This window comes from Flavobacterium tegetincola DSM 22377 (assembly GCF_000425485.1).
Lineage (GTDB): Bacteria > Bacteroidota > Bacteroidia > Flavobacteriales > Flavobacteriaceae > Flavobacterium > Flavobacterium tegetincola.
On record NZ_KE384383.1, the window covers coordinates 327,981 to 385,651 of the forward strand.

The 57,671-nt window shown below is 34.9% G+C and carries 51 protein-coding genes and 1 pseudogene (1 of these 52 only partly in view); 18 read left to right on the top strand and 34 right to left on the bottom strand.

Annotated features, from left to right (window positions below; all coding sequences use genetic code 11):
* The first annotated feature begins 472 nt into the window (after positions 1-472).
* The 4 genes from H602_RS0111150 (at position 473) to H602_RS0111165 (ending at position 4,687) form a co-directional block, all read left to right on the top strand.
* Complete coding sequence (locus H602_RS0111150; protein WP_026978069.1) at positions 473-2,155, top strand: SBBP repeat-containing protein; 1,683 nt, start codon at positions 473-475, stop codon at positions 2,153-2,155.
* Positions 2,156-2,377: 222 nt separating this feature from the next.
* Positions 2,378-3,100, top strand: a complete 723-nt coding sequence (locus H602_RS18745) for a toxin-antitoxin system YwqK family antitoxin (RefSeq protein ID WP_035759512.1) — start codon at positions 2,378-2,380, stop codon at positions 3,098-3,100.
* Positions 3,101-3,190: 90 nt separating this feature from the next.
* On the top strand, positions 3,191-4,378 hold the full coding sequence (mnmA, locus tag H602_RS0111160) for a tRNA 2-thiouridine(34) synthase MnmA (protein ID WP_026978070.1): 1,188 nt from the start codon (positions 3,191-3,193) through the stop codon (positions 4,376-4,378).
* A 42-nt stretch (positions 4,379-4,420) separates the two neighbouring features.
* Complete coding sequence (locus H602_RS0111165; RefSeq protein WP_026978071.1) at positions 4,421-4,687, top strand: hypothetical protein; 267 nt, start codon at positions 4,421-4,423, stop codon at positions 4,685-4,687.
* A 149-nt stretch (positions 4,688-4,836) separates the two neighbouring features.
* Here the strand turns inward: H602_RS0111165 and H602_RS0111170 are convergent, their stop codons facing one another.
* From H602_RS0111170 to H602_RS0111180, 3 genes are all read right to left on the bottom strand, one after another.
* Complete coding sequence (locus H602_RS0111170; RefSeq protein ID WP_026978072.1) at positions 4,837-5,502, bottom strand: spermidine synthase; 666 nt, start codon at positions 5,500-5,502, stop codon at positions 4,837-4,839.
* 95 nt (positions 5,503-5,597) lie between these two features.
* A complete protein-coding gene (locus tag H602_RS19390; RefSeq protein WP_051224412.1) occupies positions 5,598-6,332 on the bottom strand; it encodes an SH3 domain-containing protein in 735 nt (244 codons plus the stop codon).
* 483 nt (positions 6,333-6,815) lie between these two features.
* Positions 6,816-7,283: a helix-turn-helix domain-containing protein gene (locus tag H602_RS0111180; protein WP_026978073.1), complete on the bottom strand. Its 468-nt coding sequence runs from the start codon at positions 7,281-7,283 to the stop codon at positions 6,816-6,818.
* A gap of 313 nt (positions 7,284-7,596) precedes the next feature.
* On the opposite strand from H602_RS0111180, the gene H602_RS0111185 reads away from it, so the two are divergent.
* The 4 genes from H602_RS0111185 (at position 7,597) to H602_RS0111200 (ending at position 12,507) form a co-directional block, all read left to right on the top strand.
* Positions 7,597-8,751: a M14 family metallopeptidase gene (locus H602_RS0111185; protein ID WP_026978074.1), complete on the top strand. Its 1,155-nt coding sequence runs from the start codon at positions 7,597-7,599 to the stop codon at positions 8,749-8,751.
* Positions 8,752-8,832: 81 nt separating this feature from the next.
* Complete coding sequence (locus tag H602_RS0111190; RefSeq protein WP_022828573.1) at positions 8,833-9,312, top strand: Lrp/AsnC family transcriptional regulator; 480 nt, start codon at positions 8,833-8,835, stop codon at positions 9,310-9,312.
* An 83-nt stretch (positions 9,313-9,395) separates the two neighbouring features.
* Positions 9,396-11,978 (top strand): phosphoenolpyruvate carboxylase, encoded by a 2,583-nt coding sequence (locus H602_RS0111195; protein ID WP_026978075.1) that lies wholly within the window; start codon positions 9,396-9,398, stop codon positions 11,976-11,978.
* Positions 11,979-11,988: 10 nt separating this feature from the next.
* Positions 11,989-12,507, top strand: coding sequence for a DinB family protein (locus H602_RS0111200; protein WP_026978076.1), 519 nt, complete (start codon positions 11,989-11,991; stop codon positions 12,505-12,507).
* Here H602_RS0111200 and H602_RS0111205 read toward each other — a convergent pair.
* The 8 genes from H602_RS0111205 to H602_RS0111240 all read right to left on the bottom strand — a co-directional run bounded on the left by H602_RS0111205 (position 12,502) and on the right by H602_RS0111240 (position 19,779).
* Positions 12,502-12,993, bottom strand: coding sequence for a DNA-deoxyinosine glycosylase (locus H602_RS0111205; protein WP_245574943.1), 492 nt, complete (start codon positions 12,991-12,993; stop codon positions 12,502-12,504). The two genes, H602_RS0111200 and H602_RS0111205, sit on opposite strands and share 6 nt — an antisense overlap.
* A 35-nt stretch (positions 12,994-13,028) precedes the next feature.
* On the bottom strand, positions 13,029-13,430 hold the full coding sequence (locus H602_RS0111210) for a hypothetical protein (protein WP_026978078.1): 402 nt from the start codon (positions 13,428-13,430) through the stop codon (positions 13,029-13,031).
* Positions 13,431-13,439: 9 nt separating this feature from the next.
* The gene (locus tag H602_RS0111215) at positions 13,440-14,411 is read right to left on the bottom strand and encodes a deoxyhypusine synthase family protein (RefSeq protein ID WP_026978079.1); all 972 of its coding nucleotides are present in this window, start codon (positions 14,409-14,411) and stop codon (positions 13,440-13,442) included.
* 81 nt (positions 14,412-14,492) lie between these two features.
* Positions 14,493-15,896, bottom strand: coding sequence for a type III PLP-dependent enzyme domain-containing protein (locus tag H602_RS0111220; protein WP_026978080.1), 1,404 nt, complete (start codon positions 15,894-15,896; stop codon positions 14,493-14,495).
* Positions 15,897-16,189: 293 nt separating this feature from the next.
* Positions 16,190-17,257, bottom strand: a complete 1,068-nt coding sequence (aroB, locus tag H602_RS0111225; protein ID WP_026978081.1) for a 3-dehydroquinate synthase — start codon at positions 17,255-17,257, stop codon at positions 16,190-16,192.
* 146 nt (positions 17,258-17,403) lie between these two features.
* The gene (locus H602_RS0111230; protein WP_026978082.1) at positions 17,404-18,240 is read right to left on the bottom strand and encodes an OmpA/MotB family protein; all 837 of its coding nucleotides are present in this window, start codon (positions 18,238-18,240) and stop codon (positions 17,404-17,406) included.
* A 78-nt stretch (positions 18,241-18,318) separates the two neighbouring features.
* On the bottom strand, positions 18,319-19,311 hold the full coding sequence (locus tag H602_RS0111235) for a glycosyltransferase family 2 protein (RefSeq protein WP_026978083.1): 993 nt from the start codon (positions 19,309-19,311) through the stop codon (positions 18,319-18,321).
* An 18-nt stretch (positions 19,312-19,329) separates the two neighbouring features.
* Positions 19,330-19,779, bottom strand: coding sequence for a type I restriction enzyme HsdR N-terminal domain-containing protein (locus H602_RS0111240; RefSeq protein WP_026978084.1), 450 nt, complete (start codon positions 19,777-19,779; stop codon positions 19,330-19,332).
* Positions 19,780-19,866: 87 nt separating this feature from the next.
* Here H602_RS0111240 and holA point away from each other — a divergent pair, with 87 nt between their 5' ends.
* The 7 genes from holA to H602_RS19935 all read left to right on the top strand — a co-directional run bounded on the left by holA (position 19,867) and on the right by H602_RS19935 (position 26,964).
* Entirely contained in the window at positions 19,867-20,868 is a 1,002-nt protein-coding gene (gene holA, locus H602_RS0111245; RefSeq protein ID WP_026978085.1) for a DNA polymerase III subunit delta, read from the top strand.
* Positions 20,869-21,084: 216 nt separating this feature from the next.
* On the top strand, positions 21,085-21,267 hold the full coding sequence (locus tag H602_RS18755) for a CAL67264 family membrane protein (RefSeq protein WP_035759464.1): 183 nt from the start codon (positions 21,085-21,087) through the stop codon (positions 21,265-21,267).
* A gap of 104 nt (positions 21,268-21,371) precedes the next feature.
* Entirely contained in the window at positions 21,372-23,066 is a 1,695-nt protein-coding gene (gene ettA, locus H602_RS0111255) for an energy-dependent translational throttle protein EttA (RefSeq protein WP_026978086.1), read from the top strand.
* Between the two features lie 67 nt (positions 23,067-23,133).
* On the top strand, positions 23,134-25,308 hold the full coding sequence (locus H602_RS0111260) for a tetratricopeptide repeat-containing hybrid sensor histidine kinase/response regulator (RefSeq protein WP_157505039.1): 2,175 nt from the start codon (positions 23,134-23,136) through the stop codon (positions 25,306-25,308).
* Positions 25,309-25,407: 99 nt separating this feature from the next.
* On the top strand, positions 25,408-26,325 hold the full coding sequence (locus H602_RS0111265) for a YihY/virulence factor BrkB family protein (protein WP_026978088.1): 918 nt from the start codon (positions 25,408-25,410) through the stop codon (positions 26,323-26,325).
* Between the two features lie 89 nt (positions 26,326-26,414).
* Positions 26,415-26,573: a lmo0937 family membrane protein gene (locus H602_RS19930; RefSeq protein WP_157505041.1), complete on the top strand. Its 159-nt coding sequence runs from the start codon at positions 26,415-26,417 to the stop codon at positions 26,571-26,573.
* Between the two features lie 220 nt (positions 26,574-26,793).
* Positions 26,794-26,964, top strand: a complete 171-nt coding sequence (locus H602_RS19935) for a lmo0937 family membrane protein (RefSeq protein ID WP_157505043.1) — start codon at positions 26,794-26,796, stop codon at positions 26,962-26,964.
* Between the two features lie 150 nt (positions 26,965-27,114).
* Here the strand turns inward: H602_RS19935 and H602_RS0111280 are convergent, their stop codons facing one another.
* The 7 genes and pseudogenes from H602_RS0111280 to H602_RS0111305 form a co-directional block, all read right to left on the bottom strand.
* Complete coding sequence (locus H602_RS0111280) at positions 27,115-28,920, bottom strand: acyl-CoA dehydrogenase family protein (RefSeq protein WP_026978089.1); 1,806 nt, start codon at positions 28,918-28,920, stop codon at positions 27,115-27,117.
* Positions 28,921-28,987: 67 nt separating this feature from the next.
* Positions 28,988-29,338, bottom strand: a pseudogene (locus H602_RS19665) (four helix bundle protein).
* Positions 29,339-29,436: 98 nt separating this feature from the next.
* Positions 29,437-30,618, bottom strand: coding sequence for an acetyl-CoA C-acyltransferase (locus tag H602_RS0111285; RefSeq protein WP_026978090.1), 1,182 nt, complete (start codon positions 30,616-30,618; stop codon positions 29,437-29,439).
* A gap of 114 nt (positions 30,619-30,732) precedes the next feature.
* Positions 30,733-31,098 (bottom strand): four helix bundle protein, encoded by a 366-nt coding sequence (locus H602_RS0111290; protein WP_026978091.1) that lies wholly within the window; start codon positions 31,096-31,098, stop codon positions 30,733-30,735.
* 99 nt (positions 31,099-31,197) lie between these two features.
* Complete coding sequence (locus tag H602_RS0111295; RefSeq protein ID WP_026978092.1) at positions 31,198-33,588, bottom strand: 3-hydroxyacyl-CoA dehydrogenase/enoyl-CoA hydratase family protein; 2,391 nt, start codon at positions 33,586-33,588, stop codon at positions 31,198-31,200.
* Between the two features lie 27 nt (positions 33,589-33,615).
* Positions 33,616-34,056: a MarR family winged helix-turn-helix transcriptional regulator gene (locus H602_RS0111300; RefSeq protein WP_026978093.1), complete on the bottom strand. Its 441-nt coding sequence runs from the start codon at positions 34,054-34,056 to the stop codon at positions 33,616-33,618.
* 353 nt (positions 34,057-34,409) lie between these two features.
* Complete coding sequence (locus H602_RS0111305; RefSeq protein WP_026978094.1) at positions 34,410-35,042, bottom strand: SDR family oxidoreductase; 633 nt, start codon at positions 35,040-35,042, stop codon at positions 34,410-34,412.
* A gap of 204 nt (positions 35,043-35,246) precedes the next feature.
* Here H602_RS0111305 and H602_RS0111310 point away from each other — a divergent pair, with 204 nt between their 5' ends.
* Positions 35,247-36,068 carry an alpha/beta hydrolase gene (locus tag H602_RS0111310; RefSeq protein ID WP_026978095.1) on the top strand — a complete coding sequence of 274 codons (822 nt, stop codon included), beginning with the start codon at positions 35,247-35,249 and terminating at the stop codon, positions 36,066-36,068.
* Positions 36,069-36,328: 260 nt separating this feature from the next.
* Here H602_RS0111310 and H602_RS0111315 read toward each other — a convergent pair whose 3' ends face one another.
* Both H602_RS0111315 and H602_RS0111320 read right to left on the bottom strand, forming a co-directional pair.
* Complete coding sequence (locus H602_RS0111315; RefSeq protein WP_026978096.1) at positions 36,329-38,821, bottom strand: ABC transporter permease; 2,493 nt, start codon at positions 38,819-38,821, stop codon at positions 36,329-36,331.
* A gap of 44 nt (positions 38,822-38,865) precedes the next feature.
* Positions 38,866-39,555, bottom strand: coding sequence for an ABC transporter ATP-binding protein (locus H602_RS0111320; RefSeq protein ID WP_026978097.1), 690 nt, complete (start codon positions 39,553-39,555; stop codon positions 38,866-38,868).
* Positions 39,556-39,579: 24 nt separating this feature from the next.
* Here H602_RS0111320 and H602_RS0111325 point away from each other — a divergent pair, with 24 nt between their 5' ends.
* Positions 39,580-40,326 (top strand): arylesterase, encoded by a 747-nt coding sequence (locus H602_RS0111325; RefSeq protein WP_026978098.1) that lies wholly within the window; start codon positions 39,580-39,582, stop codon positions 40,324-40,326.
* 189 nt (positions 40,327-40,515) lie between these two features.
* Here H602_RS0111325 and H602_RS0111330 read toward each other — a convergent pair whose 3' ends face one another.
* Both H602_RS0111330 and H602_RS0111335 read right to left on the bottom strand, forming a co-directional pair.
* Complete coding sequence (locus H602_RS0111330; RefSeq protein WP_026978099.1) at positions 40,516-40,953, bottom strand: hypothetical protein; 438 nt, start codon at positions 40,951-40,953, stop codon at positions 40,516-40,518.
* A 77-nt stretch (positions 40,954-41,030) separates the two neighbouring features.
* Positions 41,031-42,803 carry an AMP-dependent synthetase/ligase gene (locus tag H602_RS0111335; RefSeq protein WP_026978100.1) on the bottom strand — a complete coding sequence of 591 codons (1,773 nt, stop codon included), beginning with the start codon at positions 42,801-42,803 and terminating at the stop codon, positions 41,031-41,033.
* A gap of 135 nt (positions 42,804-42,938) precedes the next feature.
* Here H602_RS0111335 and H602_RS0111340 point away from each other — a divergent pair, with 135 nt between their 5' ends.
* Complete coding sequence (locus H602_RS0111340) at positions 42,939-44,858, top strand: LTA synthase family protein (protein WP_026978101.1); 1,920 nt, start codon at positions 42,939-42,941, stop codon at positions 44,856-44,858.
* A gap of 188 nt (positions 44,859-45,046) precedes the next feature.
* Here the strand turns inward: H602_RS0111340 and tpiA are convergent, their stop codons facing one another.
* The 12 genes from tpiA to H602_RS0111400 form a co-directional block, all read right to left on the bottom strand.
* Positions 45,047-45,802 carry a triose-phosphate isomerase gene (gene tpiA, locus H602_RS0111345; protein WP_026978102.1) on the bottom strand — a complete coding sequence of 252 codons (756 nt, stop codon included), beginning with the start codon at positions 45,800-45,802 and terminating at the stop codon, positions 45,047-45,049.
* Between the two features lie 18 nt (positions 45,803-45,820).
* On the bottom strand, positions 45,821-46,321 hold the full coding sequence (locus tag H602_RS0111350) for a TlpA family protein disulfide reductase (RefSeq protein ID WP_026978103.1): 501 nt from the start codon (positions 46,319-46,321) through the stop codon (positions 45,821-45,823).
* A gap of 512 nt (positions 46,322-46,833) precedes the next feature.
* A complete protein-coding gene (locus H602_RS0111355) occupies positions 46,834-47,058 on the bottom strand; it encodes a hypothetical protein (RefSeq protein ID WP_026978104.1) in 225 nt (74 codons plus the stop codon).
* A 508-nt stretch (positions 47,059-47,566) separates the two neighbouring features.
* Positions 47,567-48,478 carry a helix-turn-helix transcriptional regulator gene (locus H602_RS0111360; protein WP_026978105.1) on the bottom strand — a complete coding sequence of 304 codons (912 nt, stop codon included), beginning with the start codon at positions 48,476-48,478 and terminating at the stop codon, positions 47,567-47,569.
* 46 nt (positions 48,479-48,524) lie between these two features.
* Positions 48,525-49,322 (bottom strand): hypothetical protein, encoded by a 798-nt coding sequence (locus H602_RS19395; protein ID WP_026978106.1) that lies wholly within the window; start codon positions 49,320-49,322, stop codon positions 48,525-48,527.
* Between the two features lie 144 nt (positions 49,323-49,466).
* Positions 49,467-49,718 carry a hypothetical protein gene (locus H602_RS0111370; protein ID WP_026978107.1) on the bottom strand — a complete coding sequence of 84 codons (252 nt, stop codon included), beginning with the start codon at positions 49,716-49,718 and terminating at the stop codon, positions 49,467-49,469.
* Positions 49,719-49,743: 25 nt separating this feature from the next.
* Positions 49,744-51,405 carry an ATP-binding protein gene (locus H602_RS19400; protein WP_157505045.1) on the bottom strand — a complete coding sequence of 554 codons (1,662 nt, stop codon included), beginning with the start codon at positions 51,403-51,405 and terminating at the stop codon, positions 49,744-49,746.
* 507 nt (positions 51,406-51,912) lie between these two features.
* Entirely contained in the window at positions 51,913-52,995 is a 1,083-nt protein-coding gene (locus H602_RS0111380; protein ID WP_035759470.1) for a Fic family protein, read from the bottom strand.
* Between the two features lie 141 nt (positions 52,996-53,136).
* Entirely contained in the window at positions 53,137-53,613 is a 477-nt protein-coding gene (locus H602_RS0111385; protein ID WP_026978109.1) for a 3'-5' exonuclease, read from the bottom strand.
* A 1-nt stretch (position 53,614) separates the two neighbouring features.
* The gene (locus H602_RS0111390; RefSeq protein WP_026978110.1) at positions 53,615-54,505 is read right to left on the bottom strand and encodes a helix-turn-helix transcriptional regulator; all 891 of its coding nucleotides are present in this window, start codon (positions 54,503-54,505) and stop codon (positions 53,615-53,617) included.
* 99 nt (positions 54,506-54,604) lie between these two features.
* On the bottom strand, positions 54,605-57,637 hold the full coding sequence (locus H602_RS0111395) for a type I restriction endonuclease subunit R (protein WP_026978111.1): 3,033 nt from the start codon (positions 57,635-57,637) through the stop codon (positions 54,605-54,607).
* Positions 57,634-57,671, bottom strand: partial view of a Fic family protein gene (locus H602_RS0111400; protein ID WP_026978112.1) — the 3' end only. The gene runs 1,492 nt beyond the window's last position; only the last 38 of its 1,530 coding nucleotides appear in the window; its start codon lies beyond the right edge, outside the window — the gene reads right to left on this strand; it ends in the stop codon at positions 57,634-57,636. The genes H602_RS0111395 and H602_RS0111400 overlap by 4 nt, the downstream gene beginning before the upstream one ends.

A 57,671-nucleotide genomic window follows, 5' to 3' on the forward strand; every position in this document is an offset into this window, starting at 1 on the left:
AAACATATTCTCATTAATTTGTCATTCCGTAGGAATCTATTACCACGAGCAACATTGCTTTAGAATCCTACGGAGTGACAAAGTATGCGTTACAAGACGTTTAAATAATTCTTAACCACACACACACACTCTTTCTTAAAAGTGTCATCGCAAAGAATAACGCAACCGTATTTCCTTCCCACGGCTCGTGGCAAAGAATAACACAGTAGGTAGTAATATTGATTGCAGTGATTTAACTTCTGGCGTATATTTATCGAACTTGACGGATTCCTTTGGTGTAAGTAAAACGGTGAAGTTTGTCAAACAATAAATCAATTTTCTCGACCAACACAGTCCTTTACTCGATCAAATCCATCGTTTGCTCAATAGGTACAGAATTAATAGGAACTAATCTCATAAAAAAATACCTTTATAACAACTTATTCTCTATTAAAAGCATTTTAATAAAATATAACCTACTAAATTTTAAGTGATGAAGAAAATTTTACTTTTATTAGCTCTTATAGTTTTCAGCATTTCAAATGCTCAAACACCGAGTTGGACTTGGGCAAAGAACATAGATACCTACACAAGTGGCAAACAAAATATTTCAGCTGTGGATAATGATGGAAATGTCTATATGGTTGGTGATTTTAATGGCGCCAATGTTACAATGGGGGATTTAACATTGAACAACGGTAGCGAAGATGGTTTTAGTGACGCTTATATATTTAAGTTTACAAACCAAGGAATTTTACTTTGGCATAAACAAATAAGTACCAACAAAACAGATACTATGGTAGGTATTACCACAGATAGTTTGGGAAATGTATACATCATTGGTACTATAGGAAACAACATCACTTTAGGAACTACAGCACTTACATTAGGTTATAATCCGTATTATATTGCAAAATTAAACAGCAGTGGCGATTTCATTTGGGCAAAGAAAGATACTGGAACTTACGATAATTATTATCTTAATAACATTGCAGTCGATAACTCTGGAAATGTATTTGTTTCCGGTGTTTCTAGAAGTGCTACCGTAACATTTGAATCGGTGCTTGTATCTATTGATCCGCAACACGTAACAGTTAATAATACAAGGGCTTTTATATTAAAATTCAATGCAGATGGCATTCCTCAATGGGGAAGAATGGGTACAAGTGATGAAGCCAATATTTTTGGTACCGTACCTAATTCAATGACTGTGGATAACAGTGGAGGCGTAATAATGTGTGGCACATTCGCTCACAATACATTGCATTTTGGAACTATAACATTGACAAAGGGACTTACAGATAATTCTTCTGACATGTTTATAGTTAAATATGATGCTACTGGAACTGAACTTTGGGCACACAGCGCGGGTTCTACATTGTATCCAATAAATACGCATGGGAAGGCGGTAACAACGGATCTGAACAACAATGTATATTTAGGCGGAACATTTGGAAATGTACTACAGTTTGGAACTACAACTTTAACAGCGATATTTGGAGCACAGTTTTTTTTAATAAAATACAATGCAGCAGGAGTACTTCAATGGGCGACAACTCCTCAAGCAGCTGATAATTCTACGCTAATGGGTTCATTGACAACTGATGAATTGGGAAATGTATATGCAGCGGGTTTAACGTTTGCGACCTATATTCACTTTTCAAATACTGTTAAGCTGTTAAATTTAGGAAATGTGGGTTCGTTTTTTGTAACTAAATACACAGATTTAGGTACGCCAGTTTGGACAAAAGGGGTTACCAATTTAGATGCAAACAATGACATTTCAATTCACTGTAGAACAGAAAATGATTTGATTGTTAGTGGTACTTTTGAGAGTACCACATTACAAATAGGTACTACGATTTTAACCAAAACAGGACCTGGTCGTGATGTGTATCTTGCACGATTATATGCCCAACCATTAAGTAATGAAGAATTTGATACTACTGCGGTTTTTGTACATCCAAATCCAGCTCGCGATGTATTGCATATTTCAAATTTGAATGCCAACGCCAGTTATGAACTTTATAATACGCTGGGAAGCAGGATTCAAAAAGGCATTGTTTCTATAGAAAATGCTTCGATAAATACGGCGGCATTGCAGTCGGGATTTTATATTATGAAACTCATCGATACTAATGGGAAGCGTATGGAGAAGAAATTCCTGGTGGAATAAGTTATTTTCATTGCGTTTTAGAAAAGCATTCTGTAATAGAATGCTTTTTTGTTTGGTAAAAAGCTAAAGTTTGACGCTATACTATTTTGATCCGCATAATGGAAAGTATTTCAATTGAAAATGTGTCGTTTGCCACAACTTATACAACAACAAATTGCCTTTTCTGACGTTTTACAACAAATAAATCCTAATTTTGTGCTCTCAATAAAGGAATCAATGCTTATGAAAACAAATAAAATAGTCTTTGCAGTTATCATGCTGTTTGTTGGGTTATTCAGTGGATTTGCACAAGAAAAAATCAATCAATTGGATGCCAAGGGAAAAAAAGACGGCTTGTGGAAAGGTGTTTTTGAAGATTCGAAACGGCCGCGGTACGAAGGTAGTTTTAAAAATGGAGTGGAAGTGGGGACCTTTAATTATTTTGATGATACAAAGGCCAAGTCGTTAATTGCTACACGTGTTTTTTCTGAAAAAGGAGCCGTCGCCTTCACAACCTTCTTTGATCAAAAAGGAAATAAGGTAAGCGAAGGGAAAACCGTAAATAGAAAAAACGAAGGTGGCTGGAAGTTCTACCATAAAGCATCAACCCAATTAATGAAAGAAGAGTTTTACAAGAACGGTACGTTAGAAGGTATTCAAAAAACATACTTTTCTAATGGAAGCATTGCTGAAGAAACCACTTATAAAAATGGACAAAAAGAAGGCTTGTACAAAGTGTATTTAGAAAATGGAACCGTAGTAGAAGAAGCAACTTTTAAAAACAACGAGTACGACGGACCTGCAATTTACAGAAATGCTGGCGGTCAAATAGTGAGCAAGGGTACTTTTGTAAAGAACGAGAGGAAAGGCATTTGGGAATTTTATGAAGATGGTAAACTAGTCAAAAAAGAAAAATATCCACTACGAGTAAAGTTTGAAAAAAGAAGTGACATCCCGAAACCATAGTTTCGGGATTTTTTTTGCAGAAAAATTAAAGTGACCTTAACTTTTATAACTGATTTTAAGTCGTATTTTTGCACACTAAATTAATTCAAGGTGAAAAGAGTAGTAGTAGGTCTTTCAGGAGGTGTAGATTCAAGTGTAGCCGCTTATCTTTTGCAACAGCAGGGATATGAGGTCATTGGTTTGTTCATGAAAAATTGGCACGATGATTCGGTAACAATTTCCAATGAATGTCCTTGGTTGGAAGACAGTAATGACGCATTATTAGTAGCCGAAAAACTAGGAATTCCTTTTCAAACCGTTGATTTAAGCGAACAATACAAAGAAAAAATCGTGGACTACATGTTCAACGAATACGAGAAAGGTCGAACACCTAATCCAGATGTACTTTGCAATCGAGAGATCAAGTTTGACGTTTTTATGAAAATTGCGTTGAGTTTAGGTGCTGATTTTGTTGCTACAGGACACTATTGCCGCAAAGGCGAAATGGAAGTAGGTGGAGAGAAAGTGTTTCAATTGCTTTCCGGAAAAGACGATAATAAAGACCAATCGTATTTTCTATGCCAACTTTCGCAAGATCAACTTTCCAAAGCCTTGTTTCCAATAGGTGAATTAACCAAACCGGAAGTACGTAAAATTGCTGCAGAAATGGAATTGATTACCGCCGAAAAACGCGATTCGCAAGGATTGTGTTTTATCGGAAAAGTACGTTTACCTGAATTTTTACAGCAGAAATTGCAGCCTAAAGAAGGTTTAATTGTACAAATTGATAAAAACGATCCAATTTATCAAGAAAAATATCCAGAAAACGCAAGTCTAGAAGCGCAATTTGCCTTTGAGGCAAAGAGCCGATCCTATTTACCAACAATGGGAAAAGTGATGGGTAAACATCAAGGTGCTCATTATTTTACAAACGGTCAACGGAAAGGGTTGAATGTAGGTGGAACTACTGAACCATTATTTGTAATTGCCACCAATGTGGATACTAACACAATATATGTAGGTTTAGGAAATGAACATCCAGGACTTTTCAAAAATGCATTATTTATTAAAAATGATGAAACCCATTGGATCCGTGAAGATTTGGCTTTAGCCGAAAATCAAACACGCGAAACTATGGCACGAATTAGATACCGTCAGCCGTTGCAAAAATGTACGTTACATCAAGTTACGGAAGGCATGTACATTGTGTTTGAAGAACCGCAATCTGCCATAACGGAAGGGCAATTTGCCGCTTGGTATGAAGGCGATGAGTTGTTGGGTAGTGGCGTGATCTCTTAATACGCTTCGATGTAGTTTGAGAACATGGAACTATAGAATCAGATGAAAAAATTACATTTTGACGATTTAGGCAAACAGAGATTTTGGAAGGTGCTTTTGGTCTTATCTTTAGTACTTATTCTGTTGGGTTTGTTTAAACCTTTAGAACTTGAAAACGCTACCATCTACAAGTATTGCAATAGGGTTGGTTTTCTAATTCAGGCGATTTTTTACAGCAGATTATTTTGGTATAAAAATAATGTACAATGGAATAAAAAAGGATTTGTAATTCGAATAAAACCCTATTACGGAAAATCAGTTGCTTTTTAAGAAATTAAGACACTTGCAATGCATGAGAATACTCTAACAATTGGGAGGTCGGCTGGTTCTGATGTAAGTATTAATTTATCAGAAATTATTGAATCGGACCGGCAGAAGCTTTTTCAATTACTTAAGAAACACGTTGGATAAAAGAATATTTAAGATTTTTTTTCGACGATGATCAATTCATTGTGAGCTTCAATCCTTGGAATGGTTTGAACAGAAACCCGATTTTTATCAAAGAGCTCCAGGTAGGCACTATTTCTCAAATTATCAGCGTCGGTCAGGCACATGGTATTGAACAATACTACACCATTTCTATTTAGCACATCCAAAATTCGATCGACAAAAAAAGATTCGAATAAGAAGTTCGGCATTTTAGTATCTTGAAAAATATCGATGATAATAAGGTCGTACGTTTCTTTCGTCTTTAAAATAAATTCGAAGGCATCGTCAAGGATCATAGTAAGGTTCGGTACTTTATCAAGTTCAAAATAAGTGTTGGCAATTGTGATAACATCGGCGTCAATTTCAACGCCCGTTATTTTTTTGGTAAATCGAACTTCATTTACTAATGTCTTGACAACACTTCCACCGGCTACACCAAGCACTAAAATATGATCCATTTTTTTAATACGAGCAAAGCCAATCTTAAGCAAACCAATTCTTAAAATCCGTTGCAGACTTCCGTAGGAATAATTGGTGTTTCGTGAATCCAAAACGAGTTGGCCATTAGCCCAAGTTACTTCAAGGGTTTTACTCCACTTCGATTTTACGCTTTCTACATTAATTGGAATGAAATAGCTTAGCCATTTTTTGAGCATAGAGATAATAAAATATTGTTTAAAAATTCCTTAACGAGTCTATGCAATACTACGTTTTATTGCTTAGATTTTTTCAGTGGATCGTAATAAAATTCTTATTTATTGAATTCGACTTCTGAAATTTGATTGCTGTTAAAAGTAGCTTCAATTCCTTCTCTTGCTTTCATGCCAAGTGAAAGCGAGTAGGATGGAATGTCCACTTTAGTACTAAACTGAACAATTTTATAATTTAGCCGCTCTTCGCCAATTTCGTATCGGGCATTTTCTGTAAACCTGCCTTGGCATTTTCCATTGATATTTTTCTGCCTCCAGTCGGTTCCGTAGGCTAATTTTAAATAATATTTTCCTTCTGGAATATTTTTAATCAAGAGAAAATCATTGCTTTCAATGTAAACGGTGCGGATGCAAACGTCACCGGCTTTTTCACTTCTCATTAATTTAAGTACAACGTCCGTTTTAGAATTGACAGTTACTTTCAAGTGATTGTCCAATTTTAAATCGTACTCGGGTTTTACGTTATCACATTGTGGTGTGTCGCCACTTTCGTATTGAGTTGGAATCCATCCTTCATTGCTTCTCTTCTTTAAAAATTGAGAAACAATAAATCCGTCTTTACCATTGTAATCCACATGCCACCATCCATTGTCATTGACTTTTAAAACTCGAACAATTTCATTTTTAGAAAGTGTAGCTACAATATCAAATTCTTTTCCCTGTCCACTTCTCAAAGTTGCTGTAGTTGAGGCTACGGTATATTGTTCAGCAGGTTGTGCAGATGCGGTAAGAAAAATGGAAAGTAAGAATAACAGTAGGGTAAAATATTTTTTCATAGTAGGTTTATTAAACCAGAAAGAGGGGGCTTTCCGATAAGATTTCGATTTAAAGTAAGAATTTTAACTTCTTTGTTCTATAATTTTTTACAAAGTTACGAAGAACTTAAGAATTATACTTTATATTTTAAAATTGGATTTATATCCTACGTTACAACTATAATACCAAACTGCCTGTAAATCATTGTTTTAATAAGGAAGTTGCGGAAATATAACAGCATTTATTTTCTGATCCTAAACTTTTATTTAGATTTAAATTAATGATTATTAAGAAGTGCGTCAAATCATGTTCGGTCCTAGAGTACATATAAAAGATTATTCTTAGCAATTTGTCAAAAAAATAGGTGATTTTATAAAACCAAAGTAAAAAGGACAACGTACATAGAGGTATAAGGTTGGTTTAATTACTCTAATTTTTAAGTTGATTTTGTGTTTGTTTTATTGGTTTTGGAAGTCCCGATCTTTTATAAGGTTGGGACTTTCTTATTTAGAAGAAGATGGATTGTAACTTTGAAATGTACCATCAGAGTAAAAAACTACGATTCGTTCAATTTGCTTTTCATTGAAATTATTGTCCGTTGCAATAGGTGGGGAAGCTAATTTTTCATCCTTTACATTGGCAAATTTTTCATCTGAGAACAATGTATTTAAATTTTGAGGGACAGAAACTTCTTTTTTTTTAGGAGCGATTTCAGCATCTACGTCTTTATGATCTGCGTTTTCTTTTTGTAGAAAAGTGCCTGATCCATTCAAAATCCAGTATAAATTTAACTCTGGAAAGACCTCCAAAATCTTCATAACAAAGTCCAAACTTGGCTTATTTCGTCCCGATAAAAGATGAGAAATACTAGAGCGTTGGACGCTTACTTTGTCTGCAAAGGACGAAGCGCTCAAGCTATAATGGTCCATAATAAATTCCAATCTCTTAATAAATTCCTCTGGGTTCAACATAATTATTGATATAAATAAAAGGTGGTTACAAATGTAAATAATTTAAATCACAATATCATAGTTACAATAGTAAAATGTAATCACAACACGTAAAATCATTAAATTTTTACTTCATGTAAATTAATTTAAAAGAATGATAATTAATAATATAGAATTAAAAATTAAAATACTTTAACAGAGTATCAATCTTTGTTACATAAGTGAAAAATATTTCATTTTCATATGTTTACAAAAGTAAACAATTCGCTGAATTTCAACGTTTACAATTGTAAATAGAAAGATGTTTACTTTTGTAATCTATATAAAACACACTATGAACTACGAAGCAATACATATTGAATGTAAAGAAAATACAATTAGTGGCAGGTACGTTAATCTTTCGAAGGTAGAACCATTATTGCAAGGTTGGTCAGACAAATTTAAAATTGAAATTGAAGGTTACTCTGTACAAAGTCGGCCCATTTATAAATGTCTACTAGGTCAAGGTAAAACTAAAATATTGATGTGGTCTCAGATGCATGGTAATGAATCCACAACGACGAAAGGCTTAATCGATTTTTTGAATTTCCTTTATCAGGATTCTGCGGTTGCTTCCTCCATTCTCGAAATGTACTCATTTGCAATTATCCCAATACTTAATCCAGATGGAGCAGAAGTCTATACGAGAGTAAATGCGAATGAAGTTGATTTAAATCGTGATTTTCAAAATCTATCACAGCCGGAAAGTCGTCTTTTGATGGATGTCTTTCTGTCTTTTAAGCCTGAATATTGTTATAATTTACATGATCAGAGAACCATTTTTGGAGTGGGGACTACAGGAAAACCAGCAACTATTTCATTTTTAGCACCTTCATTTAATGATGAGAAACAATATGATGTTTCTCGCATGAAATCTGTTGCTGCAATCATGCAAATGGCAAAGACATTAAGCGAATTAATTCCTGGTCAAATAGGCCGCTTTGATGACGGTTTTAATATAAATTGCGTGGGAGATACGTTTCAGGTGTTGAAAACGCCAACAATTTTAATTGAAGCAGGACATTATCCTGATGATTATAATCGGGAGGAAACGCGAAAATACGTTTTCATTGCATTATTATCAGCATTTAAGAAATTGAACGAAAACGTTATAGTTGATTCAGTTTTGACTGATTACCTGCGAATTCCGCAAAATATGCAAAACTTTTTCGATTTTCTTTTTAAAAACGTAGATGTTTATTATGAAGATTCAAATTTTATAACGAATTTTGCAGTTCAATTGCAAGAGGAGTTAATAGAAGATAAAATATTTTTTAACGGTTTTATTGCTAAAGTTGGAAATTGTGACGGTATATTTGGTCACCATGAATTTCACTTTGAAAAAGCCATTTACACAGATAATAACGATAATATTCCGAAATTAGGTGAAAAAGCCGATTTTTCACTTGATAAAAGCGTTTACTTTGTTAATGGTTTGGTAAAAAAATAGCAAAAATTCATTTTTATGAAAATTAATTGATTTTTTTGTACTCAAATTGTTTTGAAGAAAAAATTATAATAAATCACTGCTATGAGTAAGTTTCGATTAGATGAGGTAGATCATCAAATTTTAGATATGTTAATTGATAATACACGTGTACCTTTTACAGATATTGCAAAAAAATTGCTTATTTCTGCTGGAACAGTTCATGTTCGTGTTAAGAAAATGGAAGATGCTGGTATCATTATGGGCTCCTCTTTAACGCTTGATTATGAGAAGTTAGGGTATTCATTTATAGCTTATGTTGGGGTATTTTTGAACAATACGTCTCAAACTAAATTTGTTTTGGAGCGTATCAATGATATTCCTTTTGTAACAGTAGCTCATGTAACTACTGGAAAGTTTAATATCTTTTGTAAAATTAGAGCAAAAGATACGAAGCATGCTAAGGATGTAATCTTTATGATCGATGATATTGAAGGTGTTTACCGTACGGAAACCATGATTTCATTGGAAGAGAGTATCAACGATAAAAAACGTTTGATGCATACTATTTTTCAAAATATGTAATACATTTTTAAATGTAATAACTGAACCTCAAGTGTAAACTTGAGGTTTTTTTTTGTTAATTTAGTAAAATAAAATAGGCTAAAATGTATACTCCTCCCAGAATTGAACGTTTCAATCAGAATGTGCTCTCTAAATACTACATCTACAATAGTGTTTTTTTAACGCTGCCCTTTGACGCAATAGACAATACAGGTTCGCTCTTGCCTCTTTTTTCCGACGCATGCGAAAGCGGATTTAAGAAGGAATGGAATCCAGTTCAAATTTTTGACGGTTTTTCGGATAAATATTTGGAAGTTCAATCCGAACAACATAAAATTGACCTCATGTTTCGATTCATACAGTATGTTGAGCGGCAGGTCGTATTGTTTGACGCTATAGAAGACGCTGCTTTTGCCGTTGTAAATAATTTGGAAGGAAAAGGGTCGCTTCGTAATATTAAAGAGCGTGCTGATGCGGAAAACGTTTTTAAAAAATTGAAGCAATTTCTTCAAGTGTTTAGTGTCAGAACCGTTTTGACTGCGCATCCAACGCAGTTTTACCCTGGAGCCGTGCTTGGAATTATTACCGATTTAACGGAAGCTGTTCGTAAAAATGACTTATTGCAAATCAAGCAACTGCTTTCACAATTGGGGAAAACTCCATTTATCAAAAAGGAGAAGACAACGCCTTTTGACGAAGCGGTCAGTTTGATTTGGTATTTGGAAAATGTGTTTTATCATACCGCCGGCGATATGCTACATTATTTGCAAAATCATATTTTTAAAGGAGAGCAAATTGGCAATACAATCCTTGCGTTCGGTTTCTGGCCGGGTGGTGATCGGGATGGGAATCCATTTGTGACTAATGAAATTACACTGCAAGTAGCAAGCCGATTAAGAACCTCTATTCTTAAATGTTATTATACTGATATTCGTGCTTTAAAAAGAAAGTTAACGTTCTCAAAAATAGACGTTATTGTACAGGGAATTGAATCAAAGCTTTACCGTTCTGTCTTCTATTCTACGGGAGAAATTTGGATTACATTAGAAGAATTGCAATCAAATTTAGGTGAAATAAAAAGAATATTAATTGAACAACATCAATCTCTTTATTTAGAGGATCTGGAAATTTTGATTAACAAAGTACAATTGTTTGGCTTCTATTTTGCAACCATGGATATTCGTCAAAATAGTAAAATTCATGGTAATGTGTACGATGTAATTATCGCGAGTGATGCTGTGAACGGGACATTGATTTTTCCTGAAAATTACAGAAAACAACCTGATAGTGAAAAAATAAAAATTTTGGGAACGCTATCTGCAGATTTAAATCCAGCAGATTTTTCAGAGGAGACAAAAGCAACGTTAGATTCGATTAGGGCAATGAGAGCGATACAAGAACGCAATGGTGAATTTGGTTGTAATCGTTATATCATAAGTAATAACGAAAATGCATTGCATGTGATGCAAGCACTCGGATTATTTGCGTTATCCGGATGGAAAAAGCCAACAGTTGATATTGTGCCTCTTTTTGAAGTGATAGACGATTTAAAGACCGCGCATGCTGTAATGGAGCAATTATATACAGATGAGAACTATGCTGAACATTTAAGAAGAAGAGGGAATAAGCAAACCATTATGCTTGGTTTTTCTGATGGAACCAAAGATGGTGGTTATTTAATGGCAAATTGGAGTATTTACAAAGCAAAACAATCCATAAGTGAGGTGTCAAGAAAACATGGCATTAAAGTAGTTTTCTTTGACGGTAGAGGTGGACCACCAGCTCGTGGAGGAGGGAAAACACATAAATATTACGCTTCTCAAGGTCCTGACATTGAAAACAATGAAATTCAAGTTACCATTCAAGGACAAACGATCAGTTCTAATTTTGGAACAGTCGATTCGTGCAGGTTTAATCTTGAGAATTTGTTGACCGCTGGAGTGTCTAGTGAATTATTTGATACCAATAAAAATAAGCTTTCTCCTGAGCAAATTGAAATTATAGATGATCTGGCAGAAATTGGTTTTCAAAAGTATGTGGCTTTCAAGAATCACGAAAAATTTGTACCGTATTTGGAACAAGTAAGTACTTTGAAATATTATGCGAAGGCAAATATTGGAAGTCGGCCTTCTAAAAGGAATAAGTCAGCTCAATTGAACTTTGCTGATCTGAGAGCAATTCCATTTGTGGGTTCATGGAGTCAGTTGAAGCAAAATGTTCCTGGATTTTACGGCGTGGGTGCTGCGTTAAAACAATATGAGGAAAAAGGTCAATGGCAAAAACTTGTTGACCTGTATGCAGATTCATTATTTTTTAGAACCTTGTTAGAAAACAGCATGATGTCTTTGGCAAAATCTTTTTTACCTTTGACAGCATACATGAAAAATGATCCCGAATTCGGTTCGTTTTGGACGCTAATTTCAGATGAGTTTTATGAAACAAAGCGACTTTTGTTAAAGCTAGCGGGTCATTCTGCATTGATGGAAAACTATCCTGATGGTAAAGCTTCTGTTGAATCAAGAGAACGTATTGTCTTGCCATTGTTGGTAATACAGCAGTATGCTTTAATCAAAATAAAAGAACTAAATGCATTTTCACATCCTGACCAAGCGTTAATTGCGGTTTATGAGAAGATTGTAACGCGCTCCCTTTTTGGAAATACAAACGCCAGTCGAAATTCGGCTTAAAAAATGATTTATGAAAGTATCACAAGTACAAGAAAACGAATACGCTTCTTTTTACAATACCTATATTTTGCAAGTTTCAGATGAGTATTCATTACTGGAGGAACTCGAAATAGCAGTGCATCGCTTCAGAAATTTTGTACAAAACATTCCTTTGGATAAATACGATTATCAGTATGCAGAAGGAAAGTGGACGATTAAAGATATTATGCAACATTTGATTGATTGCGAGCGCATATTTGCATACCGTGCTTTACGCTTTGCAAGAAAAGATGCAACATCCTTGCCTGGTTTTGATGAAGACGAATTTGCGGCTAATGCGGGAGGATCTAAACGTAATGTAAGAGATTTATTAACGGAACTTGCGGTTCTCAGAGAGTCGAACTTGTGTCTTTTTAGAACCTTTTCTGAAAGCGATTTATTACAAAAAGGAGTGGCTTCAGGAGCTGAAATGTCGGTTCGTGCTTTGGGTTTTGTTATTATTGGTCATCAAAACCACCACCAGCGTATTTTTGAAGAACGTTATTTATAGTATCGCTTGACGCCACAATTCTAATTTTTGTTCAAATTTCATGGTGTTGGCTGGACTTGTCGATGGTACGATGTGATAGCTTACATTTTCTAAAATTCCGAAATACTTTAAAAAGAACTTGTGACTTTCCTTCCCGTTAAAAATGATTTTAGTAATAGTTTCATTTTGAGCGAGTACTTTAGTAATAGAATTTGGAATAGGATTTTTTATGGCAGTATCAAGACTTCCTTCTCTATCGCAGTATTGTAGCACGTCCCAAAGTGCAATATGGTTTGACAATAAAAGTGCTTTTCGATCCTCATATTTTTCAGGAATCACATCCGAATTAAATAAATATGCAATTATTTTCCAAAAATGATTTCTTGGGTGGCCATAATAGTGTTGTTTTTGCAAAGATGCGATTCCAGGCATGGTTCCCAGAATTAAAACGGTTGGTTGTTTTGGAAGTACGGGCAGAAAAGATGCAATCATAAAATAAAGGTACAAAAAAAAGGAACTTTTTACAGTTCCTTTCGTTTTATTTAGTCTTCGTCCTCGTCGTCTTCATCATCAGTTGAAGGTTCGTCGCGGTCTTCGTCATCGTCGTCAAATTCAGGTTTATCAACAACTTCATCTTCATCGTCGTCATCAATTCCCATATCTTCATCACCCATATCGATACCTTTAATTGGTTCCAATGGTGCAACTACATCGTCCATTTCATCGTCTTCGTCAAAATTCTCCAAACGAGTGGCCAATTTGGTGCTGACTTTTACCAAGTAAATGGTGTCTTCAGTTCGCACTTCCACTGCTTCAATCAATTCGTTTTTTGCGTTTCTAAAACGGATGATATGAGAATCATCATATCCATCAGGAAATCGGTCCACCAAAAGGTTTAGAATTTCATTCGTTAATTTTGCATAATCAACAATAACTCTCTTCATACAATTCTATTATAGGTCTAATAAATAAGCAAAAATTAATGGTGCAACAATTGTTGCGTCCGACTCAATGATAAATTTTGGAGTTTTGATATCCAATTTTCCCCACGTGATTTTCTCATTCGGAACAGCTCCAGAATATGAACCGTAACTTGTAGTAGAATCAGAAATCTGGCAGAAATAACTCCAAAAAGGTGTTTCTGGCATTTCCATATCTTGGTATAACATCGGTACAACACAAATTGGAAAATCTCCTGCAATTCCACCACCAATTTGGAAAAATCCAATTCCGTTAGCTGAATTTTTTGGGTACCAATCTGCTAAGAACGTCATGTATTCAATTCCAGATTTCATCGTAGAAGCTTTCAAGTCTCCTTTAATCACGTAAGATGCAAAAATATTCCCCATCGTACTGTCTTCCCAACCTGGGCAGATTATAGGAAGGTTTTTTTCTGCTGCAGCATACATCCAACTGTCTTTTAAATCAATTTCATAGTACTCTTCTAAAACGCCTGATAAAAGCATTTTGTACATGAATTCATGTGGTAAAAAACGTTCTCCTTTGTCGTCTGCATCTTTCCAGATTTTGTAAATGTGTTTTTGCAAACGTCTAAATGCTTCGTGCTCTGGAATACAAGTATCCGTTACACGGTTAAGACCTCTTTCAAGTAAATCCCACTCTTGTTCTGGAGTCAAATCACGATAGTTTGGAACTCTTTCATAATGAGAATGAGCTACTAAATTCATGATGTCTTCTTCAAGGTTTGCACCTGTAGTAGAAATAATATGCACTTTGTCTTGACGAATCATTTCGGCAAAAATTTTACCGATTTCGGCAGTACTCATTGCTCCTGCAAGTGTCACCATCATTTTGGCGCCATTTGCTAGTTGTTCTTCGTATCCTTTCGCAGCATCTACTAAAGCAGCTGAGTTGAAATGCAAATAATGCTTCTCAATAAACTGACTTATGGGTCCTTTACTCATATCTATTTTTTTACTATTCTATTATTAAAGTACGGTTCAAAGAAAAAGTTTTTTTTTGAAAATTCAAACTTAATTTATAAACTATTTTCTGTTGTATCCCAAAATATCCAAAACTTGTTCAGACGTTTGTTGTTCTGAAAATACTTCAGTTGCCAAGATGCCATTTTCATCGCGGTCAATTAAAATATGTTTGGGTTGTGGAATTAAGCAGTGGTGTAATCCACCGTATCCACCAATTGTTTCTTGATACGCACCTGTATTGAAAAAACCAATATATAACGGCTTGTCTTTATTGTATTTAGGCAAATAAATGGCGTTCATATTTTGCTCTGAATTGTAATAATCATCGCTATCACACGTCATTCCACCCAGAAGAACTCGCTCATACGTATCGTTCCATCGGTTTACGGCCAACATAATAAAACGTTTATTAATTGCCCAAGTATCAGGAAGCGTAGTGATGAAAGAGGAATCAATCATGTTCCACTTTTCACGGTCATTTTGCTGCTTTTGGTACAAAACTTGGTAAATTGCTCCACCACTTTCTCCAACGGTAAAAGAGCCAAATTCGGTAAAAATGTGAGGAACATCCACTTCTGCTTCGTCACATGCAATTTTGATTTGATTGATAATTTCGTCAATCATGTATTGATAATCGTATTCAAATGCTAGTGAGTTTTTAATAGGAAATCCACCACCAATATTTAAACTGTCCAATGTGGGACATTCTTTTTTTAATGCAACAAATACTTTGATACATTTTACCAATTCGTTCCAGTAATAGGATGTATCCGCAATTCCAGTATTGATAAAAAAGTGAAGCATTTTCAGCTCTAACTTATCATTTTCTTGAATTTGCTTTTTGTAAAACGCTACTATATTTTTATATCCAATACCTAAACGGGAAGTATAAAACTCGAATTTAGGTTCTTCTTCGGCTGCAATACGGATTCCAATTTTGAATTTTCCCTTAATCTGACCTTGCAATAAATCAAGTTCTTCATAATTGTCAATGATCGGAATGGTGTTTTTATGTCCGTTGTTAATCAATCGCGCAATGTTGTCAATATATTGGTCGCGTTTAAAACCGTTACAAAGTACGTGCGTATTTTTGTTGATCTTTCCGGTTGCTAGTAAATTTTCAACAATATTTACATCAAATGCAGAGGAAGTCTCAATATGAATGTTGTTTTTAAATGCTTCATTCATCACATACTCAAAGTGCGAACTCTTAGTGCAATAGCAGTAATAGTATTTTGCATCGTACTTGTTTTTTTCCATCGATTTCCTGAACCAAGCTTTTGCACGGTTGATGTTGTTGGAAATCTGCGGTAAGTACGTAAATTTTAAAGGCGTTCCATACTGTTCAACCAATTTCATCAAGTCAATATTGTGAAATTGCAAGTGGTTGTCCTTGTTTAAATTAAATTCGGTTTGCGGAAAATAGTAAGTCTGATTTATTAAGTCGAAGTATCTAGTGTTCATTTTTTAAAATAAGGATTTTGATTAAAGATAAAATAAAATTGATATTCTACCTCAATTCAAACCCGAAAGTTTGCATAAACGATGGGTAATTTCTCATTAAAAATCAATTCGTATCGACCTATAGAAATACTCCAGAAATTTTCCAATACCGTCACACGATGCCAAATTTGATGCATAGCCTTATTTAATCTCTTTCTGTAAAAGGGATTGGACGATCTGGTTTTTGATTTCTTCATTGGCACAAATGTAAAAAAAATATTAATTTCTATTGCAACGCTTTTACGCAAAAAATATTAAGATTTATATTCTTGAAACGCACTCATAATTAATTCAATAGCTACTTCTTGATTGTATTTTATCGAGCCAATGCCGTCTAGAAGCACAAATTGTACTTTTCCGTACTCATTTTTCTTATCATGAATCAGCAAATCACAAATAGGAGTGAGGTCATTTTCTAGAATTTCAACGGTACCAAAGATGGATTTAATGGTGCTTTTTATGTGGTAATAATTGTCCTCGGAAATTAACTTTTTTTGAAGTGAAAGGTAACTTTCCAAGATCATTCCCACTGCAATTGCTTCGCCATGGAGTAAGGTAACTTTTGATTCATTTTCTAAAAAATAACTTTCTATGGCGTGACCTAATGTGTGCCCGAAATTTAATGCTTTGCGAATTCCCAATTCTGTAGGATCTTGCTGTACAATCTCATTTTTTATGACAATGGCATGATGAATGAGTTGGTCAAGTTGTGTGCTGTCTTTTTGAGCCAAATCTGAAAACTCGTTCCAATAATTTGCATCTGCAATAAGTCCGTGCTTCAACATTTCTGCAAGTCCTGAACGCATTTGATTTTGCGGCAGCGTATTTAAAAAGCGTGTATCTACTACTACTAGTTGTGGATTGGTAATGGTTCCAACTTGATTTTTTAAAGCACCTAAATCCACGCCATTTTTTCCACCAACAGAAGCGTCTACCATTCCTAGTAAAGTTGTTGGAATGTTTATGAAGTCAATTCCGCGCTTAAAAGTGGAGGCTACAAATCCACCTAAGTCAGTAATTACACCACCACCAAGATTGATCAGTACACTTTTTCTATCAGCGCCAAGATCTGTTAAAATGCTCCAAACTTCAGTACATGTCTGGATGTTTTTATGTTCCTCTCCTGATTCAATTTCAATAATTTCTATTGCTGTTTCAGTTGCTAAAAAAGGTAGAAATTCAGGTAAGCAATATTCGTTTGTATTTTCATCTACAAGAATAAACAGTTTAGAATATTTATTTTTTTGAAGTACTTCATTCAATGCTGAATACGCATTTTCATTAAAAACAATAGTATAATCTGCCGCAGTGATGGTGTTCATAAAATTCATTTTTGAAGGTGTAAAAGTAAATCTTTTTAATAGAAGTTGAAAATTGATTGATGCTGAATTTGTACCACAATTTCGCATAAAAAAAAAGGTTTGAAGCAATGCTTCAAACCTTTTGGGTATAATCAACTAAAATTTAATTATTTAGTTGGTTTTTTCATTTCTTTTTCAATCATTTCGTAGAATTGATCAATCTTAGGAAGTACAACAATTCTTGTTCTTCTGTTTGTCATTCTATTATCTGCTGAAGTATTTTCAACTAAAGGTACATATTCACCTCTTCCAGCTGCGATCAAACGTTTTGGATTAACACCGTAATCTTTAGCTAAAACTCTAACAATAGATGTTGCTCTTTTTACACTTAAATCCCAGTTGTCAAGTAAAGTACCGTTGCTTGTAAAAGGAACGTTATCTGTGTGTCCTTCAACCATACATTCAAATTCTGGTTTATCGTTTACTACTTTAGCAACTTTTCCTAAAATTTCTTTAGCACGGTCGCTTACTACGTAACTTCCACTTTTAAATAATAATTTATCAGCGATAGAAATAAAGACAACTCCTTTTTCTACGTTGATTTCGATATCTGGATCAGATATTCCAACAGTACGTTTTAAACTGCTAACCAAAGCAAGTGTTACACTGTCTTTTTTAGTTAATGCATCTTGCATACGAGTAATTTTCAAATCTTTCTCTTTGATGCTTTCTAATGCTTTTTCTACATTTTCAGCTCCTTTAGTAGTAAGAGTTGTCATATTACCCATGTTGTTAATCAAGTCAGAATTGTTCTTTTTCAAGAAATCCAATTGACCTAACATACCTTCTTTTTCAGACAAACAAGTATTTAGCTTTACAGTAGCTGTATTTAAAAGGTCTTGAATCTCTTTATTCTTACTTTCTAATTCGGCAATCTTCTTCTTCGTACCGCATGAAGTAGCAACCATTGCTACAAGCGATAAGGCTAAAAATACTTTTTTCATAATTTTCTTTTTTTTTAATTTAAATACAAATTTAAGGTTAATAAGATATAGTTTTGGGTCTAATTACCTAAACTATTGTTAATTTATATCTCCAAAAACGGTGCCATTCTTAATGAAATGTGAATAGACAATAGATTTTGTTCTAAAGTACTTATCGCGCTGAAATTTTTCCCTTTTATGATAAGCACTGCTAAAATTTTTGTAAAAATGATAATGGGCTTTTAATACCGCTATAAAGTGCTTGGGTTTTCCTTGAAATAGGAACTGAAACGCAGCAATTCCATCAAGAAGCATGCGTTTAAATAAAATTTTAAATAACGAACTTTTCGGAAGATTTTTAGTCAGCATCAATAGCGAATTTCTAAAATTTAAAAATGTTTTCTGCGGATTTCCTTTCTGCAAAGTGGCGCCTCCTACATGATACACTACGGAACTTGGAACATATTTAGTAATGTATCTCTTGTTATACGCACGCCAACACAAATCAATTTCTTCCTGGTGTGCAAAAAAGCTTTCATCAAATCCATTGAGGTCGTCAAAAACATCCTTTCTAATAAACAAACAAGCGCCCGAAGCCCAAAACAGTTCAATTGAATCATCGTATTGGCCTAAATCATGCTCTATAGATTCAAAAATTCTACCACGACAAAAAGGATAACCGTAGGAATCTATAAAACCTCCTGCAGCTCCTGCGTATTCAAATTTACTTTTGTCCTTGAAATCAAGGATTTTTGGCTGAATGATAGCAGTTTGTTTTTGGCTTGCAAATGTTTCCATGATTGGATCCAGCCAATTGGGTGTGACTTCAATATCCGAATTGACAAGCGCTAAGATTTCGGCGTCAACGTGTTTCAGTGCTTCATTATAACCTTTGGCAAAGCCGTAATTAGCAGCATTTTGAATTATTTTAACTTCGGGAAAATGGGTTTTTAAAACAGTGAGCGATTCATCTGTTGAAGCATTGTCGGCAACATAAATAGTGGCTCCAACAGAATGTGTAATAATAGTAGGTAGAAATTGCTCCAGTAAAGAAGCGCCATTCCAGTTTAAAATAACAACGGCTATTTTCATTTATACGTTAATTTCTTTTTAGGGTTGAGTAGGTTGAGGCAATTCTTGCAAGAAATGATAACTTTCATTTTCATAATCCATTTGGCAAAAGTAGTGTTCCAATCCATTGGTTACCATTAAATAGTCGGCTTTTAACGCCAAATTATAACGGGCAATTTGATCAAAGGTGTGTTGACTGATTTTTATTTCAGGCGCTTTACATTCTACTAATAAAAAGATGGAGCCGTCCTGATTGTAAACCACAACATCGTAACGCTTTGTTAAACCATTCATTTTGATTTGTTTCTCGACGTTCAGCCACGACTTTGGATAGTTTTTATCAACAAGTAAATAATGAACTACATGCTGCCGAACCCATTCTTCTGGTGTAAGGATGATAAATTTTTTCCTGATTTCATCAAAGATGGCGACTTTATTTTCGCTATTTTTGAAACGAAATTTATAAGGAGGAAACTGAAGTGGTTGCATGGTGCAAAAGTAGTTAATTTAGTTCCAAATTTCAAGTTTCAGTTAACGCAACTTGAGACATGAAGCCTACAACTTGAAACGCAAAGAATGGACGAAATTATAAAAATTGTTAAAGACATAGACGAGAAGAGGATCAAGCCGGTCTACTTTTTAATGGGTGACGAACCGTATTACATCGATAAATTGTCGGATTATATTGAGAAAAATATACTTTCAGAAGAAGAGAAAGGATTCAATCAAACGGTTTTGTACGGTCGTGATATTGAAGTGGAAGACATTATTTCTACTTGCAAGCGCTACCCAATGATGGCAGATTATCAAGTGGTTATTGTAAAAGAAGCGCAAGATTTAGCCAGATCAATTGCTAAGTTGGAATCGTATGTTTTAAATCCAACTCCAAGTACTGTTTTAGTGGTGTGTTACAAGTATAAAACCTTGGATAAACGAACTACATTTTCTAAGTCAATTCCAAAAACGGGTTTGCTATTTGAAAGTAAAAAACTGTACGATACCGCATTGCCACAATGGTTAAAACGCGTGTTATCAGGAAAAAAATTAGACATTGAGCCTAAAGCTTCGGCTATGCTGATTGAGTTTCTGGGTAACGATTTGAGTAAAATTTCCAACGAAATAGACAAGCTAGCTATTATTTTGCCCAAAGGCACCACTGTAACACCTGAAATTATTGAGAAAAATATTGGCTTTAGCAAAGACTTCAATGTATTTGAATTTCAGAAAGCAATTGGAAGTAGAAATGTTCCTAAATCCTACGCAATTGCCTATTATTTTCATGAAAACCCAAAAGATCATAACTTTATAATGGTAACGAGTTTGCTGTTTAGTTTCTTTTCGAAATTGTTGCAATACCATGGTTTAAAAGATAAATCTCCTAAAAATGTGGCAACTGCATTAAAGGTAAATCCCTATCATCTTACCGATTATGACGTGGCATTAAAAAATTATCCAATGCGAAAAGTGAGTCAGATTGTTGCCACTTTGCGTGATGTTGATGTAAAAAGTAAAGGGGTTGGCGCCAGTTTTAACGATCGGGAATTATATAAAACGTTACTTACTTCTATCTTCAGCTAGAATTACCTATTTATAGGGATTTATTTGATTAAAATAAATCGTAAATTTGAAGCATAATTTAGTTGGTTAGTTACCTCAAAATGAAGAGCATGCTGAAAATTTCAGTATGCTTTTTTTGTTTTCACATATTTACTTCTAGAAGCGCAATGTTGTGAGCGCACTTACTGCCGTTTAATTCCTATATTTTTTACGATATTTGCTTAAAAAGAACGTGAAATGGGAATGAATAAAAATACCATTCTTGGATGGGCCACTTTTATAATGACGTTGATGGGTTTTCTGCTCATCGGTTTGGGAATCTTTAAATACAGTGAAGTTTCAGGTTGGGGCTTCGCAGCCGTTGGCATTGGATTTTTTGCAATTGCTTGGGTTTTTAACGCTTTGAAAGGTCGCGTATGATTTTGGCGAAAGCCTAAAAATTAAGCATACATCTCAAATTTTCAAACGTATCGCTCACTTATTTTAACTATATTTGTAGTCATTTAAAAATAAAATTTACAACTATGTCAGACGATAAAAAAGTCATTTTTTCGATGCAAAAGTTGAGTAAAACCTACTCAAGCAGCGACAAGCAAGTACTTAAGAATATTTATTTGAGTTTCTTTTACGGCGCTAAAATTGGTATTTTAGGTCTTAACGGTTCAGGAAAATCTTCTTTATTGAAAATCATTGCTGGATTAGATAAAAATTATCAAGGAGATATTACGTTTGCTCCAGGTTATACAGTTGGTTATTTAGAACAAGAACCGCAATTGGACGAAACCAAAACGGTAATTGAAATTGTGCGCGAAGGCGTTGCAGAAACAATGGCAGTTTTAGAGGAGTACAATCAAATCAATGATTTATTTGGTCTTGAAGAAAATTATTCTGATGCTGACAAAATGGAAAAATTGATGGACCGTCAAGCAGCATTGCAAGATAAAATTGACGCTCTTGGCGCTTGGGAAATTGATACCAAACTTGAAATTGCTATGGATGCATTGCGTACGCCAGATCCAGATACACCAATTAGTGTGCTTTCAGGTGGAGAAAAACGACGTGTAGCTTTATGCAGATTACTCTTGCAACAACCTGACGTTTTATTACTAGATGAGCCTACGAATCACTTGGATGCGGAAAGCGTTCTGTGGTTAGAGCAGCATTTAGCACAATATTCAGGAACTGTAATTGCTGTAACGCACGATAGGTATTTCTTAGATAATGTAGCCGGTTGGATTTTAGAATTGGACAGAGGAGAAGGTATTCCATGGAAAGGAAATTATTCTTCTTGGTTGGACCAAAAATCTACAAGAATGGCTTCTGAAGAAAAAGTAGCGTCGAAACGTAGAAAAACGTTGGAACGAGAACTAGATTGGGTTCGTCAAGGTGCAAAAGGACGTCAGACAAAGCAAAAAGCACGTTTACAGAACTACGATAAATTATTGAACGAAGACCAAAAACAACTGGACGAGAAATTAGAGATTTACATCCCTAATGGACCACGTTTAGGAAGTAATGTTATAGAAGCATCCAATGTAGCCAAAGCTTTTGGTGAAAAGTTACTTTATGACGACTTGAATTTCACTTTGCCACAAGCAGGAATTGTTGGAATTATTGGACCCAATGGTGCTGGTAAATCCACTATTTTCAAGATGATTATGGGCGAACAAGAAACAGATTCTGGTTCATTTAATGTCGGAGAGACGGTTAAAATTGCCTACGTAGATCAGTCGCATACCAATATTGATCCTAATAAATCCATTTGGGAAAATTTCTCTGAAGGTCAGGAACTAATTATGATGGGTGGCAGACAAGTTAATTCTCGTGCGTATTTGAGTCGTTTTAACTTTGGCGGAAGCGATCAAAATAAAAAAGTTTCAATGCTTTCTGGAGGTGAACGTAACCGTTTACACTTAGCAATGACGTTGAAAGAGGAAGGTAATGTATTGTTACTGGATGAGCCAACAAATGATTTGGACATCAATACGCTGCGAGCTTTGGAAGAAGGTTTGGAGAATTTTGCCGGTTGTGCCGTTGTAATTTCCCACGACAGATGGTTCTTGGATCGTATTTGTACACATATCTTGGCTTTTGAAGGAAATTCGGAAGTGTATTTCTTTGAAGGCAGTTTTAGTGATTATGAAGAAAATAAAAAGAAAAGATTGGGTGGCGACTTAACACCGAAACGAATTAAGTATAGAAAATTAATTCGTAACTAATATTAGCTTTAAAAATCCCAATTCATTTTGGGATTTTTTATATATTGTATTTTTTTAAATTCTGCTTGTGAGAATCCTATTTTTATTACTTTTTATTACTTTTTCTTTTTTGACCTATTCGCAAAGTGATGCAGATTTTAAAAAAACTGATGCACTCTTGAATGAAGGAGCTGCCTATTATTATGAGCAGCATTATATCAAAGCACTCAATAATTCTAGAGATGCATTGTCACTTTCTTTAACGAACAATGATGAATACCATCTCGCACTTTCATATAATTTTATCGGAACCATTTATAATGAATTTTCGCAAACAAAACGAGCGTTAGATTTTTATACAAAAGGATTGGTCTACGCCAATAAATTAGAAAATGATACGATCAAAATGTGGATCAATTCTAATATTGGAAATGTCTACTATTATAATGATATAGATGCTAAAGAAGGAATTCAGTATTACGAAAAGTCGCTAGCAATTGCAGAAAAGCTGAAAGATAGTTTACAAATTACTTTCATCCGATTCAATATGGCCAATATTTATTTTGAAATGGATCGTAGGGAAGAAGGTATGGCTTACATTACACCATTAAAAAAATATATTGATAGAGCGGGAAATATTGAATCAAAAATTAGACTTTACGATTTAATCGGGAGATACAACAGTTTCCATGGCAATGAAAAAGAGGCTGAAACGTATTTTTTTAAAGGACTACAGTTGGCTGAAAAATACAATTTAACCGAACATAAAGCGGAGGCATGTCAAAATCTTTCGCAACATTATTTAAATTTTAAAAAGCTAAAAGATAGTGAACGATTTGGTGCACTGGCAAAGTCTTTTAAAGTTGATAGAAGTTCTGAGCATAAATTAGACGCTATTGAGCAGGTTGCGTTAGAAATTGAACTTGATGAATATAAATTTCAATTTGAGCGCATTGAATTAAAGAACGAATTACAAGTTCAAAAAATTAGAGAAGGAAGAATATTGCTCATTGGTTTTTGTGTAATTTTAATCATTTTCTTGATTTTAATTTTTAATCTTTATAGTAACAACAAAGCTAAAATAAGGCTGAACACGGTTCTATTTGAAAAAAATAAAGAATTAACAGCAGCTAAAAATCTTGCGGAACAAAATTCAGTCCTTAAATCGCAATTCATTTCTACAGTAAGTCATGAACTTCGAACACCATTGTACGGTGTAATCGGTTTGACAAATATAATTTTGGAAGAAAACAAAGGCTTGATTGCTAAGGATACTATAAACTCATTGCAGTTTTCTGCACACTATTTATTGGCTTTAGTAAATGATTTGCTGGAGATTAATAAAGCCGAGGAAAATAAAATAACGTTGACCACATTACCTTTTGATTTACGAGCACAAATAGCAATCATAAAAAATTCGCTGGCCTTTATGGCGGACGAAAATGGAAATAAGCTTTTAACACACATTGATGCTGCTATTCCTAAGACTATATTTGGAGATGAGATTCGCTTGTCGCAAATATTGATTAATTTAATTACAAATGCTTTAAAATTTACGCAAGAAGGTTCAATTGATGTTGAAATTAATTTAATTTCGAAAGACGTGGCAAATTGCGAACTTGAATTTAAAGTGCGCGACAATGGAATAGGGATTAAGAGCGAGGATTTAGAACGCATTTTTGAGAATTTTGTGCAAATTGATCGCAGGCATGGCGATTATCAAGGAACCGGTTTGGGCTTGTCAATTGTTAAAAAACTTGTGGCGCTTTTTGGTTCAACCATTGCAGTTAAAAGTGAGCAAAACATTGGGACCGAATTTACATTTAATATAGTTTTTGGATATTCCGATAAAGTTCAAGACGCAACAGATCAATGCGGAGCGGAATTGACAGGCGAAAAGGTATTACACTTTTTAGTTGTTGAAGATAACAAAATCAATCAAGTAGTGACGAGGAAGATTTTAGAGCGCAAGAACTATAAATGTACGATGATTGAAAATGGCTATAAAGCTCTTGAATTATTGCAGACAACTCACTTTGACGTTATTTTGATGGACATAAATATGCCTGGGATTGACGGATATGAAACCTCAAAACGAATTCGAGCCGAAGGAATTACCACACCCATAATTGCTGTAACTGCCTTTGAACGATCAGAGGTTGAAGCTAGAATTGAAGAAGCAGGCATATCTGAAATAATCATAAAACCTTTTAATGCCACAACTCTTTTTGAGGTAATTGAAAAGTTACGCTTAAGCAAATAAGTATTTATGGTGAATTTGTAATCATATATTGGAAACTTATAAGTTTGGAAGATGTATAAGAAGCTAACTTAGCGGGCAAAAACATTTCAAACAATACATATGAACAGGAAGAATATTTTTAAAAACTCATGGGAATTACTAAAGGCTACGTTTAACGCATTTATGGAGGACAATGCTATAAAGTTAAGTGCATCGCTCTCTTATTATACCATATTTTCATTACCTCCTTTGTCCATAATAATTTTATCAATTGCAGGATTTTTTTTTGGTAAAGATGCCGTTAGAGGGCAATTTTTTGGTCAAATAAATGGGATGGTAGGAAATGAAGCTGCCTTACAGATTCAAGACACCATAAAGAATATTGAATTAGCTGATGGTAATATTTTTGCCACTATTTTTGGAGGAATCATGTTATTAATAGGAGCCTCTGGAGTATTTGCAGAAATTCAAAGTTCCATAAATTACATTTGGTCTTTAAAGGCAAAGCCCAATAAAGGTATTATCATGTTTATCAAAAATAGGCTAATGTCATTTTCAATGATTGCAGCGGTAGGATTTTTGCTGCTGGTTAGTTTAATGGTAAATTCGGTTATGGATATTTTAAACGACCGACTGGTAATTTATTTTCCTGATACAACGATTGTTTTATTTTACATTCTAAATATTGTAATCCTTTTTGCAAGTACCACTTTATTATTTTCAATCATTTTTAAGACGCTACCGGACGGAACAATGACTTGGAAAGACACTATCATTGGAGCAGCTTTTACCTCTTTTTTCTTTATGTTGGGTAAATTTGCTATTGGTTTTTACTTAGGAAATTCTACTGTAGCAAGTATATATGGAGCGGCTGGATCTGTAGTAATTATCTTGGTTTGGGTATATTATTCTGCAATTATACTCTATTTTGGCGCTGAATTCACGAAGATTTACGCTACAAAGTACGGTCGAAAAATTATACCTAAGGATTACGCTGTAGAGATTCAAAAGGAAATTTACGAAATAGAGTCAAAATAATTTTGTAAATTTTATCTAAAATTCTGTAACACAAAAGGAGTGTAAAAAAGGCAACTTTGTACAAGTAATAACCAATAAAAAAAAAAGCTATGGGAAATTTATTGTACACAATCGCAGTTATTCTGATTATTATTTGGGCTATCTCATTTTTGGGAGGTTTTGTAACAGGTGGAATTATACACGTACTACTTGTAATTGCAGTTATCGCAGTTATTTTAAGAGTGATTCAAGGTAAAAAACCTTTGTAAAAATATCAAAATTTTGTTTTAAATTGTTTTTGGTGAGACGGCCCTTTGAACTTTCAAAGGGTCGTTTTTTTTATATTGATGTTTGCAAGTAATTATGAATCATTTAATTGTATAACATAAATTAAATATTCTGTAAGTTAAAACTTTTAATCTTAGACTAATTTAGTACTAATAAAAAAAACAAATTTTTTTAAGATTAACCAATAAAAAAAAACAAGTCATGGGAAATTTACTTTACACAATCGCAGTTATTTTAGTTATCATTTGGGCATTAGGTTTTTTTGGTGTTTTAGGCGCTGGAATTGCTACAGGAGGGTTAATACACATTCTGCTAGTAATAGCTGTTATTATGATATTATTGCGTTTAATTTCTGGAAGAAAACCATTGTAGTCTGAGATTAAACTTAGCATTACTTCATTAAAGCCGCTGTCTAGTTTGACAGCGGCTTTTTTTTGTACCAAAATGTTTACCAAAATAAAAACGCCTTTAGACGAATCCAAGGCGTTTTCAAACAAACAAACTAAAAACCATTATACTTTGTTAAAAACAATATTCATTTTCTGCAACCAATTTAGCTGCGATAATTTCGCGTAAAGCAACCACATTTGGTAGTGTATTGTACTTTGTAAAACGACGTAAACCCATTAACATCATGCGTTGTTCATCACCTTCAGAGAATGAAGCAATGCCTTCTTTTCCTTTTGTGTTGATAATATCAACTGCTTGGTATAAGTACAATTGAGCCATTGCAATTTGCTCCTTGATGTTTTCTTGTCCTTTCGATTTCGCTAATTTTTCTGTTCTTAAAATGGTCGATTCTGCCATATAGATTTCTATCAAAATATCAGCGGCAGCCATTAATAACTGTTGATGTTCATCTAAATCTGGACCGTATTTTTGAACCGCTGAACCCGCAACCATCAAGAATACTTTTTTCAATTTCGCAACCATTGCTTTTTCTTCTGCAAATAATTCAGAATAATCTGGTATATCAAAATCAGGAATACCCATTAATTCTTCAGCTACTTTTGTTGCAGGACCAAGTAAATCAACATGTCCTTTCATTGCTTTTTTAACAAGCATTCCAACAGAAAGCATTCTATTAATTTCATTTGTACCTTCGTAAATTCGAGCAATTCGAGCATCACGCCATGCACTTTCCATTGGTGTATCTTCTGAAAAGCCCATACCTCCAAGAACTTGGATTCCTTCATCAGCACAATTTTGAACATCTTCTGAAATAGCTACTTTTAAAATCGAACATTCGATAGCAAATTCTTCAACGCCTTTTAATTCTGCTTCTTGGTGAGACAAACCTTCAGCTACTCGAGCTTCAATTCGTTCTTCCACTGCTTTTGCGGCACGATAAGCGGCACTTTCACCTGCGTAAGTTGAAGTTGCCATTTCTGCTATCTTGTAACGAATGGCTCCAAATTGTGCGATTGGTGTATTAAATTGTACACGTTCGTTGGCATATTTCACAGATTCTGTAGTCACACGACGTTGAGCGTCAAGACATGCAGCACCTAATTTAATTCGACCTACATTCAAAGCATTCATGGCGATTTTAAAACCATTTCCTCTTTCAGAAAGCATGTTTTCAACGGGAACTTTTGTCTCATTAAAAAATACTTGACGAGTAGAAGAAGCCCGAATTCCTAATTTGTGTTCTTCTTCATTCATTGAAATTCCGTTTGAAGGGTCGTTTTCAACAATGAAACCAGTAATATTTTTGTCGTCACCAATTCTAGCAAAAACGATGAACAAACTACAGAATCCTGCATTTGAAATCCACATTTTTTGCCCTGTAATCAAGTAGTGTTTACCATCTTCAGACAAAACAGCTTTAGTTTTTCCAGAATTCGCATCCGAACCAGCACCTGGTTCTGTCAAACAATACGCTCCAAACCATTCGCCTGATGCTAATTTAGGAACGTATTTTTGTTTTTGTTCTTCAGTTCCATAAAGCGTAATTGGCATCGTTCCAATACCAGTATGTGCTCCAAAAGCTGTTGAAAACGAACCTGTCGCTCCAGAAATGTAATCACAAACTAGCATCGTAGAAACAAATCCCATTCCCAATCCACCGTAGGCTTCAGGAACAGCAACACCAAGCAAACCAAGTTCACCTGCCTTTTTCATACATTGCTCAGTAAATGCGTAGTCTTTGTTTTCAAAGCGGCTTTTGTTAGGCCAAATTTCTTTGTCTACAAATTCTTTCACCATCGATTTCATCATCAATTGCTCTTCAGAGAAATCTTCTGGTGTAAAGATGTCTTCGCATTTTGTTTCTTTTACTAAAAACTGTCCTCCACGAGTGACGTTTTTATCATTTGTTTCAGCCATTTTGTTTATTTTTAATTGTTAGAAAAAAGAATATAGAGTATAGAAAATAGAAGATGTAGTGCAAAAGTTACTTCAATCCATTTTGAAATGACATAGTCATTCTTTGAAACTCTTCTATTTTTAGTTCTAATGTGTTAAATTGTTGTTCGTTAATATATTTTCGGTGTTTTGCAACCAATAATTGTGTAATTAATTCAAAAGATGAACCGAGAGAAATGTCGAGAAAGTGACTAAAAGATTTATCAGTTCTGGCAGAACCTTAGGCAATATTACTAGGCATTGAAACCGAACATCTGCTTATTTGCGAAGCTAAATCATATCGTTTATGCTTTGGAAAATCGACTAAAACATCAGAAATTTCATTTGCAATCAAAATACCAATTTGCCAGATTTTTAATTTCTTATAATTATGTCGCATTGGCTTATATTTTGAATCTGTATTATCTACTCTATTTTCTTTGCTCTATTCTCTATATTCTATTCTCTATATTCTATATTCTATATTCTATATTCTTTCTATAAAACTTCATAAACTCCAGCAGCACCCTGACCGGTTCCAACACACATAGTTACAATTCCGTATTTGTTTCCTCGGCGTTTCATTTCGTCAAATAATTGAACAGATAACTTCGCTCCAGTACAACCTAATGGGTGCCCCATTGCAATAGCACCACCGTTTACGTTTACGATATCTTGTTTCAAACCAAGTTCGCGAATTACAGCTAATGACTGAGAAGCAAAAGCTTCATTTAACTCAATCAGGTCAATATCATTCAAACGCAATCCAGCTTTAGCCAATGCTTTTGGAATTGCTTTTACCGGTCCAATTCCCATTATTCTTGGTTCAACTCCAGCGGCTGCATAACTTACCATTCGTGCGATTGGCTCAAGATTTAACTCCTTAACCATTTCTTCCGACATAATTAGTACGAACGCAGCTCCATCACTCATTTGTGAAGATGAACCTGCTGTAACGCTTCCGTCAGCTGCAAAAACTGGTCTTAATTTTGCCAAAACTTCTAAGGAAGTATCGGCTCTTGGACCTTCGTCTTTATTTACAACATAAGAACGAGTTGCTTTTTTACCATTTTCATCCACGTAAGTTTCCTCCACAGTAATCGGAACAATTTGCTTGTCGAATTTTCCATCCACTTGAGCTTTCAATGCTTTTTGATGTGAATTGAACGAGAACAAATCTTGGTCTTCACGAGAAACGTTGTATTTCTTAGCAACCGCTTCTGCAGTCAGCCCCATTCCCCAATAATAATCTTCATTTCCTTCTTTTGCAACGGCATAATCAGGAACCGGTTTGTAACCACCCATTGGGATAAAACTCATACTTTCTGCACCACCTGCGATAATACAATCCGACATTCCGGATTGGATTTTTGCTGTAGCCATCGCGATCGTTTCAATTCCTGACGCACAATATCTATTTACTGTAACTCCAGGAACATCATCTACTTTTAATCCCATTAGGGAGATTAATCGTCCCATGTTCAATCCTTGTTCTGCTTCAGGCATGGCATTTCCAACCATAACATCGTCAATTCTGTGTTTGTCCAATTGAGGCACTTCATTCATAATGTATTGAATGGTTTCTGCCGCCAATTCATCAGGTCTTTTAAATCTGAAGACTCCTTTCGGAGCTTTTCCTACTGCGGTTCGGTAGGCTTTTACTATATATGCTGTTTTCATGTGAAAAGTATTAAGATGGAAGTATTAAGTATTAAGACTAAGAATGTATTAAGATTAAGGTATTAAGTATTAAGACCAAAATCACTACTATAAAAATTATATTTTTTAATACCTCTATTCATTTGTATTTATTTTTAATGTTTTTTGAAAAGCGAAATTCATGTTTGAAACTTCCACTAATTGATTTATGATTGGTTGTATTGTTTCTTCTTGTATAAGTTTTAATCTTTTTGCTAATAGCAATTGAGTAATTAATTCGAAGGTAGAACCATTAGATATTCCTAAAAATTGTACAAATTCTTTATTGTGATTTCGTCCAGCACCTTCTGCAATATTGGAGGGAATAGAAACGGCACATTTTTTAATTTGGTGAATCAAATTGAATTTTTCGTCATCAGGAAGGAGTAGAGCTACTTCATAAACTTTCACGGCAATATCCATTGCTTTCTGCCAAATTTTTAATTTTTCGAAACTGTGCATATTTTTAATTTTAGATGTTACTTCCTTCAACTTTAAACTATTATCTATTCGAATCTTATCCCTCACTCAATCTTAATACTTAATACTCAAATCTTAATACTAGTTTCTAAGTGGCTTACCTTTCGTCAACATATGCTGAATTCTCTCCAAAGTCTTTCTTTCTGTGCAAAGCGATAAGAATGCTTCTCTTTCTAAATCCAATAAATATTGTTCGGTTACCATAGTCGCTTCGGATAAATCACCACCTGCCATAACATAGGCTAGTTTGTTGGCTATCTTTTTATCGTGTTCGGAGATGTAACTTCCGGCTTGCATTTGGTCGGTTCCAACTAAGAACATTCCAAGGGCTTGTTTACCCAAAACTTTAACGTCTTTTCGTTTTACGGGTTGCGTGTAACCTGCATTTGCCATAAGTAAAGCGTGTTGTTTGGCTTCCGCTAATTGTCTGTCTTTGTTGACAACCACGATGTCTTTACCGTGCTGTAATATTCCTAAATCATACGCTTCATATGCAGAAGTCGAGACTTTTGCCATAGCTACAGTTAAGAAGTATTCTTGCAAAACATTTAACTCTACGTCATTTTTCCTGAATAAATCAGAAGCTCTTAAAGCCATTTCTTTAGAACCACCTCCGCCAGGAATTACTCCAACACCAAATTCGACTAATCCAATATAGGTTTCTGCAGCAGCAACTACTTTATCAGCATGCATGCTCATTTCGCAACCACCACCAAGCGCCATTCCGTGTGGTGCAACTACTACAGGGATTCCTGAGTAACGCACTCGCATCATCGTGTCTTGAAACATTTTGATTGCCATATTTAATTCTTCGTATTCTTGCTCGACTGCCATCATGAATATCATTCCGATATTGGCACCGACTGAGAAATTTGGTGCTTGATTTCCAATCACCAATCCACCGAATTCTTTTTCTGCTAAATCAATCGCTTTGTTAATTCCTTGAAGGACATCGCCACCGATGGTATTCATTTTGGATTGAAATTCTAAATTCAAAATTCCATCTCCGATATCTTCAATTACAACGCCACTATTACTCCATACTTTTTTGCTTTCGCGGATGTTATTTAGAATAATAAATGCGTCTTGTCCTGGGATTTTCTTTTGTGATTTGGAAGCAATGTCATAGTAATAAGTCGCTCCTTCTTTCACAGAATAAAAAGTTTTATTTCCAGAGGCTAACATTTCAGTAACCCAAGCGGCTGGTTCTTTTCCTTCGGCTTGCATTAATTCGATACCTTTTTCAACCCCAACGGCATCCCAAATTTCGAATGGACCATTTTCCCAACCGAAACCGGCTTTCATGGCATCGTCAATTTTATATAAATCGTCAGTGATTTCTGGAATTCTATTGGCTACATAGGCAAACATGCCACTGAAGTCTTTTCTGTAAAATTCACCAGCTTTGTCGGTACCTGTAACTAGTATTTTAAAGCGATTGATTGGTTTATCAATGCCTTTGGTCAATTCAAGTGTTGCGAATGAGGCTTTCTTTTGAGCTCGGTATTCTAACGTGTTTAGGTCTAACGCTAAGATGTCTTTACCTTCTTTTTTGTAAAAACCTTGCCCCGATTTGCTACCCAACCATTTCTTATCCATCATCATTGTGATGAAATTGGGAAGTGCAAATAAATCGTGTGCTTCATCTTTAGGAACGCCTTGGTGTAAACCATTGGCAACATGTACTAAAGTATCAAGTCCAACGACATCTACGGTTCTGAAGGTTGCAGACTTTGGTCGGCCAATAACTGGGCCTGTAAGTTTATCAATTTCTTCAACGGTGAAACCCATTTCTTTTACATTGTGAAACATGCTCATGATTCCGAAGATTCCGATTCTGTTTCCAATAAAAGCGGGTGTGTCTTTAGCAATTACCGAAGTTTTTCCTAAGTATTTCTCACCGTATTCATTCAAGAAATCAAGGACTTCCGAAGTCGTTTCTGGACCTGGGATGATTTCAAACAATTTTAAGTAACGGGCTGGATTAAAGAAGTGTGTTCCGCAGAAGTGTTTCTGGAAATCTTCACTTCGGCCTTCACTCATAAAATGTATCGGAATACCAGATGTGTTTGACGTAATTAAGGTGCCCGGTTTACGGTATTTTTCAATTTGTTCAAATACTTGTTTCTTGATGTCCAAGCGTTCTACCACCACTTCAATAATCCAATCAGCATCTTTAATCTTTGCTAAATCATCTGTTGTGTTTCCTGTCGTGATGCGTTGTGCAAAACTGGGGTGGTAAATAGGAGAGGGCTTCGATTTTAAAGCAAAGGCCAAGTGGTCGTTAACCATTCTATTTCTAACCGCTTTACTTTCTAAAGTCAATCCCTTTTTTTGTTCGGCTTCCGTTAATTCGCGGGGTACAATGTCCAGGAGTAGCACTTCCACGCCAATATTGGCAAAATGGCAAGCAATGCCTGAACCCATTATTCCTGAACCAATGACTGCCACTTTTTTAATCAGTCGTTTCATTATATGCATGTTTTTATAGTATTGTGTTTATTTTTCTAGAAATATATTTTTATCGGCGATCAAATCATTTATAGTTTCTGAAACTTCCATAAAGTGAAGCAACTTTTCGGGTGAAATATTATTTTTGATGGTTTCATTAAATTTCAAAACCGTATTTTTAGAGAGCTCTCTTTTTTCTTTACCAAATGCGGTGAGATAAATCAAAACACCTCTACCGTCGTCTGGATTTTTCTTTCGAATAATAAGTCCGCGTTCCTCCATGGACTTCAAAGTCCTTGTTAAACTTGTCGCTTCCATTCCCATTTTTGGACCTAAAGCCGTTGAGGGTGTTCCCTTTTCTTTGTCAATGCTCAACAGTACAAATCCCGTAGCCATGGTAGCACCATATTTACTAGCTTCTTCGTTATACATTCTTGAAACAGCTTGCCATGTGGCGCGGAGAACGTAATCAATTGTTTTGTCTTTCATCTATATAATGCTAGCTTCAAATCTGCTGAAAAATTATCTTCAAATGAATTGAATTGCTATTATTCTTAAATTATTACTATATTCGGTGTGCTATTAGTTTATTATTATATATATTTATATAAAAATTCTAAATTCAAATATACATAAAAATAGTATGCATGCATAGTAAATTATATAAAATTTTTATTATTTAACAATTTCGTAAAATTGAATCTTTGAGCACCGAATTCAATTTGGCTTAAAACAAAAAACTGAAGCACATCTGTTATTAGATTAATACTTCAGTTTTTAGTTGTATTGCTTAGTTTCTTCCAATTTAATGCTATAAAGTGCAGAAGATCCTTCCAAATGGTTTAGCTCACTTTTTCTAAAGCTTTTTTAATCAATGTTTCTCCTTTGATAATTTCAAAAGTGGCATCAGTTGCAACTTGGTCATATAAACTTTCCACTAAAGTTTGGGCAACGTCAGTACGACTAATTTCACCTCTTTTATTTAATTTATTTTCAAGTTCGATGGTTTCCAACTGTGTTTCATTCGTTAAAGAACCTGGTCTAACGATGCTGTAATTCAATCCACTCGACTTTAGGTATTCGTCTGCATTGTGTTTAGCTTTTAAAAATTCTTGCAATTCAGAAGCTTTCTCTGGCGCGTCGGCACCCATTGAACTCAGCATTACAAATTTCTTAACAGTTGCTTTTTTAGCGGCATCAATTAGATTTTTGGCGCCTTCTTGATCTACTTCAATTACTTTTTTACCGCCTGAACCTGCTGCAAAAATAACTCTGTCAATAGAATGTTTAAAGACAGCATCTAAATTACCCTCTAAGTCAGCTAGAATTACATCAACTTTGTGCTCCGAAAAGTAACTTTTTTGCTCCTCCTTTCGAACCATTGCAATCGGATTAAAATTAGAGGATTGTTTTAAAATTGAAATTATTTTTTTTCCTGTGGTGCCGTTTGCACCTGCTACTAATATATTTTCCATAACTTAAAATTACAAAATTTGCTATGTACTGGAACTAAGAACTAGTGTGTTTAACTTAATTTTAAGTCATGGTGTTGGAATACAATACTATAAATTAATAGAAGTAGAAGAATTGACGTAAATAAATTTTTGCAATCTTGTAACCTAATTTTAATAATATAGATCCTTTACTACTCAATTTCTCGTATATTACAATAAAAACCTATGCGCTATTTATTGATAATTTCAATAGTGCTTGCTTTATCGAGCTGCAGTACTATAAAATTTAAGAATATTACTTACACAACATCAGTTCAAAATAAGCCCCTGAAACTAAATGTTTTTGTACCTCGAAAAATGAACGGGAAGAAGTTGCCTGTTTTGGTCTATGTACATGGCGGAAATTGGAACACGGGAAACAAAAATATATACGGATTTTTCGGTCGAAATTTTGCTAAGAAAGATGTGATCACCGTTATTCCAAGTTACACGTTGAGTCCAGAGGCCGATTATGATCAGATGGCGGCTGAAATTGCAACTGCGATCAAATGGGTGGAAACTGATATTGAAACGTACGGTGGTAATCCTGAAAAACTATTTGTCACAGGACATTCCGCAGGTGGACACTTAGTGGCTTTGGCTGCAATGAATCCGAAATATGGAGTACCGGAAGGCACCGTTTCTGGAATTATCCTGAACGATGCGGCGGGATTGGATATGAAACATTATTTAGAACAGATTCCACCAACAGACACTAACGATTATTTGACTACTTGGACCAACGACCCACAGGAATGGAAAAATGCGTCGCCAATCTATTTCTTAAATGATAAAACGCCTCCTTTTTTAATTTATGTAGGTACCAAAACTTATCCTTCTATAAAAGTTGCAAATGAGCGTTTTGTAAAAGAACTCAATCAGTACCAAAAAGACGTGACACCGATTTTAGTTAAAAAGAAACACATTCCGATGATTTTGCAATATTTCTGGCCATGGAATGATCGAATTGATGAGACTGTAGATTTTATGAAGCGAGTTGCAAACTGAAAATTTACTTCTCTACAGAGCTATTTAAAAAATGTATTTTTTGAATTAAGTTTGAAAAATATCTATGACGATTAAACTACAGATTCATAAACAATACTTCTTGGTTACCTTTTAGCATAAGGAAGTGTCCAAAAATACCAAATCAGATACCTAGTCAATTGAATTGCAATACTAACCTCGCTGAAAAGTAAAAGTGTCAATCATCCTGTTTTTCGTTTTTAATACTATTAAAATCAAGATGATTGACAATTTATATTTGTTTATAGCTCTTTCCGTAAAACCTCCAATGGCGAATTTTGTAACACTGATTTTAAATTACTTAAGCCAATTAATACTACCAATACTGTAATTCCAGGTATAAAAATTAAAAAGGGAATGACAGACGGTATAAATGGCTGTTTGAACAAAAACAGCGCAAGTAATTGACTTCCAATTAAGGATAGTAAAACCCCTGTTAAACTTCCTAACAGTCCTAAATATACATATTCTAAGGCTGTTATTTGTACTATTTGCTTGCTTTTTGCACCTAAAGTTCGCAGTAAAACACTTTCCTTGATTCTTTGATATTTGCTATTTCTAACCGAACCTACAAGAACAATTAATCCTGTTAGGATACTAAAGAACGCCATAAAGTTAATGACCCATGAAATTTTATCTAGAATATCTTCTACGATGGTAAACACTTGACGTAAATCGAGTATCGTGACATTGGGATAGTGTACGACCAAATCCCGTTGCAATTCGGCAGAACTTTCTTTGTTAGGAACATACGTTGTCATCACATTAAATTGAGGTGCATTTTCTAAGACGCCGCTTGGAAATAAAACCATAAAATTAATTTGCAAACTCGTCCAATCCACTTTCCGAATACTACTTACATAAGTTTCCATTAGAACACCTTGCACGTTAAAAACAACTGCATCGCCCAACTTTAATCCTGCATCTTCGGCCATATTATCTGAAATAGAAATCGGAATGGGTTTTCCAAGTACCGCTGTTCCAATCCAATCTCCTTCTACTATTTCTTCGGTTTCCGTTAAGGAATCGCGGTAGGTGACTCTAAACTCTCTATTCAAAACCCATTTTCTCATGTTAATGGTTGTATCCTGACGCATTTCGTTTACCGATCTGCCACGAATGCGTTCCATTCTCATTGTGATGATAGGAACATTAGCAATAACTTCTAAACCTTTGCTTTCAAATGTTTGCAACAACGCTGCCTCTTGTTCGGCTTGCACATCAAGTAAAATGATGTTGGCGTCATTTTTTTTATTTTCTATAGTAGTTTTAGCTAATAAAATATCTTTTGTAAAATATAACGTACTGATTAAAAATGTACCTAAACCAATAGCCAAAACAAGCACCATCGTTTGATTATTAGGTCGAAATAAGTTCAGTAAACTCTGCCGTTTGGTATAACCCCAAGAAGTGGGAAAAAATTTTTTAATCGCCTGAATGAATAATTGAGCCACACCTGCCATAATTGCGAGCGTGATGAAAATTCCAGCCGTAAAAATCATTCCATCAGCAGCATCTTTCAGCATCCAAAACGAGAAAAGAAATATAAAAAGCACAATGGTGAAGTAAACGGTAATACGTGCAAATTTTGGTTTTTTCAAATTATCTTCCGCACCTCTTAAAACTTCTAACGGTGCCACATACCAAGTGCCCAACAACGGTAATAACGCAAACAGTACTGACATAAGTACACCCAAAGCAATACCCATAATTAAAGGTTGAATGGATATAATTATTTCAATGTCAAATGGTAAAAAGTCTTGTAAAATATAAGGAAAAGCAAATTGTAAGCCCGTTCCAATCCCAGAACCGATAACGCCACCTATAAAGCCAATGCTAATGATTTGAAGCAGGTAAATCAGAAAGGCTTGTGTTCTAGATGCACCTAAACATTTTAAAACCGCCACACTTTTTAATTTTTCCTTAATATAAATATGAACCGAACTAGCAATACCAATGCAACCGAGTAATAATGCGATGAAAGCAACTAAATTTAAAAACCGACTGACATTATCGTATCGTTTTCCTAAGTTTTCGCTGGTGCTGACATGCGTGTCTAGATCAGCATTCTCAGCATTTAAAATCGGATTCAGTTTTTCAGTCAATGCAGTTAAGTTCGTTTCAGGTGCATTAAAAAAATACTGGTATTCTTTTCTACTTCCCAATTGCAACAAGTTGGTTTTTTCTAATAATGAGAAGGGAATTAAAACAGTTGGCGTTACAGAAGATGAAATTGCTGTGCTTCCTGGAATGGATTGCAGCGCACCAATCACTGGAAGTGTCAAGTCGCCTATTTTTATAGAATCGCCTGCTGTAATATTATATTGTAAAAGCAATGTCGCATCCACCAAAGCGCCTTTTAAACTTTGATAGGTTGCACCTGCTTTAGCGGGTTCACTTGCAATGGTACCATAAAATGGAAATGGCCCTTCCATAGCGCGAACTTTTACTAATTTTGTTCCGCCATTTTTTGGAAAAGCGGCCATTGAAGCAAAGTTGACTTCCATAGCATCGGCTCCCAAAGAGTCTACAATGGCGAGAACTTTCTTAGACGGCTCTTGTTTACTGTCTATAATAAAATCGGCACCCATTAGCGATTTTGACTGCTTCTGGATATTTTGCTTTAAGTTTTCGCTAAAAAGTTGGATGGAAACTACTGCGGCAATACCTAAAATTATGGACGCCATAAAAAGCAGCAAACGCGAAAGACTTGCTCTACCGTCCCGCCATGCCATTTTTAAAAGCCATTTGAAATTCAATTTTGGAGTAGTCGCATTCATTAAACAGTTGTCGTTTTTTCGTTTGAGATAATTTTTCCACCTTTTAAGCGTAGAATTTGCTGCGTTCGATTGGCTAAATCTAAATCGTGGGTGATAATTACTAGTGTGGTACCCGCTTCCTTATTGAGCTCAAAAAGCAACTGAATGACTTTTTCGCCCGTTTCCTCATCTAAATTTCCGGTAGGTTCATCTGCAAATAAAATTGAGGGTTTGTTTGAAAAGGCTCGTGCCAAAGCCACTCGTTGTTGTTCGCCTCCGGATAATTGAGACGGATAATGGTGCAAACGATCGCCCAGTCCCACTTTTTCTAACAAAGCAATTCCAGATTTTGCTGCATTTTTTTCACCTTGTAATTCTAACGGAACAATCACGTTTTCTAACGCAGTTAAAGTGGGCAACAATTGAAAATTCTGAAAGATAAAACCAACTTCTTTGTTTCGCAAAGCAGCACGTTCATCTTCATTCAAATCTTCTAAACGTGTGCCACACAATTCAATACTACCTGATGTGGGATAATCTAAACCTGCACAAAGTCCCAATAACGTAGTTTTTCCGCTTCCGGAAGGACCTACAATGGAGAAAATACAACCCTTTTCTACTTCAAAAGAGATATTGCTAATTACTGTTAATTTTTTAGAACCACTGGTATAAGTTTTCTCTAAATCATTAATCTTTAATATATTTGACATTCTTTACTAAATTTTTTATAGAACATGATTATTCCGAAAAATAAACAATTGATACTAAATACCACAACTACAACTCTAAAGATTTTCACAAAACTTTCGCGCGTTTTTTTATTGCTTTTGTTAGTGGCTTGCAAGTCTGATAATTCAGAAAAAATAAGTGTTTCACAAACTGCAGTTTCTGAAAATTCGGCAGAAGAAACAAGCACAAGTAGTGCAAAAAAAATTATATTTTTTGGAGATAGTTTGACTGCAGGTTATGGTTTAGACGATGTTGATGAAGCATTTCCAGGAATCATTCAGGGTAAAATTGATGCTTTAGATTTGGACTACACCGTCGTCAATTCTGGTGTAAGTGGCGAAACGACTTCTGGCGGTAAAAACAGAATTGAATGGGTTTTAAATGATGAACCCAGCATCTTTGTATTAGAATTAGGTGCAAATGACGGCTTGAGAGGTGTGCCGTTGCAAGAGACAACAAATAATTTGCAGTTTATAATAGATGCGGTTCATAACAAATATCCTACGTCTAAAATTATAATAGCCGGAATGCAACTTCCTCCCAACATGGGTCAAAAATATACTACAGAATTTAAAAATTTGTTTTCATCATTGGCAGAAAAAAACAAGTTGCAGTTAGTTCCATTTTTACTTGAAAATGTAGGAGGTATCGCTACTTTAAATCAATCGGATGGCATTCACCCAACAAAGGAAGGACACCAAATATTGGCTACAAACGTTTGGAATGTCTTACAACCTCTTTTAGAAAAATAAGATTCAGAGTACAATTTACGTTCATTTAGCAAATAGAAATAGTATATTAGTATAAAAAAATTCAGCTAAAATGATGCTTATATGCAACACATTAGCTGAATTTATAATAGAAACAGGAATTCTATTTACTTCCTTTTTTGTACTATAAAAAATACAGAAAAGTAATTGATTTACTAGACGTACTAGTATTTATTCCTTATTCAATCCTGTAAATTCCCGATATTCTTTTCCCAAGGGAACCATACATTTTACGTCATTTTCATTGATGTACCATTCAAGACAATATCCGTGTGGATCTACTTCATGTTGTTTCAACAGTAACGAAAAAGCGTGTCGGATGCTGTCCGGATTTTCGGCGTAATTGTAAATGTAAAAAGTATTGTACGGTCCATTCTTGATGACAAAAGTTTCTAATCCAGGCATACTTTCGCCCTCCATAATTTCGGCTGCTGCTTTATAGATTATGATACCGTTGTGATCCGGATACGATATCCCGAAATAATCACGACGGCCATTTTGTGGCAGTAATGCTTGAAGTTGTTCATGTGCGGCTGCAATTCCTTCTGGGAAACTTTCTGCCGTTACGCAATACGTTGCTACATCTTTTTGAAAGTTATAATTTTCCATTTTTATTTATTGTTGTCAGTTTTCAGTATCCGAAATATCAGTTTATAAACGGTGTACTGTATTTTGTTTTTGATTTTTTAGTTTGTGTAAATTTTTGCGTATAAATCTTTATAAATTTCCATCATAATTTTACGTTTCAATTTCATCGTTGGCGTAAGTTGACCTCCGTCTACTGTCCATAAATCGGGTGTCAATTCAAAGCGTTTGATTTGTTCCCAATGTCCAAATTTCTTGTTGATTTCGTCCACTTCCTCTTTAAATCGATTTTGGATGGTTTCATTTTGAATCAATTCTTCATTTGTACCAACATTTAAACCTTTTTTCTTCGCCCATTTTTTTACAAATTCAAAATCGGGTTGAATAAAAGCACCTGGCATTTTCTCGCCATCGCCAACCACCATAATTTCGCCAATAAAGCGCGATTGTTTCATCGCGTTTTCAATAAGTTGAGGTGCAATGTACTTTCCACCGGAAGTTTTGAACATCTCTTTCTTACGATCGGTAATTTTTAAAAATCCTTCTGAATCAATTTCACCGATATCTCCAGTATGAAAATAACCGTCCTTAATTGCTTCGTCTGTTTTTTCTTGGTCTTTGAAATACCCCATCATCACATTCGGTCCCTTGCAAAGAATCTCGCCATCTTCGGCAATTTTTACTTCTACATTGTCAATTACTTTACCAACAGTTCCCACCTTGAAACCACGGTTTCGCATATCGTTTACCGCAATTACGGGAGACGTTTCTGTCAAGCCGTAGCCTTCCATTACGGGAATTTCGGCAGCTGCAAAAATTCTACTCAAACGCGGTTGTAATGCCGCACTTCCCGAAACCATTAAATTCAAGTTGCCACCCAAGCCCGCTTTCCACTTACTGAAAATAAGCTTTCGTGCTAATTTCAATTGAGTTTCATACCACCAGCCGTTTTTGCCGTAAGGCTCAAAACGCAGTCCCAAATCAATCGCCCAGAAAAACAAAGCTTTTTTAATACCACTTAAATCCGCTCCTTTTGCATAGATTTTATCATATACTTTTTCTAAGAGCCTTGGTACCGCAGTAATTACATGTGGTTTGGTTTCGTTGAGGTTGTCACTTAATTTATCAATGGATTCTGCAAAATAGATTCCCACGCCATAATACTGATACAAGTAAACCACCATTCTTTCAAAAATGTGGCAAATTGGTAAGAAACTCAAGGCTTTGGTTTTACCGCCTTCAAAGGGAATTCTTTTTTCACTGTTTAATACATCAGAAACAATGTTTTTATGCGAAAGCATTACACCTTTAGGTCGGCCAGTAGTTCCGGAAGTATAAATGATGGTAGCCAAATCTTCTCCAGATACGGCATCTTTAGCAGCATTAACCTCTTCTTGATTGCTTTCATCTTTTCCCAAATCTAGGACTTCCTGCCAATTTTTACAACCAGAAATTGTTTCAAAAGAATATACTTCTTTTAAATTTGGAATATTTTTTCGGATGGCATTTACCTTTTCTAAAACGGTAGTATCGGAAACGAAGCAATATTCAGCCTCCGAATGATTCAATATATACTCATAATCTTCTTCGGAAATGGTAGGATAAACGGGTACATTTTGAGCACCGAGCTGAAGAATTCCTATATCCAGAATATGCCACTCTGTTCTATTGTTCGATGAAATTACGGCTATTTTGGTGTCTCTTTTCACGCCCATTCGCAGCAAGCCGCGCGAAAAAGTATTGGCTAATGAAATATATTCATCGGTGGAAGTTTTAATCCATTCACCATTTTTTTTGGTTACCAAAGCATCGGGAATGTTATGCTTCTGCTGTTGGTGGTACGGAAAGTCGAATAATCGGGTGATGGCAGCCATTGTACATTATTGTTTTTGTTGCATGCAAATTAATTAATAATTATTTCATGCACAATATTTTGCGCTATTATTAGATTTTCCTTATGAAAGATGTAATTTTGCACCCTTTACATGAATAAAAAATCGATAGAAGTTATGCCAAAAATTTTTAGAGGAAATGAATATAAAGTTTTGTTATATAGGCTTTTACTAGCGTATGTTTTTTACTTTTTCGCTCGCTTGCTTTTTTTTATATATAACGCAAGTTTACTGAATATCAGCAGTACATATGAGTTTTTTAGACTTTATTACCACGGTTTAGCCTTTGATACTACTGCAATTTTGTACTCAAACGGATTGTTTATCATCTTGTCGATCATTCCGGCCGTAGTTAATACTAAAAGGAGTTATCAAAACATGCTCTTTTATGTTTATTTTATATGCAATATTACAATTTGGAGTACTAATTTCATAGATTTAATTTACTACCGATTTATTTTTTCGCGGACCACATTTGCTGTAATGGACTCTTTGGAGCACGAGTCGAATAAGATGGTACTTTTTAGTAACTTTTTGGTCAATTATTGGCATGTATTCCTGTTGCTTTTTGTGTTAAGTGCGGGTTGGATTTATTTGTATAAAAAGGTAAAAGTGCGTCCTGAAACCCCTATGATTCATGGTAAATATTTTATTTTTTCGACGGTTGCTTTTTTAGGAATTGTGACATTAGCCATTGGAGGAATACGAGGTGATTTTAAGAAAAGTACGCGTCCAATCAACTTGCTTGACGCCAACAGACATGTGACAAATGTGTCTCAAGGTGATTTTGTGCTCAATACGCCATTTGCAATTATTAGAACGTTGAACGTCAATACATTTAAGAATGTGTACATGGTTTCGGACAAAGACATTGAAACCTATGTGCAACCCATAAAGGAATACCATAACAATCCCGCATCTAAACCTAATGTAGTAGTGTTGATTATGGAAAGCAACGGTCGGGAATACTTTGGAAGTTTTAATAAAAATCAAAATATTCCAGGCTTTAAAGGGTATACTCCTTTTGTAGATTCGTTGGCCCAACACAGTTTAATATTTACCAACGCGTATGCAAATGGTTTTAAATCGATTCACGGAATGTCGTCTATTTTAGCAGGTGTTCCTTCATTTAAAGATGCGTATACCTCATCTGCATTTGTCAAGCAAAAAACGCAGTCCTTGGTTTCCGTTTTAAAAGAGGAAGGGTATGATACCAGCTTCTTTCACGGTGCTCCAAATGGATCAATGGGTTTTCTAGGTTTTGGAAATATTTTGGGGATTGAGCATTATTACGGAAAAACGGAATACAATAATGATGCTGACTTTGACGGTGTTTGGGGAATTTGGGACGAACCGTTCTTCCACTATATGAAAACAGTCTTGGATAAGAAACCACAGCCTTTTATGGCGACTTTATTTTCGGTTTCTTCGCACGAGCCCTACAAAGTACCGGAGAAATATGCGGGAAAATTTCCAAAAGGCGATGTTAATATTCATGAAGGAATTGGATACAGCGATTATGCTTTGCGCCAATTTTTTGCAGCAGCAGAAAAGGAACCTTGGTTCAAGAATACCATTTTTGTATTGGTAGCCGATCATGCGAATACTATTTTTTACGATGAATACCGCAAAGAGTTCATGCGAAACACTGTTCCAATATTGTTTTATACAGCAGACGAACGTTTTAAAGGAGTAAATGACGATTGGGCCCAACAAATTGATATATATCCAACAATTTTGGACATGATTGGATACCAAAAACCGTTTAGAAGTTGGGGAAGGAGTTTGATAAATGAAGGAGGTCAAGAGCCATTTGTAATCAAATTTTCGGCTAATTTGTACCAATACATGAGTGGAAATTACATTTGCACTTTCGATGGTAAAAAAGTGGTTGGCTTTTATGACAAAGACGACAAAGGAATGCTCAATAATTTGATTTCAAAGCGAACACCGGAAATGGAAATTTTAGAAATCAAGGTGAAATCTTTTATACAAGATTATATGAATCGAATTGTGGATAAGAAATTAGATATATAAAATAAAAAAATCCCGTTTTAAACGGGATTTTTTGTGCTATAAAATTTTTACTAAAGAAAAGATTTTAGGTAGGGGAGAAAGTGGTACAGTGCTTGAACAAACTCTTTATTTTCTAACACTAAAATCAATACATAGTAATGACCTACAGTTCATATAATGCTTGAAATACAAACTAAATTTGAAGTTCTTTAAACTGCAGCTTCAACAATTGCTACAAAGTCATCTGCTTTTAAAGCTGCACCACCAATCAATCCGCCGTCTACGTCAGGCTTAGAGAAAATTTCTTTGGCATTGTCTGGTTTTACGCTTCCTCCGTACAAAATGGCTACGTGTTGCGAAACGGAAGGTCCAAATTTTTCCTCTACCGTTTTACGGATAAAAGCATGCATTTCTTGCGCTTGTTCTGGAGAAGCCGTTTCGCCAGTTCCAATTGCCCAAACCGGTTCGTAAGCTAGAATAACGTTTGCCCAATCTTTTTCTTGCAAATGAAACAGACTTTCACTCAGTTGTTTTTCAACCAATTCAAAGTGACTATTCGCTTGACGGTCTTTCAATTCTTCGCCGAAGCAAAAAATCACCAATAGATTATTTTTTAATGCTGTGTCTACTTTATTTTTTAGAAGTTCAGGCGTTTCATTAAAATAAGCGCGGCGTTCAGAATGGCCTAAAATTACGCTCGTTACGCCAATTCCGTTTAGCATTGCTGCCGAAATTTCTCCTGTGAAAGCACCGCTTTCCGCTTGGTGCATATTTTGAGCTGCAACATTAATGTTGGTATATTCCAAATGTTGTACGGCAGAAGCCAAATTTACAAATGCTGGCGCTACAATGATGTGTACCGCAGCATCTGCTGGTAACTTGTTAATCAATTCGTTTAATAAATCTTCAGTTTCTTCTGCATTTTTATGCATTTTCCAGTTACCGGCTACAATTTTATCTCTCATTATAATCTTATTATATTGTTATTTTTGTAAACTTTTAAGAACAGCAATCATTTTTGCATCATCAGCTTCAATAGCATTGTAATGTGCCACAGTTCCATCTTTATCAACAACGATGTAACGGGGAATCCAGTCTAAATTAATGGCTTTTCCAAAAGCGCCTTTCATGCCTTCTTTGACCCAAAAATGAGTTCCTTTTAATTCATGCTTTTCAATGCCAATGAGCCATTTATCATATTCTTTATCCATCGAAACGTATACATATTTTACGTCTGGAAATTGTTTTTGTAACTCCCTATATTTTGGAAAACCTTTGATGCAATCGGAACACCAAGAAGCCCAAACATCAACGACAACTACGTTGCCTTTATTCGCGTCAATTACGTCTTGAAAAGTGGTTTCAGTTTGGTCTGTTGCGGTTAAAACACTGCTTAACGCTTCGGGTGCAAATTCAGTTTTTTGTGTTTCTGAGCAGGAAAGAGTTGCTAAAGCAAGTGCAAAGCAAATGAGTATTTTTTTCATAATTATTTTTTTTTACGAATTACAAAGATAGGCAATCGATCGAAACTTTTTTGGTTTAGTAGAATTGAAAAATAACTTCCCTTTAATTTCTAAATTAAATGTTTGGGTCAATTAACTTATATTGCGCTACTTCAGTTATGGATTGAAACTTCATCCGAACTACTTTCTATACTTTTCATTATTTTTTCCGAATCTCAAATAGTTTGTACTGCAATAATTCTTCTAAAAAATGAATCTATAATTCTAGAATCCACTTCCAGTTTTTGTGAAAACGCAAAAAATCGAAAAAAAAATTGATCTTATATTAATTAGTGCGACCGACTTATAAATTTTAATTATTATTTCTATGGTGCAAAAATTACAATATTAGAGAGAAAGTTATTTGGTAATAAAATTGAAACTTCTAAAAATAAAATTGAAGCGCTAAAATAGGTTCATGGTTTTGACAAAGACATGCAACTTACTTGTCAATGCTTTTTCAAGCTGACGCATTAATTCTGAATTAATTTCAACTACTCTACAATCTCGTATTCGATGTTTAATTTTCGTAAATCTCGTAAAGAGGAAGCGGCATTTTTATCGTCTAATTCAATTTCCACAGGATCGCCGTCCAAAAGGATTTCGGTAATTTCAGTGCACAATGAGTCACTCACATCCATTGCAACCGATGCAATACATTTGGCAATGGCTCTTTTATCAGGACGTTGTGCATCACAAGATAATAAACTGACTTTCATAAAGTTTGGATTTTTTATGCAATATACAATAATCGCAGGAAAACGTACGCAAACATTTTGCATGCAACTTAAGAGTGCAGCATCAATTATTAAATTTAGTACTTGTTGTGAGTGACCTTGCACTGCTATGTGATTCTAGAAGGTAGCGTAGGATGCCGCGAGTTCTACTTTATAGTATTGCAAGTCATTTAAATTAAGATCTTCAGTATGATGTAAAAATAGTAGGAATAGCGCTACTTCTTTTCGATTTACATTAGAGGACAAATGTATCGTGGAGAATGGTGCGGAAGAATTCTGTGCAAGCTTGAAAGAGGTTTTGAAGATCTATTCATCTCGAATAGTTTCTAATGGCGAAATTAACTGGAGTTTGACATCTAGATATTTGTTTTTTTATAAATCAAGCAAATGAAAATCCTCTTTAATGCTAAATTCATTACAATTAAAATGTCAAAAACAAGGTGTTTATACTTGTTATTGGCTTTAACCATTTTGAGAATCACCTAGATTCTTAGTTGTAAAGATTTAAAGTTTGCTTTAGTCGCTCTTTAATTTCTTCTTTTAAGGTCAATGGTTCCAGCACTTTGACGTGAGAACCGATCGACATTATTTCCATAACAAAGTCGTAAGTAGGGTGTAAAAGCAATTCAATTCTAAATTCGTTTTTATCATCCACAAGCACCTTTTGCGAATGATGCAGTGGAAAGGACTTTATAAATTTGCCTTGCTTGTGTGAAAATGATAAAATGACCTTTTCGGGCATTTTATTTTCGTTTGTTACGATTCCAAAACTGTGTTGAAAAGCGGTTTTCGCATCATAATTTGAGTTTTCTACAAACGTAGTTTCAAGAACTTGTAAATCTGAGATTCGATCAAGACTGAAAGTTTTAATGATAGAGTCTTTCTTGTCTTTTGCAATTAAGTACCAGCGGAAACGAGCTTCTTTTAGTGCGATGGGTTGCACTTGTTTGAATTGACTTTGCGGAACTTCTGTCCAATACTTTTCGTGCGTAAACTGTACTTCATATTTTTTTTTAATTGCAGACAAGAGGCTGTACATGTGTTCTATTCCAAGCGGTTTTCTTTTTTCGACGATGATTTCCTTCTCAAATTGATTGGAGAGATTTAGGATATTAAATACTTCGAAACTTTCCATCAAACGGTCGTATTTTTCTGCGTCTTCATCTGAATTTTCAATTATTTCATAAACTCCTTTTGCACGATTGTTTCGAATTTTGATGCCAAATAAAGATTCTATTTCTTTGAGGTCGCGTTGAAACGTTCGCAGTTCCACTTCAAAATTATCTTCTTCAAGTAGAGATTGTTCTTGAAGGTATTTTTTGATAATTTCAAAAGAGGCGGGAGTTCTTCGGACTAAATTTATAATCAAGGAATACCGTTTAATAAATCGTTGTTTGGACATATAATTGATTTTTTCTTGGCTATAAAAGTAACCATTTTGAACTTCTTTAATTTTTTTCTTTTATATCCCAATTGACTTCGCCTAAATCAATCATTCCAAACATCTCAACTTCTACCCAAGAAGAAAGATTTCCATCTACACAACACAATCGAATATCAAAACCCGAGAAACTTTCGGAGTTAATGTTTAAAGTTGTACCTCTTTGTAAATGCTCAATCATTTTAGTGTGTTGCTTTTCGGTTAATTCAATAATTAGTTGCTTCATTTTATAATCTGTTATACTTGCTTCATATAAATCTTCAATGGCTTGAATACCATTTTCTTTTATTTTCCGGGTACCAATTCCGGCAAAATTAGTTTCAGTAATCGTAGGAATCTTTTTCAAAACATTAAATTTTGATTTTCCATAAGACCATTTAAACCAAGCATCTTGTTCTTGGTCAAAAACATAGACTTCTTTTTTATTGTCAATCGCCATTTGAACCGCCCAACCTGTTCCGCCCGTGACGTATTCTAAACCGTGTCTTTTACAAATTTCGCTAATAGCAAAGACCTGATTTGAGTTTTTTATTTGTTGCCAATTGCGTGATAGCAGAGGCATAAACTTATTGTACGTTTTTCGTTTTAAAGTTTTTTTGGCGATTTCTATTTTGTGAATACCTTCTAGAAAATCGGATTCGCTGATTTCTACTTTGTTTTTGCTCTTATGAGAAGCGGTTTTGTAAGAATAGGCTTTGGTCAAAACACCATAGTTTTCTCCAATTTTCTCAAAATATGTATCGGCACCAGTCGCGCCACCTGAATGACAAATAAATTGTTTTTTGTCTTTAATAGTTGAATTCATAATTATACCTTTTTAATACTTCAAAGGTATTTTGGATGGCGTCGTGTGATGACGTTTTTAGGCAAGGTGTTGTTTTATTTTAGAAAAGTAGGAAGTTTGAGTTTACGGAATGATTTGAATAATTATTAAAAGATGAGTACTATTTTAAACTCCTAATTTTGACTCAAAAGGCCCAATAACATTCCCATCCACATCATACCTCAACGAAGTCACCGCATCTTGCGGAATTTCAAAAAAAGGCAGCGTATCCAATTCTTCTGTAAATGCAAATCCACGTTTACTAATGCAATTGTAAGTTGCCCCATCAAATAAGTGCAGTATTTCTCCTTTTAAAAAATCGCGTTTTAACCATGTGCATTCGGATTTAAGAACGTCTCGAGTGAGTATGTATTTCATATTTTTAGTAATTAATGGATTATAATTAGAAACCTATTTTTGAAAATGTATTTTTGGTACCCCATTTTTCGTTTTCACAGAAGGATACGATGGACTTAAAGTCAACGATTTTCCCTAAAACGACTTCTTCCATTACGCACTTTCGGGCAATGTTTTCCATTTCGCCGCCTGAAAAATTGAATGTTGAAGCTAAGGTTTCGGATTCTTTTTTTGTGAGTATAGGTAGTTTCGCTTTCCAAATTTTTGCTGCATTCTCTGGACTTGGTGCATCAAATTGAATTTTAAACAAAAACCGTCTTTCGAAAGCAGGGTCGATGTTTTTTATCAAATTAGAAGTGGCAAACATAATTCCGTCAAAATTTTCCAACTCTTCCAACAATATATTTTGAATGGCATTCTCCGTATCGGAAGTGGAACTCGAACCTGCACTTTTTCGTTTTCCAATGACGGCATCGGCTTCATTAAACAGCAAAATGGGACAAATCTTTTCTTGCTTCTTGTAGGCTTGATAGTCTGTAAAATTTTTTTTAACCAATTTCTGACTTTCGCCAAACCACATCGATTTGGTGTCGGCTATTTCCACTTTAAAGATGGGACGGTTGTACTTCTTAGCCAATTGATACACTGTTTCTGTTTTTCCAGTTCCTGGAGCTCCGTATAATAACGCGGTAACACCTGTTGGCATACTGTTTTGCTGAAGACGTTGCTGTAAAACCAAAAACGAACGATGCGACATACTCTTTAAAAGCGGTTCTAAGTGCGTTTGTTCAGAAGTATTGTAGTATAAATTCGTTTTCTGAATTTTATCCGCATACAGTAATTTGTTATTCAAGCGGCCACCGTTGCTAATGGCAATCCCTTCCATCTCAATCAAGTGTTTTAGTGCTTTGTCTGTCAGTTGGATGCGGTGTTTATTGGCAAACTGCGAAGCATCTTTCTCAATCAAATCAAGCGTATTCAGTTTCGTTTTTCCTTCTAAAAATTGGGTAACGTATCGAAACGTATCCGATTTACGAGCGGTATAATCTCCTACGGTACTTTCCAAGCTAGAACTAAAATCATTTGTTCCGCAACTAATAACGTCGATAATTACATCAAAGAAAATGAAGGAATCAATGAGTTCTAAGTGATCAAGTGCAAAATTCACGAGTTTGTATTTTCGGTTTTTACTTAGCAATTTGCTAAACTGACTGACAAAATAATTGTAACCAATTTCTTCATTGTCTTTCTTAATACTCAATTTATCAATATCACCCAAAAATTCGTAAAACGTATCTACCTTGGTTTGTAATTGAATTAAATGGGTAGGAATTGGTTGGTTTTCAATTATAAAGTCGAATACATGCTTGCTTACCGCATACTCTTCTCTGATGAAATTCCGATTCGTTGTTCGTTCTAAAATGTTTTTATCTACCAATACTTGCAAATCATTTACAAACGGCAGAAATTCAATTTTCTTCATACCTAAGTATGTAATAGCCTCAAATGGCTCTATAGCTTCCAAACAGGAAAGGCTAAAAAATGTCGCGAGAAGAATGCCTTGCTTGTCGCTAATTTGAAAATAGGTAGTGATTTGTTTCAACTCGTCATTTACATCAGTGAAGGCGACTAATTCCAACTTTGATTTTTCAGAAATGAAATGCACTTTTTCTAACGCTTTTAAAATGGTGGTTGGGTTCTGTTCCATGACTTTGATTTTTAGTAGGACACAAAAATAAAACGACACGCCGTCAAAGTGTGTCGCTGTGAAATTAATTTCATTTCTTTTTTTAAGTCCGTTTACAACCGCGATAGTACGATTTGAAAATAACTGTGTCAAAAAGTTTAAAAAAATAAAAAGTGACACAAAGTTGTGTCAAAAAAAATCAATTCAAATTTTTTGACACAACTTTGTGTCAAAAAAAATATATAAAAAAATTTTGACACAAAACATTTTTAGTATTTTTCATTCTATTAAATAGCAACCTACAGAAAATTTCAAAAGCACTTTGAAAGTCATTTGGATTTAAGCTTCTGATTTTTTTGCCACTGTTAAAAAATATTAGAAAGATTTAATCAGTTAAAATTAGGCAATCACGGTCTTCTTTTTAATCACCCTTATACAGTTTAAGGCTGAAGATCGAAAAGTTCATACTTATCTATTTATATCGCAAATACAAATCCGTACAAGCGTTTGATTTTATAATTCTATGAATCACTTCAGTTGATACGAAGTACTTCTACCAGCACCAATTTGATCTAAAACATTTTTTTTAACCAAGTCTTGTAAATCTCGAAGCGCTGTATCGGTTGAGGTTTTGTTAATTTTAGCATATTTAGAAACATTTAGATTGCCAAAGAAATCATCTAATAGAAGTTGTAGTATTTTTTGTTGTCGTGTATTAAATGTAGTTTCTTTTTGCATTTCCCAAAATTGAGCACGAGCAATGGTTTTTGCAATTACTTCATCAGTTTGATCCATAGAACGCATTAAACAATCTAAAAACCATACCAGCCATTCCGTTACGTCTAGTGCTCCTTTTTGAGTGCTTTCTAATATGTTATAATATTTATTTCGTTCAAGTTGAATTTGTGCCGACATTGAATAAAACCGTTGCGAACTCTTATCGGCTCTTGCAAGTAACATATCTGTAATGGCTCTTGCAATACGTCCATTTCCATCATCAAAAGGGTGAACAGTTACAAACCATAAATGCGCAATGCCAGCTTTAAGAACAGGATCAAGGTCAATCTCTTGCTCCATCCATTCCAAAAATACTTTCATTTCATTTGGAACTTTTAAAGCATTGGGAGCTTCAAAATGTGTAATTTCTTTTCCCATTGCTCCAGAAGTAACTTGCATTATATCATCGCGCAAAGCAGCTGTTTTTATTTTATACATTCCACTACGTCCTGTTGGAAATAATGCAGCATGCCAATCAAACAATCTCTCAGCAGTTAGAGGTAAATTATATTTTTGAGTAGCATCAAGCAACATTTCTACAATTCCTTCTACATCGCGTTCAGCACGCAGAGCACCAGCAATTTCAAACCCTAAACGTCTAGCAATTGAGGAACGAACCTGTTCTGCATTCAGTAATTCACCTTCTATTTCACTAGATTTTAATACATCCATAGTTAATGCTTTTAGCATCGTTTCTTCTTGAATATCAAAACCTAATGTTTGTATTTGACCAAGTATTCTACCTTGACGATGTCTTACCGAACCAACTAGGGTAGTAATGATTTCTGCATTCCAAGTAAATGAAGGCCAATTTTTTTGTTGATGTATGTACATAATCAGTGCATTAATGCGGTAAATATATATTCTTACTGCCGCATTATCAAATTTCGCGGTGATTATTTGTGTTAATCACCGCAAAAATGCATTGATAAGGTTGGGAAATCACTGCTATTCTAAATAGCAGGTGTAAATTATTTATAGATTTTTTAAATGCCTCAAATTTAATTCGGCACAAGCCTTCGCATCACTCAAAGCATCATGATGGTTTAATGGAATGTTGTGTTCTTGGCAACATTTCGCTAAGTTGGATTTATAAATTTTATAGGTACAAAACTTATTGTATTCAGGTGCAGACCTACCGTAGTACTCCAATGTTTTACTCAACACAGGAAAGTCAAATGCAAAACCATTATGTGCGATGACATTTTGATTTTCGATGTAAGGCGCCATTTGGTTCCAAACCTGGTTGAAGGTAGGCGAATTAATGGTGTCTTTCGCTTTTATTCCGTGGATTGCAGTGAATTGAGGCCAATAATAGTTGTTAGGTGGCTGTACCAAAATATTAAGTTCTTTGGTAATCAAGCCATTTTCAACACGAATTAAATCTATTTGGCAAATACTCCAGCGGTAGCCTTGAGCAGTTTCAAAATCTATAGCAGTAAATGTGTTCATGTTAGTTGTATAATTGCGTCATGGCCTTAATCTTATTTCTTATATCCGTTTGGAAACCTAATGGTTCTTCGACTTTGACGAGTTCTCCGTATTTTAAAATTTCCATCATCAAATCGTGTGTGGGATGCATGAAGTATTCAAATCGACAGACTTTATCATCTTCAAAAATCACTTTTTGGGAACCGTGTAAAGGAAGTGACTTAATGTATTTCGATTGAAACAAGTCAACTGTCAATACGATTTTTGTTGCGGGTTCATAGGTTTCCACGCCAAAAGCATGTTGGTAATTTTTCTCTGTATCAAAAGTAATGGATTTAAATTTTTTGGAAGTGATGTCTAACTTTGTAATACGATCCAGTCCGAAATTTCTATAATCTTTTTTCACGGTATCAAATGCAATTAAATACCAGCGGTTTTGCGATTCTTTAACCGCAATAGGGTGGAGGGTTCTCACTTCCGGGGCTCTTTTCCAAAAGCTATGGTGTGTAATGTTGATTTCGAAATTATTGTTAATGGCATAGAGCAACCCGTTGATGTGTTCGGTTCCCTTGTTACCCCGTTTTTCCAGAATTAATTTGCTTGAAACTTGATTCGAAAAATTCAAGGCACTCAAAGTTTCAAAAGCTTCTAAAATGCGTTCAAACGGTTTGTCTTCCACTTCTTCACTGATTTCATACCAACGTTCTTTCTTGTTATATGTAATTTCAATACCATAAATAGAATTAATATCCTTAAAATCACGTTGAAGTGTGCGCTTTGAAATGCTGAAATTATCGCCTGTTACTTCCTGCTCTTGAATTAAAAAGTCTTTAATTTCATCATAAGTCGATGGCTTGGCTTTTAGTCTTCTCGCAATTAGTAAGTGTCGCTGTATGTAATCTCGTTTCGCCATGGCTTATAATTTTAAATCAAATGTAATGGGTATTAATGACAAAGTGTGTCGTTGTGGAATGATTGTGTAATTGAAATTTGGCATAGACCAAAGGACTTACTAGACACTCAAGATTCGCTTTATAGTATCCTGCATTGCAATTCTAAACGAATCATCTTGAGTCACTTTTTTGTATAAATCCAGTTCAGATTTACGCTGTTGTGCCATCACATCGTCAAATATTTTCTTGAATGCAATTTCTCTATTTTGAGCATCTGCATTTTCCGAATATTTATTAAGATAATCAGGATGCGCTTGAATATTTTTGGCAAGCGTTACAAATTTTATGCGTTGGTCTTCCGGTGTAGCGTCCCAACCTTGATACCAACGCTCATTAAAGCTATTGATAATTAAATCTAAGGGATCTTCTTCTTTTTCGCCACCATGAGCTCCTCTTGGATTTGGATTTTGCGGATCCAATTCGCTTTCAGCGTCATCTAAACCAATGCCTGCATTTAGCTTTACACGTTCTAAACCATAAGTGGATAAGTCAACCGAGTTCAATAATTCGTCCAATGCATCCGAACTTGGGTCGATAATAATCAATTTTGGAATTAGAAATTTTAAGAACCAAAATAGCTTTTCCCAATTCACTACTTCGTAAGGTAAAATTGAAGCCATTTGCCCGTAAATTTTCACGAACTGCTTTGCTTTTATTTTAAAATCCGCTTTTTCGCTGTCTTCTAATTGCAGTTGGATATTGAACCGGTCTGCGGCAAGGTCGATAATTGGACTTAATAATTGAGCATCCACCCTTTTGAAAAACTTTTCGACAAAATCTTCTACTTCTGACCATTCGTAAATTCCAGTACCGTCTAAAATCGCTTTGATTTCATGCAATACATTTACGTCAGTGGCCTTATTTAAAGAAGTAGCCGTGTAGAAAGGGTCGAAAGCCTCCTGTATTTCTTCTGTTGAATTAAAGAAATCCAACACAAATAAATCTTCTGTTTTCTTACCTAATTTATTCGCGGCACGATTCAATCTGGATAGAGCCTGAACCGCCATAACACCTTGAAGTTTTTTATCTACATACATTGCAGTCAACTTGGGTTGGTCAAAACCAGTCAGGTATTTATTAGCAACAACTAAAATTTTGTAGTCGTCTGAATCAAATTTATCTCTAGTATCTTTTTCTGCAAAACCGTTTATACTGTCCTCGCTGTATTCAATTCCGTCTACCGTTTTCTTGCCTGAAAAAGCAATTACCACTTTAAACGGTTGTCCTTTTTCTTTTAAAATAGTTTGAATGGCAAAGTAATACCGAATCGCCGATTCAATACTTTGCGTGGCCACCATCGCTTTTGCTTTCCCTTTTAGCTTTTTAGTATTCACAATTTTTGAAATGAAATGATCGAGAATAATATCTGCTTTTATAGCAATCGTTTGCTTGTGTTGTTCAACAAAAGCTCTTAACTTTTTCTGTGCTTTATTAGTGTCAAACAACGGATTGTCTTCAATTGATTTTTCAATTTCGTAATAACTTTTATACGTAGTATAATTGGCTAAAACATCTAAAATAAAACCTTCTTCAATCGCTTGTTTCATTGAATACAAATGAAACGGTTTGAATTTTCCATCTTCTTGTAATTCACCAAATTTCTCCAATGTGTTTGCTTTTGGCGTAGCAGTAAAAGCAAGATAAGATGCATTTTTACTCATTTTGCGGGAACGCATGATTTCAAGAATTTTGTCTTGTGCGTCTTCCTCGTCTTCTTCTGAAAGACCGCTTCCCATTGCTTGGTTCATTTTATCTGCTGTAGCGCCACTTTGACTGCTGTGTGCTTCATCAATTATTACCGCAAAACGTTTGCCGCTTAAATCAGCGATTCCATCTACGATAAACGGAAACTTCTGAATAGTAGTTATAATGATTCGCTTTCCACTTTCTAAACTTTCTTTTAATTCCTTTGATGAATATGCTGGGGCAACGATGTTTTTTACTTCAGAAAATTCCTTGATATTCTCTCTTAACTGTTTGTCTAACAATCTGCGGTCGGTTACTACGATAACTGAATCGAATAACGGATTGTCCAACCCTTTACTTCCAGGCGTCGTTTCGCTTTCAGGATAGGTCTCTATTAACTGATAAGCAGCCCAAGTAATAGAATTTGATTTACCCGAACCGGCTGAATGTTGTATTAAATACGTTTGACCCACACCATTTTTACTTGCATCGGCAATTAGTTTCCGAACCACATTCATTTGATGGTATCTTGGAAAAAACAAGGTCTTTTTACTTAAAGCATCGGATTCCTTTCCGTCAAAGCGAACAAAATGTTGCAAAATATTACCTACACTTTCACGAGTCATAACTTCATCCCACAAATAGGAAGTTTTATGACCAAACGGATTGGGAGGATTACCTTTACCGAAATTATGTCCTAAATTAAAAGGTAGAAAAAAAGTATTCGCACCATCTAGTTTAGTAGTCATATACACTTCGTCCGTATCTACAGCAAAATGCACTACACATCGACCAAAATTTAATAAGGGTTGACTTATATCTCTTTTATGTTTGTACTGATTTTGTCCGTGAATTTTTGCATTTTGTCCAGTCCAGTGGTTTTTCAGTTCCATAGAGGAGAATGGAAGTCCATTGATAAAAATGACCATATCAATTTCTTCTCTCGGATTGGTAATTGAATACCGCACCTGACGCGTGACGCTAAATTCGTTTTTATTAAAATTTTCTTTTATAGATGGACTGCTACTTGCTAATGGCAAAACGTAAAACAAAGTAAAATGTGCATCATCAACATCTAGACCTTTTCGAAACAACCGCAAGATGCCGTACTTTTTTATCATACGGTCTAAACGCTCTAGAATTTTAAGTTTCCAATCGTTTTGTTTTTGCAGTTTGGCTAATTCTTCCGATTGTGTAGTTTCCAAAAAGTGCCAAAACCGAACTTCATCAATCGCATATTTTGCATTGAAATCATTTGCATAACCAATGAAGTAGCCATTACCCGAACGGTACAATTCCTTACGGTCTTGAATATCTCCTTCTTGTTTGAGCTCTTCTAAACAAAAACCGGTTAGTTTTTTTTCTATGGATGCTTCGAGGGCTTGTTCGTTGGTTTGGCTATTCATCTTGTTGTAATTTGGTTTTTTAATAGATTTCCCT

Coding starts and splice junctions, on each gene's coding strand:
- H602_RS0111150 (WP_026978069.1), top strand. CDS start 473: ATGAAGAAAATTTTACTTTTATTAGCTCTTATAGTTTTCAGCATTTCA.
- H602_RS18745 (WP_035759512.1), top strand. CDS start 2,378: ATGAAAACAAATAAAATAGTCTTTGCAGTTATCATGCTGTTTGTTGGG.
- H602_RS0111165 (WP_026978071.1), top strand. CDS start 4,421: ATGAAAAAATTACATTTTGACGATTTAGGCAAACAGAGATTTTGGAAG.
- H602_RS0111170 (WP_026978072.1), bottom strand. CDS start 5,502: ATGCTCAAAAAATGGCTAAGCTATTTCATTCCAATTAATGTAGAAAGC.
- H602_RS19390 (WP_051224412.1), bottom strand. CDS start 6,332: ATGAAAAAATATTTTACCCTACTGTTATTCTTACTTTCCATTTTTCTT.
- H602_RS0111180 (WP_026978073.1), bottom strand. CDS start 7,283: ATGTTGAACCCAGAGGAATTTATTAAGAGATTGGAATTTATTATGGAC.
- H602_RS0111185 (WP_026978074.1), top strand. CDS start 7,597: ATGAACTACGAAGCAATACATATTGAATGTAAAGAAAATACAATTAGT.
- H602_RS0111190 (WP_022828573.1), top strand. CDS start 8,833: ATGAGTAAGTTTCGATTAGATGAGGTAGATCATCAAATTTTAGATATG.
- H602_RS0111195 (WP_026978075.1), top strand. CDS start 9,396: ATGTATACTCCTCCCAGAATTGAACGTTTCAATCAGAATGTGCTCTCT.
- H602_RS0111200 (WP_026978076.1), top strand. CDS start 11,989: ATGAAAGTATCACAAGTACAAGAAAACGAATACGCTTCTTTTTACAAT.
- H602_RS0111210 (WP_026978078.1), bottom strand. CDS start 13,430: ATGAAGAGAGTTATTGTTGATTATGCAAAATTAACGAATGAAATTCTA.
- H602_RS0111215 (WP_026978079.1), bottom strand. CDS start 14,411: ATGAGTAAAGGACCCATAAGTCAGTTTATTGAGAAGCATTATTTGCAT.
- H602_RS0111220 (WP_026978080.1), bottom strand. CDS start 15,896: ATGAACACTAGATACTTCGACTTAATAAATCAGACTTACTATTTTCCG.
- aroB (WP_026978081.1), bottom strand. CDS start 17,257: ATGAACACCATCACTGCGGCAGATTATACTATTGTTTTTAATGAAAAT.
- H602_RS0111230 (WP_026978082.1), bottom strand. CDS start 18,240: ATGAAAAAAGTATTTTTAGCCTTATCGCTTGTAGCAATGGTTGCTACT.
- H602_RS0111235 (WP_026978083.1), bottom strand. CDS start 19,311: ATGAAAATAGCCGTTGTTATTTTAAACTGGAATGGCGCTTCTTTACTG.
- H602_RS0111240 (WP_026978084.1), bottom strand. CDS start 19,779: ATGCAACCACTTCAGTTTCCTCCTTATAAATTTCGTTTCAAAAATAGC.
- holA (WP_026978085.1), top strand. CDS start 19,867: ATGGACGAAATTATAAAAATTGTTAAAGACATAGACGAGAAGAGGATC.
- H602_RS18755 (WP_035759464.1), top strand. CDS start 21,085: ATGGGAATGAATAAAAATACCATTCTTGGATGGGCCACTTTTATAATG.
- ettA (WP_026978086.1), top strand. CDS start 21,372: ATGTCAGACGATAAAAAAGTCATTTTTTCGATGCAAAAGTTGAGTAAA.
- H602_RS0111265 (WP_026978088.1), top strand. CDS start 25,408: ATGAACAGGAAGAATATTTTTAAAAACTCATGGGAATTACTAAAGGCT.
- H602_RS19930 (WP_157505041.1), top strand. CDS start 26,415: ATGGGAAATTTATTGTACACAATCGCAGTTATTCTGATTATTATTTGG.
- H602_RS19935 (WP_157505043.1), top strand. CDS start 26,794: ATGGGAAATTTACTTTACACAATCGCAGTTATTTTAGTTATCATTTGG.
- H602_RS0111280 (WP_026978089.1), bottom strand. CDS start 28,920: ATGGCTGAAACAAATGATAAAAACGTCACTCGTGGAGGACAGTTTTTA.
- H602_RS0111285 (WP_026978090.1), bottom strand. CDS start 30,618: ATGAAAACAGCATATATAGTAAAAGCCTACCGAACCGCAGTAGGAAAA.
- H602_RS0111290 (WP_026978091.1), bottom strand. CDS start 31,098: ATGCACAGTTTCGAAAAATTAAAAATTTGGCAGAAAGCAATGGATATT.
- H602_RS0111295 (WP_026978092.1), bottom strand. CDS start 33,588: ATGAAACGACTGATTAAAAAAGTGGCAGTCATTGGTTCAGGAATAATG.
- H602_RS0111300 (WP_026978093.1), bottom strand. CDS start 34,056: ATGAAAGACAAAACAATTGATTACGTTCTCCGCGCCACATGGCAAGCT.
- H602_RS0111305 (WP_026978094.1), bottom strand. CDS start 35,042: ATGGAAAATATATTAGTAGCAGGTGCAAACGGCACCACAGGAAAAAAA.
- H602_RS0111310 (WP_026978095.1), top strand. CDS start 35,247: ATGCGCTATTTATTGATAATTTCAATAGTGCTTGCTTTATCGAGCTGC.
- H602_RS0111315 (WP_026978096.1), bottom strand. CDS start 38,821: ATGGCATGGCGGGACGGTAGAGCAAGTCTTTCGCGTTTGCTGCTTTTT.
- H602_RS0111320 (WP_026978097.1), bottom strand. CDS start 39,555: ATGTCAAATATATTAAAGATTAATGATTTAGAGAAAACTTATACCAGT.
- H602_RS0111325 (WP_026978098.1), top strand. CDS start 39,580: ATGATTATTCCGAAAAATAAACAATTGATACTAAATACCACAACTACA.
- H602_RS0111330 (WP_026978099.1), bottom strand. CDS start 40,953: ATGGAAAATTATAACTTTCAAAAAGATGTAGCAACGTATTGCGTAACG.
- H602_RS0111335 (WP_026978100.1), bottom strand. CDS start 42,803: ATGGCTGCCATCACCCGATTATTCGACTTTCCGTACCACCAACAGCAG.
- H602_RS0111340 (WP_026978101.1), top strand. CDS start 42,939: ATGCCAAAAATTTTTAGAGGAAATGAATATAAAGTTTTGTTATATAGG.
- tpiA (WP_026978102.1), bottom strand. CDS start 45,802: ATGAGAGATAAAATTGTAGCCGGTAACTGGAAAATGCATAAAAATGCA.
- H602_RS0111350 (WP_026978103.1), bottom strand. CDS start 46,321: ATGAAAAAAATACTCATTTGCTTTGCACTTGCTTTAGCAACTCTTTCC.
- H602_RS0111355 (WP_026978104.1), bottom strand. CDS start 47,058: ATGAAAGTCAGTTTATTATCTTGTGATGCACAACGTCCTGATAAAAGA.
- H602_RS0111360 (WP_026978105.1), bottom strand. CDS start 48,478: ATGTCCAAACAACGATTTATTAAACGGTATTCCTTGATTATAAATTTA.
- H602_RS19395 (WP_026978106.1), bottom strand. CDS start 49,322: ATGAATTCAACTATTAAAGACAAAAAACAATTTATTTGTCATTCAGGT.
- H602_RS0111370 (WP_026978107.1), bottom strand. CDS start 49,718: ATGAAATACATACTCACTCGAGACGTTCTTAAATCCGAATGCACATGG.
- H602_RS19400 (WP_157505045.1), bottom strand. CDS start 51,405: ATGGAACAGAACCCAACCACCATTTTAAAAGCGTTAGAAAAAGTGCAT.
- H602_RS0111380 (WP_035759470.1), bottom strand. CDS start 52,995: ATGTACATACATCAACAAAAAAATTGGCCTTCATTTACTTGGAATGCA.
- H602_RS0111385 (WP_026978109.1), bottom strand. CDS start 53,613: ATGAACACATTTACTGCTATAGATTTTGAAACTGCTCAAGGCTACCGC.
- H602_RS0111390 (WP_026978110.1), bottom strand. CDS start 54,505: ATGGCGAAACGAGATTACATACAGCGACACTTACTAATTGCGAGAAGA.
- H602_RS0111395 (WP_026978111.1), bottom strand. CDS start 57,637: ATGAATAGCCAAACCAACGAACAAGCCCTCGAAGCATCCATAGAAAAA.